The organism is Empedobacter sp. UBA1574, from assembly GCF_002322895.1.
GTDB classification, from domain to species: domain Bacteria; phylum Bacteroidota; class Bacteroidia; order Flavobacteriales; family Weeksellaceae; genus Empedobacter; species Empedobacter falsenii_B.
Genome location: NZ_DCOI01000023.1, coordinates 1 through 57,671, shown reverse-complemented (window position 1 = coordinate 57,671; position 57,671 = coordinate 1). Strand labels below are relative to the sequence as shown.

At 30.7% G+C, this 57,671-nt stretch carries 56 protein-coding genes, 2 tRNA genes and 1 pseudogene (1 of these 59 running past the window's edge); 26 read left to right on the top strand and 33 right to left on the bottom strand.

Going from position 1 to position 57,671, the window contains the following annotated elements:
- The 5 genes in view from B3578_RS06730 to B3578_RS06710 are tightly spaced (at most 34 nt apart) and all read left to right on the top strand, a layout consistent with a single transcriptional unit that may run on beyond the window.
- Nucleotides 1-2,719: the 3' portion of an Eco57I restriction-modification methylase domain-containing protein gene (locus B3578_RS06730; RefSeq protein ID WP_349676199.1), read on the top strand. 212 nt of this gene lie to the left of the window's left edge; the window shows 2,719 of its 2,931 coding nt (coding positions 213-2,931); the start codon falls outside the window, past its left edge; it ends in the stop codon at nt 2,717-2,719.
- 12 nt (nt 2,720-2,731) lie between these two features.
- On the top strand, nt 2,732-3,697 hold the full coding sequence (locus B3578_RS06725; RefSeq protein WP_291047480.1) for a hypothetical protein: 966 nt from the start codon (nt 2,732-2,734) through the stop codon (nt 3,695-3,697).
- A 2-nt stretch (nt 3,698-3,699) separates the two neighbouring features.
- Nucleotides 3,700-4,713, top strand: coding sequence for an MBL fold metallo-hydrolase (locus B3578_RS06720; protein WP_291047478.1), 1,014 nt, complete (start codon nt 3,700-3,702; stop codon nt 4,711-4,713).
- Nucleotides 4,714-4,747: 34 nt separating this feature from the next.
- Nucleotides 4,748-7,084 carry a reverse transcriptase domain-containing protein gene (locus tag B3578_RS06715; RefSeq protein WP_291047476.1) on the top strand — a complete coding sequence of 779 codons (2,337 nt, stop codon included), beginning with the start codon at nt 4,748-4,750 and terminating at the stop codon, nt 7,082-7,084.
- Entirely contained in the window at nt 7,081-8,553 is a 1,473-nt protein-coding gene (locus B3578_RS06710; RefSeq protein ID WP_291047474.1) for a DNA polymerase, read from the top strand. The genes B3578_RS06715 and B3578_RS06710 overlap by 4 nt, the downstream gene beginning before the upstream one ends.
- 42 nt (nt 8,554-8,595) lie before the next feature.
- Here the strand turns inward: B3578_RS06710 and B3578_RS06705 are convergent.
- From B3578_RS06705 to mce, 8 genes are all read right to left on the bottom strand, one after another.
- Nucleotides 8,596-8,669, bottom strand: a tRNA-Ile gene (locus tag B3578_RS06705).
- 201 nt (nt 8,670-8,870) lie between these two features.
- Nucleotides 8,871-9,014 (bottom strand): Arm DNA-binding domain-containing protein, encoded by a 144-nt coding sequence (locus tag B3578_RS14380; RefSeq protein ID WP_125350087.1) that lies wholly within the window; start codon nt 9,012-9,014, stop codon nt 8,871-8,873.
- A 373-nt stretch (nt 9,015-9,387) separates the two neighbouring features.
- On the bottom strand, nt 9,388-10,650 hold the full coding sequence (locus B3578_RS06700; RefSeq protein ID WP_125350088.1) for a type II toxin-antitoxin system HipA family toxin: 1,263 nt from the start codon (nt 10,648-10,650) through the stop codon (nt 9,388-9,390).
- 2 nt (nt 10,651-10,652) lie between these two features.
- Nucleotides 10,653-10,919 (bottom strand): helix-turn-helix transcriptional regulator, encoded by a 267-nt coding sequence (locus B3578_RS06695; RefSeq protein WP_125350089.1) that lies wholly within the window; start codon nt 10,917-10,919, stop codon nt 10,653-10,655.
- 89 nt (nt 10,920-11,008) lie between these two features.
- Nucleotides 11,009-11,410 carry a hypothetical protein gene (locus B3578_RS06690; protein WP_185144183.1) on the bottom strand — a complete coding sequence of 134 codons (402 nt, stop codon included), beginning with the start codon at nt 11,408-11,410 and terminating at the stop codon, nt 11,009-11,011.
- A gap of 135 nt (nt 11,411-11,545) precedes the next feature.
- The gene (locus tag B3578_RS06685; protein ID WP_291047471.1) at nt 11,546-11,920 is read right to left on the bottom strand and encodes a hypothetical protein; all 375 of its coding nucleotides are present in this window, start codon (nt 11,918-11,920) and stop codon (nt 11,546-11,548) included.
- Nucleotides 11,921-12,090: 170 nt separating this feature from the next.
- A tRNA-Ile gene (locus B3578_RS06680) sits at nt 12,091-12,164 on the bottom strand.
- Between the two features lie 76 nt (nt 12,165-12,240).
- Nucleotides 12,241-12,639, bottom strand: coding sequence for a methylmalonyl-CoA epimerase (gene mce / locus B3578_RS06675; protein ID WP_219034454.1), 399 nt, complete (start codon nt 12,637-12,639; stop codon nt 12,241-12,243).
- A 78-nt stretch (nt 12,640-12,717) separates the two neighbouring features.
- On the opposite strand from mce, the gene B3578_RS06670 reads away from it, so the two are divergent.
- Together B3578_RS06670 and B3578_RS06665 are read left to right on the top strand one after the other, a co-directional pair.
- A complete protein-coding gene (locus B3578_RS06670) occupies nt 12,718-13,470 on the top strand; it encodes a tetratricopeptide repeat protein (protein ID WP_291047469.1) in 753 nt (250 codons plus the stop codon).
- A gap of 115 nt (nt 13,471-13,585) precedes the next feature.
- On the top strand, nt 13,586-13,924 hold the full coding sequence (locus B3578_RS06665; RefSeq protein WP_114999401.1) for a hypothetical protein: 339 nt from the start codon (nt 13,586-13,588) through the stop codon (nt 13,922-13,924).
- A 48-nt stretch (nt 13,925-13,972) separates the two neighbouring features.
- Here the strand turns inward: B3578_RS06665 and B3578_RS06660 are convergent, their stop codons facing one another.
- The 5 genes from B3578_RS06660 to B3578_RS06640 form a co-directional block, all read right to left on the bottom strand.
- A complete protein-coding gene (locus B3578_RS06660; RefSeq protein WP_280038239.1) occupies nt 13,973-14,353 on the bottom strand; it encodes a hypothetical protein in 381 nt (126 codons plus the stop codon).
- 250 nt (nt 14,354-14,603) lie between these two features.
- Nucleotides 14,604-15,476 (bottom strand): tetratricopeptide repeat protein, encoded by an 873-nt coding sequence (locus tag B3578_RS06655; RefSeq protein WP_286475042.1) that lies wholly within the window; start codon nt 15,474-15,476, stop codon nt 14,604-14,606.
- A gap of 76 nt (nt 15,477-15,552) precedes the next feature.
- Complete coding sequence (locus tag B3578_RS06650; RefSeq protein WP_280051303.1) at nt 15,553-16,575, bottom strand: AMP-binding protein; 1,023 nt, start codon at nt 16,573-16,575, stop codon at nt 15,553-15,555.
- Between the two features lies 1 nt (nt 16,576).
- Nucleotides 16,577-17,188: a DUF1684 domain-containing protein gene (locus B3578_RS06645; RefSeq protein WP_221855293.1), complete on the bottom strand. Its 612-nt coding sequence runs from the start codon at nt 17,186-17,188 to the stop codon at nt 16,577-16,579.
- Nucleotides 17,185-18,225 (bottom strand): o-succinylbenzoate synthase, encoded by a 1,041-nt coding sequence (locus B3578_RS06640; protein ID WP_286496392.1) that lies wholly within the window; start codon nt 18,223-18,225, stop codon nt 17,185-17,187. Before B3578_RS06640 ends, B3578_RS06645 begins: the two co-directional genes overlap by 4 nt.
- Before the next feature lie 596 nt (nt 18,226-18,821).
- On the opposite strand from B3578_RS06640, the gene B3578_RS06635 reads away from it, so the two are divergent.
- The 6 genes from B3578_RS06635 to B3578_RS14375 all read left to right on the top strand — a co-directional run bounded on the left by B3578_RS06635 (nt 18,822) and on the right by B3578_RS14375 (nt 24,317).
- Nucleotides 18,822-19,274 carry a hemerythrin domain-containing protein gene (locus B3578_RS06635; protein WP_291047463.1) on the top strand — a complete coding sequence of 151 codons (453 nt, stop codon included), beginning with the start codon at nt 18,822-18,824 and terminating at the stop codon, nt 19,272-19,274.
- Nucleotides 19,275-19,347: 73 nt separating this feature from the next.
- Nucleotides 19,348-19,788 carry an RrF2 family transcriptional regulator gene (locus tag B3578_RS06630; RefSeq protein ID WP_038337007.1) on the top strand — a complete coding sequence of 147 codons (441 nt, stop codon included), beginning with the start codon at nt 19,348-19,350 and terminating at the stop codon, nt 19,786-19,788.
- A gap of 65 nt (nt 19,789-19,853) precedes the next feature.
- On the top strand, nt 19,854-20,630 hold the full coding sequence (locus B3578_RS06625) for a class I SAM-dependent methyltransferase (RefSeq protein ID WP_038337006.1): 777 nt from the start codon (nt 19,854-19,856) through the stop codon (nt 20,628-20,630).
- A 57-nt stretch (nt 20,631-20,687) separates the two neighbouring features.
- Nucleotides 20,688-21,404 (top strand): iron-sulfur cluster repair di-iron protein, encoded by a 717-nt coding sequence (gene ric / locus B3578_RS06620; RefSeq protein ID WP_038337005.1) that lies wholly within the window; start codon nt 20,688-20,690, stop codon nt 21,402-21,404.
- A gap of 132 nt (nt 21,405-21,536) precedes the next feature.
- Nucleotides 21,537-23,945: a TonB-dependent receptor domain-containing protein gene (locus B3578_RS06615; protein WP_286475049.1), complete on the top strand. Its 2,409-nt coding sequence runs from the start codon at nt 21,537-21,539 to the stop codon at nt 23,943-23,945.
- Between the two features lie 219 nt (nt 23,946-24,164).
- Complete coding sequence (locus tag B3578_RS14375; protein ID WP_084106958.1) at nt 24,165-24,317, top strand: RidA family protein; 153 nt, start codon at nt 24,165-24,167, stop codon at nt 24,315-24,317.
- Nucleotides 24,318-24,403: 86 nt separating this feature from the next.
- Here the strand turns inward: B3578_RS14375 and B3578_RS06610 are convergent, their stop codons facing one another.
- From B3578_RS06610 to B3578_RS06580, 7 genes are all read right to left on the bottom strand, one after another.
- Nucleotides 24,404-25,063, bottom strand: coding sequence for a YggS family pyridoxal phosphate-dependent enzyme (locus tag B3578_RS06610; RefSeq protein WP_114999389.1), 660 nt, complete (start codon nt 25,061-25,063; stop codon nt 24,404-24,406).
- A 3-nt stretch (nt 25,064-25,066) separates the two neighbouring features.
- Complete coding sequence (locus tag B3578_RS06605) at nt 25,067-26,314, bottom strand: DUF1015 domain-containing protein (RefSeq protein WP_125350117.1); 1,248 nt, start codon at nt 26,312-26,314, stop codon at nt 25,067-25,069.
- A gap of 33 nt (nt 26,315-26,347) precedes the next feature.
- Nucleotides 26,348-27,298, bottom strand: a complete 951-nt coding sequence (locus tag B3578_RS06600; RefSeq protein WP_114999386.1) for a D-2-hydroxyacid dehydrogenase — start codon at nt 27,296-27,298, stop codon at nt 26,348-26,350.
- Nucleotides 27,299-27,385: 87 nt separating this feature from the next.
- Nucleotides 27,386-28,456 (bottom strand): 3-phosphoserine/phosphohydroxythreonine transaminase, encoded by a 1,071-nt coding sequence (gene serC, locus B3578_RS06595; protein WP_038337000.1) that lies wholly within the window; start codon nt 28,454-28,456, stop codon nt 27,386-27,388.
- Between the two features lie 162 nt (nt 28,457-28,618).
- Nucleotides 28,619-29,878, bottom strand: a complete 1,260-nt coding sequence (locus B3578_RS06590; RefSeq protein ID WP_221855281.1) for an aminotransferase class I/II-fold pyridoxal phosphate-dependent enzyme — start codon at nt 29,876-29,878, stop codon at nt 28,619-28,621.
- A gap of 93 nt (nt 29,879-29,971) precedes the next feature.
- Complete coding sequence (locus B3578_RS06585) at nt 29,972-31,009, bottom strand: PLP-dependent cysteine synthase family protein (protein ID WP_219034446.1); 1,038 nt, start codon at nt 31,007-31,009, stop codon at nt 29,972-29,974.
- A 129-nt stretch (nt 31,010-31,138) separates the two neighbouring features.
- On the bottom strand, nt 31,139-32,293 hold the full coding sequence (locus B3578_RS06580; protein WP_038336997.1) for a GlmU family protein: 1,155 nt from the start codon (nt 32,291-32,293) through the stop codon (nt 31,139-31,141).
- A gap of 161 nt (nt 32,294-32,454) precedes the next feature.
- On the opposite strand from B3578_RS06580, the gene aroB reads away from it, so the two are divergent.
- Genes aroB through B3578_RS06560 form a run of 4 tightly spaced genes read left to right on the top strand, consistent with a single transcriptional unit; the run spans nt 32,455 to nt 35,804 of the window.
- Nucleotides 32,455-33,507, top strand: coding sequence for a 3-dehydroquinate synthase (gene aroB, locus B3578_RS06575; RefSeq protein WP_114999381.1), 1,053 nt, complete (start codon nt 32,455-32,457; stop codon nt 33,505-33,507).
- A complete protein-coding gene (msrB, locus tag B3578_RS06570; protein WP_409410639.1) occupies nt 33,495-34,031 on the top strand; it encodes a peptide-methionine (R)-S-oxide reductase MsrB in 537 nt (178 codons plus the stop codon). The genes aroB and msrB overlap by 13 nt, the downstream gene beginning before the upstream one ends.
- Before the next feature lie 45 nt (nt 34,032-34,076).
- Complete coding sequence (locus B3578_RS06565) at nt 34,077-34,463, top strand: hypothetical protein (RefSeq protein WP_291047456.1); 387 nt, start codon at nt 34,077-34,079, stop codon at nt 34,461-34,463.
- A gap of 9 nt (nt 34,464-34,472) precedes the next feature.
- On the top strand, nt 34,473-35,804 hold the full coding sequence (locus B3578_RS06560; protein ID WP_291047454.1) for an MATE family efflux transporter: 1,332 nt from the start codon (nt 34,473-34,475) through the stop codon (nt 35,802-35,804).
- Nucleotides 35,805-35,932: 128 nt separating this feature from the next.
- Here the strand turns inward: B3578_RS06560 and B3578_RS06555 are convergent, their stop codons facing one another.
- The 4 genes from B3578_RS06555 to B3578_RS06540 form a co-directional block, all read right to left on the bottom strand.
- Entirely contained in the window at nt 35,933-36,754 is an 822-nt protein-coding gene (locus B3578_RS06555; RefSeq protein WP_291047451.1) for a GLPGLI family protein, read from the bottom strand.
- A 77-nt stretch (nt 36,755-36,831) separates the two neighbouring features.
- The gene (locus B3578_RS06550; RefSeq protein WP_291047449.1) at nt 36,832-37,521 is read right to left on the bottom strand and encodes an SDR family NAD(P)-dependent oxidoreductase; all 690 of its coding nucleotides are present in this window, start codon (nt 37,519-37,521) and stop codon (nt 36,832-36,834) included.
- The gene (locus B3578_RS06545; protein ID WP_291047447.1) at nt 37,490-38,479 is read right to left on the bottom strand and encodes an ABC transporter ATP-binding protein; all 990 of its coding nucleotides are present in this window, start codon (nt 38,477-38,479) and stop codon (nt 37,490-37,492) included. The genes B3578_RS06550 and B3578_RS06545 overlap by 32 nt, the downstream gene beginning before the upstream one ends.
- Complete coding sequence (locus B3578_RS06540) at nt 38,476-39,480, bottom strand: FecCD family ABC transporter permease (RefSeq protein WP_291047445.1); 1,005 nt, start codon at nt 39,478-39,480, stop codon at nt 38,476-38,478. Before B3578_RS06540 ends, B3578_RS06545 begins: the two co-directional genes overlap by 4 nt.
- An 85-nt stretch (nt 39,481-39,565) precedes the next feature.
- Here B3578_RS06540 and B3578_RS06535 point away from each other — a divergent pair, with 85 nt between their 5' ends.
- Genes B3578_RS06535 through B3578_RS06525 form a run of 3 tightly spaced genes read left to right on the top strand, consistent with a single transcriptional unit; the run spans nt 39,566 to nt 41,535 of the window.
- Nucleotides 39,566-39,928, top strand: coding sequence for a hypothetical protein (locus B3578_RS06535; protein WP_180906144.1), 363 nt, complete (start codon nt 39,566-39,568; stop codon nt 39,926-39,928).
- Between the two features lie 51 nt (nt 39,929-39,979).
- The gene (locus B3578_RS06530) at nt 39,980-40,954 is read left to right on the top strand and encodes a TQO small subunit DoxD (protein ID WP_291047443.1); all 975 of its coding nucleotides are present in this window, start codon (nt 39,980-39,982) and stop codon (nt 40,952-40,954) included.
- 2 nt (nt 40,955-40,956) lie between these two features.
- Nucleotides 40,957-41,535, top strand: a complete 579-nt coding sequence (locus B3578_RS06525) for a TlpA family protein disulfide reductase (protein ID WP_291047441.1) — start codon at nt 40,957-40,959, stop codon at nt 41,533-41,535.
- 76 nt (nt 41,536-41,611) lie between these two features.
- Here the strand turns inward: B3578_RS06525 and B3578_RS06520 are convergent, their stop codons facing one another.
- From B3578_RS06520 to B3578_RS06505, 4 genes are read right to left on the bottom strand one after another with little or no spacing between them, the layout of a single operon-like run.
- Nucleotides 41,612-43,861 (bottom strand): multicopper oxidase domain-containing protein, encoded by a 2,250-nt coding sequence (locus B3578_RS06520; RefSeq protein ID WP_286496078.1) that lies wholly within the window; start codon nt 43,859-43,861, stop codon nt 41,612-41,614.
- Nucleotides 43,862-43,873: 12 nt separating this feature from the next.
- Nucleotides 43,874-44,302 (bottom strand): hypothetical protein, encoded by a 429-nt coding sequence (locus B3578_RS06515; protein ID WP_371875732.1) that lies wholly within the window; start codon nt 44,300-44,302, stop codon nt 43,874-43,876.
- A gap of 21 nt (nt 44,303-44,323) precedes the next feature.
- A complete protein-coding gene (locus B3578_RS06510) occupies nt 44,324-45,148 on the bottom strand; it encodes a DUF3347 domain-containing protein (RefSeq protein WP_286496079.1) in 825 nt (274 codons plus the stop codon).
- Between the two features lie 10 nt (nt 45,149-45,158).
- A complete protein-coding gene (locus tag B3578_RS06505; RefSeq protein WP_180906139.1) occupies nt 45,159-45,731 on the bottom strand; it encodes a helix-turn-helix domain-containing protein in 573 nt (190 codons plus the stop codon).
- A 215-nt stretch (nt 45,732-45,946) separates the two neighbouring features.
- Between B3578_RS06505 and B3578_RS06500 the strand changes: the two genes are divergently transcribed.
- The 6 genes and pseudogenes from B3578_RS06500 (at nt 45,947) to B3578_RS06475 (ending at nt 51,142) form a co-directional block, all read left to right on the top strand.
- Nucleotides 45,947-46,573 carry a hypothetical protein gene (locus B3578_RS06500; protein ID WP_219034431.1) on the top strand — a complete coding sequence of 209 codons (627 nt, stop codon included), beginning with the start codon at nt 45,947-45,949 and terminating at the stop codon, nt 46,571-46,573.
- Nucleotides 46,574-47,134 carry a DUF4256 domain-containing protein gene (locus B3578_RS06495; RefSeq protein WP_219034430.1) on the top strand — a complete coding sequence of 187 codons (561 nt, stop codon included), beginning with the start codon at nt 46,574-46,576 and terminating at the stop codon, nt 47,132-47,134.
- A 267-nt stretch (nt 47,135-47,401) separates the two neighbouring features.
- Nucleotides 47,402-48,271 carry a heme/hemin ABC transporter substrate-binding protein gene (locus B3578_RS06490; RefSeq protein WP_219034429.1) on the top strand — a complete coding sequence of 290 codons (870 nt, stop codon included), beginning with the start codon at nt 47,402-47,404 and terminating at the stop codon, nt 48,269-48,271.
- Nucleotides 48,272-48,287: 16 nt separating this feature from the next.
- Complete coding sequence (locus B3578_RS06485) at nt 48,288-49,319, top strand: FecCD family ABC transporter permease (RefSeq protein ID WP_219034428.1); 1,032 nt, start codon at nt 48,288-48,290, stop codon at nt 49,317-49,319.
- Nucleotides 49,319-50,023: pseudogene (locus B3578_RS06480) on the top strand (heme ABC transporter ATP-binding protein); the annotation flags it as partial. The gene B3578_RS06485 and the pseudogene B3578_RS06480, both read left to right, overlap by 1 nt.
- Before the next feature lie 81 nt (nt 50,024-50,104).
- On the top strand, nt 50,105-51,142 hold the full coding sequence (locus tag B3578_RS06475) for a hemin-degrading factor (protein WP_291047502.1): 1,038 nt from the start codon (nt 50,105-50,107) through the stop codon (nt 51,140-51,142).
- A gap of 599 nt (nt 51,143-51,741) precedes the next feature.
- On the opposite strand, the gene B3578_RS06470 is transcribed toward B3578_RS06475, so the two are convergent.
- From B3578_RS06470 to B3578_RS06450, 5 genes are all read right to left on the bottom strand, one after another.
- Nucleotides 51,742-52,989, bottom strand: a complete 1,248-nt coding sequence (locus tag B3578_RS06470; RefSeq protein WP_286496081.1) for a T9SS type A sorting domain-containing protein — start codon at nt 52,987-52,989, stop codon at nt 51,742-51,744.
- 123 nt (nt 52,990-53,112) lie between these two features.
- Complete coding sequence (locus B3578_RS06465; protein WP_291047437.1) at nt 53,113-54,507, bottom strand: HmuY family protein; 1,395 nt, start codon at nt 54,505-54,507, stop codon at nt 53,113-53,115.
- Between the two features lie 10 nt (nt 54,508-54,517).
- Nucleotides 54,518-56,659 (bottom strand): TonB-dependent receptor plug domain-containing protein, encoded by a 2,142-nt coding sequence (locus B3578_RS06460; protein ID WP_219034425.1) that lies wholly within the window; start codon nt 56,657-56,659, stop codon nt 54,518-54,520.
- A 229-nt stretch (nt 56,660-56,888) separates the two neighbouring features.
- Entirely contained in the window at nt 56,889-57,104 is a 216-nt protein-coding gene (locus B3578_RS06455) for a helix-turn-helix domain-containing protein (RefSeq protein WP_286496083.1), read from the bottom strand.
- A 23-nt stretch (nt 57,105-57,127) separates the two neighbouring features.
- The coding region (locus tag B3578_RS06450) for an AraC family ligand binding domain-containing protein (protein ID WP_291047434.1) at nt 57,128-57,671 on the bottom strand (544 nt) is incomplete at its 5' end.

Genomic DNA, 57,671 nt, shown 5'->3' with positions numbered 1-57,671 from the left:
GAAAGGTATGAATACAACTGATCTTTCGTCAATAGAAACACAAGCTTTTGGTTATAAAAATAATCACCCTGAATGTACTTATGTTATCACTTCTAATTTTCAGAAAATTAGATTCTATATTGACAATGCAATCGAACATATTGAGTTTGATCTTTTCAATTTATCTTTTGAAGATTTTCAGATCTTGTATTTAAGTTTAGCATTTGAAAATATTAGCAAAGACATTCCAAAACGTATAAAAGATGAATCTTTAACAGAAGAAAGTGACATCACAAAGAAACTTTACAAAGATTATTCTACTTTTAAAAGAGAATTATATCAAAATATTTTAGAACAAAATCCCACTTACGAACCTTTACTTCTTTTCAAAAAAACACAAAAATTAATTGATAGATTTCTTTTTCTATTCTTTGCTGAAGATCGTGGTTTATTACAACCAAATTCTGTAAGAACTATTGTAGATCGTTGGCAAAAATTAAAAGATTTAGATGCCTATTCACCTTTAATCGATAATTATCGCAAATACTTTGGTTATCTAAATACAGGTTACACATCAAATGACTTGATTGTTTTTGCGTACAACGGTGGTTTATTTGCTCCTGACGAAGTTTTAGATAAAATTGAAGTTGATGATGAGCTTTTAAAAAAACATACCTTAAAAATCGCTAAATACGATTTTGCATCAGAAGTTGATGTAAATATTTTAGGTCATATTTTCGAAAATTCGTTAAATGAATTAGAAGAAGTTCAGGCTGAGATAAAAGGTGAAGTTGTTGAAAAAACAAAGACAAAACGTAAAAAAGATGGTGTTTTCTATACGCCAAAATACATTACAAAATATATTGTTGAAAATACTGTTGGTAAACTTTGTAATGAAAAGAAAGCTGAATTAAAACTTATTGAAAGTGATTATCACAGTGAAGTTATTGTCAAAAAACTAACTAAGAAACAAAAGGAGGAAAAAAAATATTTATTAGATAAATTAGATGTTTACAGAAACTGGTTACTGCAAATAACTATTTGCGATCCTGCTTGTGGTTCTGGCGCATTTTTAAACCAAGCATTGGATTTTTTGATTACTGAACACCGATACATAGACGAATTGCAAGCTAATTTGTTTGGTGATGCTCTTATACTGACCGATATAGAAGGTAGCATTTTAGAAAACAACTTATATGGAGTTGATATTAACGAGGAATCAATAGAAATAGCCAAACTTTCTTTGTGGTTAAGAACTGCTGAACCAAATCGTAAACTAACTTCTTTATCAAACAACCTAAAAACAGGTAATTCACTTATTGATGATATAGAAGTTGCTGGTGAAAAAGCCTTTAATTGGGAAAATGAATTTTCACACGTTTTTGCAAAAGGTGGTTTTGATGTAATTATTGGGAATCCGCCTTATGGGGCTCAATTAGATGATAAATCTAAAGAATTCTTAAGCATAAATTATAAATCATCAGAGTATCAAGTAAATACATATGTAGCTTTTTATGAAAAAGGTATTAATATTCTTACAAAAAATGGATTATTAGGTTATATAACCCCTGCTACATTTACTTATCAACATTATTTTAGTAAAATTAGGAATATTTTACTTTCTTATAATCAAATAGCTATCAGTAAATATTATTATGAAGTATTTGAAGATGCGGATATTGGAGATTCTGTTACTTGGATTTTACAAAAGAATGAAAATAAGTTTCAAGATATAATTATTCAAATTTGCTATAATAAAGAAGACGCATTATTATTTGGAAATAAAGTTAATTATGATGACATAGTTAAAAATTCCACTTACCAATTAAATTCATTAATATTTAATATTGATAAATTAAATTTTAATAGTAAACTTTTAAATGAGATTTCTAATATTATTGTTGGAATAAAACCATATCAAACAAATAAAGGAATTCCAAAACAAACAAAAGAAATTGTTCAAACTAAAATTTATAATTCAAATTATAAAAAAGATGACAGTTTCATACAATGTGTTATAGGAAAAGATTTTCATAAATATAAGTTTCTAAACACTCCTGAATTATTTTTAAGTTATGGAAAATGGCTAGCTGAACCAAGAGAATCTGCACCTTTTTTTAATGATAAAAAAATAATTTTAAGGCAGACTTCCGATTCGCTTATAGCCAATATTGATGACAATAAATTTATTAATTTAAATAACGTATATAACGTTGGGGATATTAATAGTAATTATGAAATATTATATATTTTATCCTTAATAAATTCAAAATTAATTAATTTTTTTTATCAGAATATTTCTCAAGAAAAAGGTAGAACTTTTGCTGAAGTTAAAAAAGTAAATTTATCTAAACTTCCAATCAAAATTATTTCTTTAAACGAGCAACAACCTTTTGTAGAAATGGCAGATAAAATGTTAGCTTTAAATAAAGAGGTACAAAACACAGCAACCAAATTCAGTAAATTGTTAGCAACAGAATTAGGACTTACAGAACCTTCTAAAAAACTACAAGAATGGTACAACTTAGAATTCATTGATTTTACCAAAGAATTAAAGAAAAAGAAAATAGAATTGTCTCTTTCTCAAAAATCTGAATGGATGGAATTCTTTGAAACCGAAAAAGAAAAAGTAAATTCAATACAAGCCGAAATAGATGCCACAGACAAACAAATAGACCAAATGGTTTATAATCTATACGAACTTACAGCAGAAGAAATAGAAATTGTAGAAAACGCATAATTAAATACTTATATGAGTACAAATAAAATTACTGAAACTAAAAAATCAAAATTAGAAATACATTACTATTTTTCTGATGGTTCACATAGTATTGATGCGGAAATATATCTTTCAAACCTAAAAAATGTATTAGAGATTATTAAAACGGTATCTAATACTTTCAAAATAATACACAAAGTCGAAATCGAACCTGCAAAAGAAGGTGGTTTTGAAACTTACATTACAATTATTGAAGAATCTGTAAAAGCTTATCCATACTTAACTGCAACATTAACAGGTTGTGTAAGTTTAATATTAGCAAATCCTACAAAAAAAATATTTGAGAATCTTTTAAAACCAAAAATTGAAAAGGAAAATGAACTAATTGATTCTGCAATAAAAAAATTAGATTTAGAAGAGAAAACAATTGATGTTGAAAATAAAAAACTTGATTTAGAAAAAAGGAAAGAAGATTTATTAAATAATTCAAAAAAAATAGAAGAAAAGTCAAATAGTTTACAAGAAAATTTAAAAATCGTTACTTCAAGATCCAATTTTTATAAAGAAGCAAATAAAATAGAAAAAGTAAAAAAGATCGGTTTTAACAATTTAACTGAGAATGAAGCTGAAGAAAATGAACAAATTGTTAAAAGAGAATTATTTAAAAATTATATAATTGATACACCAGAATTAGAACCCTTAATTGATAATAAAGCTGAAATTGAAATAATTTCTCCTGTTTTAGATAAAAATAAACCCTATAAATGGAAAGGAAAATTAAATGGCAAAGATATTACGATTAATATGAAGTCAAATATTTTTAAAACTGAAGTACAATCGGGTAGTATTAAATTTAAGAAAGGTTCGAAACTTATATGTAATCTAGAAATAAAACGAAAATACGATGCCAATGGCGATATCGTTGTAACTTCATATGATTTGCTTAATGTTTGGAAATATATCTCTGGTAAAAAAGAAGTAATTATAGAAAGTATGTAATTATGAAAATAGAATATCTAAAAGCAGGAACAGGTGACTGTATCTTTATTAATCATAATTCCAAAAATATTCTTATTGATGGAGGTAATGAAAGCACCTATTTAATTTCTAAATACAATGAAATTAAATCCCAAAATGAAAAGATTGATTTTCTCATTGTTACACACCATGATGACGATCATATCAAAGGTATTTTAGATCTTTTTAAAGAAATGGAAGCAAGAAATGAAGAAACCATTATTGATAATGTGATTTTTAATTCTCCAAGAAAAATACTTGGCAAAATTGAGAATACTTCTGAATCAAACCTATTATCATATAAACAAGCTTATCAACTCGAACAGTATTTAGGAAATCATCAAAAGATAAAATGGGAAACGTCATTGAATACAGAAATTATAGAAATGAAATTAAATGAATTATTTAATGATACCAATTTAAAGTTTAGGCTATTTTCTCCAGATGATGAAATCTTAAAAAAATACGCTTCAAATAAAGGTGCTTATCTAACAAGTGATAATAGATGTGATTGGGACTCTCCTATTTCTAAATTAGACCCAGTAGATGATAAAAGCCAAGACACATCAGCAAGTAACATGGCAAGTATAGTTTTATTTCTTATTTATAATGATAAAAATTATTTATTTGCAGCTGATGTTACACCAACACGACTTAACCAAATAATAGATGAATTAAAGGAACAAAATGAAGTTATTAATTTTGAACAAATAAAATTACCACATCACGCAAGTTACAGAAGTATTAATAAGCAAATATTACAAAAAATAAATTGTACAAATTTCATTATTTCAACTAATAGTAAGAAACATTTTTTACCGAATAAAAGAGCTTTAATAAAAATAATAAATAACAGAAATTCAAATGAAGTAATCAAATTTTACTTCAATTATGGAGAAGTCATTGGAAATTTGAAAATTTCTAAATCAGAAGAAAAGAAGTATAATATTAATTTGATTTCTAACAATAAAAAAAATGGTTATGCCTTTGATATCTGAAACATTAAAATCCTGTTCCGTTAAAATAACATCTATGATTTCTGGAGTCCCTTCTATAGGTTCTGGAGTTATATATCAAACACCAAATAAATGTAATTACAATTATATTTTAACTGCAAGACATCTTTTATCTGAAGATTCTCACACTGAATATGAATTCAATAAGATACAAAGTATCGAAGTTGATTACTACACTGATAAGTTAGAAAAATTAATCTCTTTAAAAGGGAAAAAATTAATCGAATCAGATATTGTCATATTTGAAAGTGAAGACCTAGCAATCCTTAAAATAAAAAAAATAGAAGGCTTTAATTTCCCTTCTATTTTAGTATCAGATAATTTGGAAAATGATGAACTTGTTTTTTCATGTTGGTCTGTTTTTAAAGCAAATGAAAATACTTTAAGCCCTTTTAAGTTTTATCGTAATGATCCTTCAGAAAAGAAGATTGTTCTTGTAGACAATGTATCCAAAGAAAATCTTAATGGTATATCTGGAAGTGGTGTTTTTATTCATAATAAAAACAAACTGCTTGGAATTATATCAAAGTATCCAAATGAAAATTTTGAAGGAAATACCATAGAATGTTCTAGAATATCTTTTGCTACGATAAATACTCGATTGCGTGAATTAGGTTATGTTCAATTAGATACCGAAGAAAGTTATTTAAAACGTGAAGTTGATGGACAAATTGTTGAATTGTATCAAGGACAAATCAATAATGCATATTTAGATTTAAATAAGGCTATTGAAAGAGTTAGAACAGATATGAATGATGATTGGTTTTATGATTCATTACAATATATAGATCTTTTGAATTCAGATTATCTTTTCGCAGAATTAGGTAATTATTTTTATAAAACTTCTTATAGAGCCACAAAAGCAGAAAAATTTTACATTCCTAAAAATAATTACACATTAAGAGAAGCTTATATTTTACCATTAATAGATAGAATTATCTATATAGCAATAGCTGGAGAACTAGGAGAGTTAATTGAGGATTCTTTAATTCCAAATGTTTTTGCATCAAGATTTAATAAATTAAATTCCAATAATTTACTAATAAATGGTGTAGAACAATGGATAAAAATGAAATATAAAATCTCTGAAGAAGTAAACAGAAAAGAGAAAGGAGAATTTAAATTTAATTGTATTCTTCAAGTCGATATTTTAAATTATTTTGACAATATTGACAAGAAATTACTTGTAGAAAAATTAAAAAGAATTGCTACTAATCAAAATCATTTAAACTTAATAAATCTACTTGATACTTTTTTAAGTAGTTATTCTGAAAAAAGCACTGGATTACCACAAAACAATGATGCATCGGCTTTATTTTCTACATTCTATTTAAATCAAGTGGATGCATTTATTCATAATCATACACAGTCATATTATAGATTTGCAGATGATATAAAAATTCTTTGCAAAGATAAGTATGAAGCACGTAAGTTTTTAGTATTATTAGAAAAGGAATTGAAAAGATGTCAACTTTCTGTGAATTCACAAAAGACAAAAATTATTGAAATTGTAGATTTGAACAAAGACAAAAATGATTTAATTATAACTAGAGACGAAATATCATCTATTTTTAATCCTAGAATAGAACAAATTAAAGTCTTATCAAAATCATCAAATTATCAGTATAGAAATGAAGCTTTTCATTCAGCTATAAATCTATTAAGTGAAAATATTAATTTTGATGGAAATGAAAATGATGAACAATCAAAAAATTTAATATTTGCTTTAAGAATTATTGAATTCTTAGGGAAATCTAAAATTCATTTTCAAACATATAATAGTGAGCTAGTGGATTCACTATCTAAAGCAGTCAGCGTGCTAAAGGATAAACCATGGATAACCCCACAAGTATGCAAAATACTATCTTTAATAGAGCTTGACCAATTCTCAGATAGATTTGCTCCAGAACTAGAAAAACTAGTTCTTCAAGAACACTTAAATATTTATCCATATCAACAATTTCAAATTTGGTTATTATTTACTAAACAAAAATTTGTTTGTAAGGACTTAATAAGATATGCTAGTGAAAAAATAGAGATAAATGATTCTACACAAATAGCCACAACTTCTGCTCAAATTTTGTATTTAACTACAGTAGATAAAAATTTCAAACGAATTTTATTACGAAAAATCGATGAAGGTTTCGCTCGTGATTATTTTCAAAATAGAGCATCTTTAATAGCTCTAAGATCATTCAATCTTACCGAACCTAAAAAAGAATCGATACATCCTACATTGTCATACTCATTTCCATTCACATCGAAATTTGGAGATAAAGATTTGGTATTTTATTATGATATCGAATTAAATTATGACGATATGGATTTAACAGAAGAACTATTCTCAATATGAAAGAATTTATTATTTGCTTCACAGAAAATAAATGGTATTCATTAGAAATATCAAATGATGAGTTTTCCGAAGACCACAAATTATCAATTGGAAATAAGTATTACTCATTTCAAGTGTCGGATTTAATTAGAGAATTAAAAAGATTAAAGTACAAAACTCTTCCTGAGATTGTTAACATAGAGTCGTTAGATAAACAATTTGCACAAAGTGGCAAAGACTTATTTGATTTTAAAAGATGGCATATTTTAAAATCATTAAGAAGAGAGAATATCATAAATTCACATTATAGAATATCTAATATGAAAGATATTCTATTAAAAACAAAAGAGTTTATAAATAATTTAATTGATGCTCAAGATCTAGAATTAAAACGGTTCAATAATATTGAAATAAAAATTAATAAAATTATTCATGAAACTTCTTTTGGTGGAATTAAGATTGATAAAAATATTTTAGATAGCAAGTGTGTTGATTTACATAAAGAAATTTATAAGCTTAAAAATGAGTTACAATTTTCCTATAATATATTTCAACCAGAAAATTTCGAAACTCAAGCAAACTACTTAAAAAATAACAATTATAGAATATTACAGTCTATTGAGAGAACAGTTAGTTTACTTAGAAAATCAGATATTGTTTGCGAAAAATTTAACAAACTAAATAGGTTAGTTAAAGACCTAAAAACTTTGATTTTATTAAAATCAAGATTAGGTGGTATTGATTTTGTAAATCCATATTTTGTAGGTTTTGGGACTATAACATCAAGAATTATTATAAAAGAACCCTCACTTCAAAACCTTCGAAAAGCTAATAGAAATATTATAATTCCAAATATTGGAAAAGAGTTATTTTATATTGATTATAGCCAATTTGAAGCAAGTATTTTAGCTCATTATTCTGCTGATAAAGTTCTTTTAGACTTAATAAACACAAAGGACATTTATTCTGATATTGTTGAGAGAATTTTCAAAAAAGAAGTTAATGAAGAAAATAGAAAAGAAGCTAAAATTCTTTTTTATAGATACTTATATGGTGATACATTTGAAAACAATTTAAAGTTTAAAGAGCAAGTTGATAACTATTTTAATAGTTTCAAAGAGTTATCAAAATTTAAAGAAGATCTAATAAAACAATCTTTAGAAAATGCTTATGTAAGTACAGAAAATGGTAATTTTCGACAACTTGATTTTAACAATGATAACATATGGATATTAAGTCATTATATACAGTCGAATGCATCATACATTTTTAAAAAAGCTATTATTGAAACTTTTGAAAAAGTAAAAAAAGCAAGATTACTAATACCATTGCATGATGGAGCTTTATATGAAATAGACATTGAAAATTCTGAAGATATAAAAATTAGAATAATCAATATATTTGAAAAAATATTATTAAAAGAATGTGATTCTCTTACAAATGTAAAAGCATTAGAAGTTAATTTTCACCCCCTAATTAACCCCCAGTAAAAAAATAATCCCGATAAACAGTACGTTTATCGGGATTTTCAGTGGTCCCACTTGGGCTCGAACCAAGGACTTGCTGATTATGAGTCAGCTACTCTAACCAACTGAGTTATAGGACCCAGAGTAAAAGATCAATTTCTTTTCTCGTGGGTGCAAATATATAAAATCTAAAACATAAAAAACAAGTTAAAAATAAAAGAATTTTGATATTTTTTACAACAAATTCAATTACAATATAATAATAGTGTAAATTTTTATATAATATTTACAATCCTTAATTTGATTAAAAATGAAATGAAATAATTTATGGTTTATTATCATTATAACTTTATTAAATATAATTGACCTGTTGAAAAATATGTTCTCTTTCCATTCTGATAACAGCAAATCTGAATTAATAATTCTTCATTTTTATTGATTTTATTCTTCCTATTATAAACCAATGAAATTTGTATTTGGCTCATAATTATATGTTTTTATAAGTCAAATCTATTTTAGATCATTGATGAATTTTCTTATTTAGAATTAGGCTAAAAAAAATGGTGTGAAATAGTGAATTTAAAATGTATTATTGATATTAATAAACTTTTTGCTGACGATTTACATATATTTCTGATCTAAAATCTAAAGAAAATATCGATTTATTCACTTACAATTTTGAGTTTAATCAATTATAAAAATTGACCGCTTTGAATATTTATATTTAACGACAAAATGCACCTTACAGAAGGATTTTTAGAATTAATTTATTTAAAACGGTAATTATTAAAAATCAACCAATTTAACCTAAAAATAATTGACATAACATAATGATTATTTTTAGCAGAAGTTTTTTGATTAAAACTTTAAAAACTCAGATTCAATTTTATCAATTACTTTTTCAGGAATATCTTGTTCTTTAGATAGAATTCTGAATTGATTTGTAGAGTTTATAACTTCATCAATAATTCCGTTAGCGTCTTTAATTGTAAATAATTCAGCTATTTTCATTAAATCATCTCGATTAATCTCAGTCCTTTTTCCATTAATAGACATCGCTCTTGAAATTCTTAGGTAGTTTTTTAAAGCGTCTAATGGATAAGTTAAATCATAGGCGGGAGCTAAATTCCAACGATCTTTATCAGCATCATAAATGAATGAGAAATTCTTTAAATGGTCATCGATATTGAAAAAGACAAGATTAAAAACCAGTCGTTTAAACAATTGCTGAATGTTTTTGTGCGAAAGTTTTAAATCAAAAGCAAGTTTAAAAAGATTTTCATAAGTTGAGTTTTCAGGCTTTTTAAAATCCCATCCTGTCATTCCAGATGCAGTTAAAATATGCTGTTTTTTTCCATTTTGACGATCAAATCTTGATGTTGCAAAATGTTTATCATCAATCAACTTAGAAGGCATCATTTCAATTCCTATAGAAGTTGCAATTTGATAATAGATGTACTCTATTTTTTCTTTTGAATAGCCTTGATCTTCGTCTACAGAAAGTTTAATTAAATAATGATTGTATTTGTCTGATGTTTCTAAATCACCAGGAATTAGACGTCCTGTTTTTTTATGTTCTGAAACTAAAATTTTAGGGCGTGCGCCACCCGCTGAAGTTCCAATTTTAAAGATGTTCAGTAAAGCGATATCACTTAATCCTTTTTCTTCTGTTGAAGTTTTTAAATCGAGCACTTTCTTTACTACTTCCGTTATTTCTTCTACATCAATACTCTGATTTGATTTAATTTCTTTCGCAGGTGAAAATTCTAAAGCTCCCATTCCTCTTTTCCCAACATATGTTAGTTGTTCTAAAGGAGTAATAGCATTCATTTCTTTTTGAGTTGCTTCTAACCATTCTTTAAAGACAATATTACCGAAAAAATCAGGTAAAGAATCAGCAATCATAGGAGGTAAACCACGAAATGTTTCTCCCTCAAATTCAGAAAATACTTGTACGTTAGGCGTTCTGCGGATAACGTAAGGAAATATCTTTTTGTAGTTATTACTTTCCAAAAAATCAGGATTGTATTGGAATGATGATTTTCTTTGGTTTTCGTCGTAACCTATTTTACCGATTTCAATTTCTTGAAAATTTATCGAAATGATTTGATTCTTTGCCATAGTTAATACATGGATTGATTATTTTCTAAACTTTCAATTTTATCAGAAATAAATTGATTGATCGATTTCATTTCATCAAAATACTGTAACACTTTCAAAAGAGTTTCTAGTGTAGGATTATCTCCATTTTCAAGTTTAGCAATTGTTAAGCGAGAAAGAGCTAGTTCATCAGCTAATTCTTGTTGTGTTAAATTTTCTGCTTTGCGCATTTTTTTACACCACTCACCAATTGTGTTTTTTACATCTTTTATTGTCGTGAAATCTAACATATAATGTATATTATAATAATCAAATATACTAAAATATAAACTTAATATATATTTTAGTAAACATTATTTACTAAATGGTAAACTTAATTTTATAACTCTATCATCAACTCTTTTATAAAACCATTATCTTTTTCATCAATATATTCATGAGGATTACAGATAATTTCAGTATCACCAATCTTGTATCTGCAAGGTGTATGAATATGTCCATGAATCCAATACATTGGTTGATATTCTATAATAAAATCTTCTAAATTTGAAGCATAAGCAGACGTAACAGGATCAGAAATATACTCTTTTGGAACTGATTTTATACTCGGTGCATGATGTGTAATAACAATGTTTTTCAGACCAATTGAATCTTTTAGACTTTGCTCAAGCCATGCAATAGACTTATTATGAATTTGATAAACATCAATGGTTCTCATTTTTGAATAAGACGGATCACGTTTAATATATTTGTAATCATTCATTTGACTTTGACAAATCATCCCATATTTCATTGGATCTCCAAAAATTGAAAAATCAGTCCATAATGTACATCCATGAAAACGAATCCCTTCGATATCAATAAAATCATTTTCTAAAACTGTAATATTAGTACCTAATGTAGTGTGTAATCTTCCCTAAAAAACGGAACGTTTAAAAATAAATGTATTATCAATATCATTAGTTTTCCAAGGCTTAAAATCAATTCTATTAGCAGTAGATAAATTATCAACTCCTTTTTCAAATTGAAAACTTTTAATATTAGAATTAAAATTTCTATAAAAAAAGAATGTAAAATAATATATAGATGGTATAATTAAAATAAAAGAGAATATTACTAAAGTTAAAATTACTAATGGAGAAAGATTTGGTTGAGTAAGTATTAAAGATGATATTATAAAAGGAAAATATAACAACATTAAGAAACGTTGAATATTATTTTTGGACAATATTCTTATTCTATATAAATCTTCTGCTACAGTAAAATATTTATCAATTATTCCTAAGATCATTTTAGATTAGTTTTGAATTATTTTTATAAATATACTAAAAATGCAATCAAATGAAAATTATAACTATCTTTGAATCAGATAATTTGTTGTACAAATGTTGTACTTATAGATTAAAATGAAGTCAAAAAAAAGACGCTTACACAACTGTAAACGTCTGATTTTCAATAAAGTGGTCCCACTTGGGCTCGAACCAAGGACTTGCTGATTATGAGTCAGCTACTCTAACCAACTGAGTTATAGGACCAGAGAATTAAGCAATAAAAAGGAAGCTATCACCTAATTCGTTTGCAATATTAAAGCTATTTTTTTGAACTTCAAAATTATTTTACATCTTCGCAAAGCTCTACCAATACGCCATTTGTTGTTTTAGGGTGTAAAAAAACAATACGTTTATTATCTGCTCCCAATTTTGGCGTTTCGTTAATAAAAGTAAACCCTTGATTTTTAAGACGCTCTATTTCGAGTTCGATATCATCTACTCCAAAAGCAATATGGTGAATTCCTTCGCGATTTTTTTCTAAATATTTTTCAATAGCACTATCATTTTTTTCAGAACCGACCAATTCGATCTTCGATTCGCCTACTTCAAAAAAAGAGGTTCTCACACCTTCCGACTCCACTGCTTCTTCTTTGTACGGTGCTTTTCCTAATAATTTTTCGAACAATTCATTCGATAATCCCAAATCTTTTACGGCAATCCCTAAATGTTCTATTTTCATGTGTGTTGTTTTGCGTAAAGATAAACTTTTCTAAAATTTTTTATTTAAAATTTAAAGAGTTTGTTGTAATATTGAACTATGAGTTTTTATGAAGATGGGAGTCAATATCTCCGCAAAGGTCAGTATAGAAAAGCGATTGATTATTTTACATTATCGATTAAGCGTCAAATAGAAGTGGCAAATTCATATTTCGGTCGTGGATTGAGCCAATATTATATGAAACAAAATACAGATGCAATCAAGGATTTTGATAAAGCAATTGAATTAGATGATAAAAATCCAAACTTCTATTTCTACAGAGGAATGGCAAATTTCAATCAATATAATCCAACAAAAGCAGCTGAGAATTTTGATAAAGTGATCGAGATTGATCCGGCAAGTTTTGTAGCTTATCATCAAAAAGGTTATGTATTGATGAATTTGAACAAATACGATGAGGCGATCGAATGTTTCAATAAAGCTTTAGAAATTAATCCAGATTACGAATCATGTTACCACAATCGTGCATTTTGTTACGATCAATTGCAACAATTGGATAAAGCAATCGAAGATTATTCGAAAGTAATTGAAATGAAGCCACATTTCTTGTCGTATTACAACAGAGGAAATACTTATTTTGTATTGAATGATTTAGAAAATGCATTAGACGATTTTAATCAATCAATCGAGTTAAATCCAAATCATTTCTTATCATACTACAACAAAGGCGCAATCCTAGAAAAATTTGAGAAACAAGCCGAAGCTGTAGAGGAATACAAAAAAGCATTGCAGTTGAATCCTGAATTTTATTTAGCTGCCGAAAGATTAGCACAATTAGAAAATCAACAATAAAACATAGAAATCGTTTCGAATTGGAACGATTTTTTTTTATGTCTTTTTATTTCTTATCGTAAATCAATGTTAGACCATGCGTTATGTTGTTACTTTGCCTTAAAATTAATCTAATATGCAAGTACAAATCGCCGTTTATGGTAAAAACAAAGAAATTGTAGACACGTTAGAACGCGTGATTAACAAAAATGAAAACTGGAAAGCATTTTGTACCTGCTCACAAGAAGAATTGAAAGGATACGTATCAACAAACAACGTCCAAATAATATTATACAGTAGTGGAATTGGTGCTTCGGAGGTAGAGAAAATGGAGGAATGGATAAGCACTTATTTCCCTACTATAAAGCAAATCCATCATTATGGTGGAGGAAGTGGTTTGTTGAAGTGCGAAATTGATGGTGCTTTGACTGGAATAAAACCTATTAGCAAAGCAAAAATCAATGTTATCCTTTAACATTTTAAGAAAAAAGAGCTTTTCACTTGTAGATGAAAAGCTCTTTTTTTACATATCTTTTATAATCCAATAGTCTCGGGAAATCCCAACATCATTGCGATTAACTTCTATTTCGTCGCAAAAATCTAAAAATAATTCGTCCAAAGTTTTATCAATTTTTGGCGTAGAACCGAACAATTTCGTTAGAATAGGATTGGTTTCGTGCTCTAATAGCTTCCCTGTAAACTGCTGAATGTTATTTTCTTTAATGCCAATAAATGTACTTGGCGCAAAAACCATCACCTCATCCGCATCAATCACCAAAAATGTTTTCGATTTTTTGATTAACTGAATCGATTTCTTTTTTTCTTCATCCGTTCCAACTTCTAGACTTTCTAAAAACAACTCGACGTTATCAAAAACTTCTTCCTTATCTTGAACAAATTCCATCTTATAAATTTTAGCAAAATTAAAGTTTTTTTTCTGATTGTTTACTTTTATTCATGTTTCCTATTTATCATTTCAATAGAAAAGTCTTCATCTATTTATGCAAAACTGAAATAAACTCAACTTGACATTATTGTCATTCTAAACCTGTCGAAGAATCTCAGATTATTCTAAACTACTTCAGTCATCTTCAACTCGATTCAAGATCACAACAAAAATATTTCCTTGAGAAAAATGTAGTTGAGTAAAAAAACTAATCTTCTTTCAATAGAATTTCGACTTCTAAATATTCGTGGTAATTTTTGACAAAATCATGGTCAAAATCAATGTCTTCTAAGCGCATTTGAATCCCTTTTTTATCAACATCAATATAATCTAAAATCGTTTGAACATTATAAATTTCAAGATTATGAAACGTCGGATACAACGTAATTTGCTTCAAGGTAAGTGCCATTATAAAGCAATTGATTCCATTAAAATTAACCCCGATATCAGCGAAATTCTTATAAAAAGCAATCAAATTTGTTTTGAGCTGAAGATTATAATTAAAACTTCTCAACTTGAAATTTTTTAAGACCAATCGATTTGTCGTTTTCAAGACAATTTCTTCAGTAATCTGAAGGTTTTTACTCAATAATTCTAAAAGTTGTTTATCCTCAACCAATTGATACAAAATATTCAAATATCGTTTAGCTTCTTCAAAATCAAACAATTCTAAACTCACTAAAATCGATAAGAAAAGAAAACGTTGATTGGTAGGATACACAATTTCAATTTCTTTCAAATACTTTTGCGCTTCATCAAATTTCAATTTATGAATATAATATTCGGCAATGTAGAAATTCGCAGCATACAAGTAATAATCTTCCTTTTTTGCTTCTAAAAGATACAAAATCGATTCTTCGTTGAAGTTTAAATTGCGCTGAACAACTCCTTTCAGAAAAAGTGCTTTTTTATCTTTTGGATATTCGTGAAGCAACTGATTTAATAAATCTTGTGCCTTAATTAATTGCTGAATCGGATTGTGAATAAACGAAAAACTTTTCCAAATGAGATATTGATTCTCATCCATCTCGTCGTCAAGAATCAAGAAAAAAATATCATTAAAAAGTCGATTGTAATCCACAGTATAAGTTTTAGTAGTGATAAAATTAAGCTATTTTAGGTAAAATACACGAACAAAATAAAAAAATAGGTCGATCCTAAAACTGTTGTCGTTTTATTTTACCACTTTCCGTTCGAGAAAATGTAGGAATGAAAATAATTTCTTTTGGAACTTGATATTTGGTTAAATCTGCCAAAGAAAAATCCAAGCTCCTCTGCTCTCCTTCCACAACTAAAATTAATTTCTGACCTAATAATTCATCCGTTTTTGAAGTGATATAAAAATCAGAATCAATGAACGGTTTCAGCTTATTTTCTATTTGTTCTGGAAATAATTTTATTCCACCCGAATTAATCACATTATCCGCTCTACCAATCCAGTTAAATTTTCGTGTATCAATCAATTCAACCACATCATTCGTTACAACTTGCAATCCATCATAAGGCGTATCAATCACCAAACAACCTCGCTCATCTTGTGAAATCGTTACCTCATCAAACGCTTCAAAAACTTGTTCTGCATTAGGATATTTTTGATTCGCAACTTGTTTAAACGCAATATGTGTAATCGTCTCCGTCATTGCATATGTTTCGTAGACTTCGTTCTCAAAAGCAAACAATTCTTGTTTCACTTTCTCCGAAAGAGGCGCTCCTCCGATAATTAACTTTTGACATCTTGAAACAAAATCTAACGAATTTTCAACTTGCATAGGCGTTAACGCAACAAAATCAATAGAGGTAAAATTTTGTGAAATTCCACTATTAATTTCATTCAAAGAAATATGAGAAGTTGGTTGCATACAAATCAATTTCAATCCGATTTCTACTGCACGAACCAACATCAATTTTCCAGCAATATAAGTAACAGGCATCACCAATAAAGCCGAATTTCCTTTCTCTAAATGCAAATATTTTCCCGTCATATTCGCACTTTTTCGCATATTTTTTTTGGTTAAAATAATCTCTTTCGGAGTTCCAGTAGACCCCGAAGTATGCGCAATCATCACCTCAGAATCAGAAAACCATTCAACCAAAAAATCTTTTACGGATTGTTCAAATTCGTTGGTAACTTCAATAGCGTTGACATCAAAATTAGGTTGAGAAAAATCTAAATACAACATTCTATTTATGATAACTTACACCTGCATTAATTTCGATATCCAACACATTATTCGCTGGCGGAATGGGACAATTGTAATGTTTGCTATATGCACAATATGGATTATACACTTGATTAAAATCCAACGTAATTTCATTGGCTGTTGTACCTAAATCCTTTGTACTCAAATCCAAATAACGTCCACCTCCATAAGACGTCACGCCGTTTGTTTCGTCCATAAAAGGTAAAAACAAACTGTCTGCATATTTCTCCATAATTGGTGAAGATTGATAAACCGTCAGCGTTTGTTCAACATTATCCAACATGAACGTTACCGTTCCGTATTCTTTGTAATTTTTGATTTTTTTCGCAGAAGTAGGAAACGGAATCACCTTTCCATCTTTGATTGGCGTAAATTTCGCTTTCACTATATATTTTTCGCTGATCGGAAAAAATGTAATGCCTTTGAAATTCGTTTTTTCTTCGTCTACCAATGGCGTCGTTTTAAGATCAGTATAAAAAGTCGCCAATTCGGTTTGATATTTTTGAATTGCAACTAAATCAATTGTTTTTTTTGTCGTTTGACAACTCATTAAAACGATTGTTGCAAAAAATGCGATAATTACTTTATTCATGCTAATTTGTTTCGAAATAAATATTCTCCTCTTAATTCTAATCGACTTGGGAAATTGTTTGTAAACAAACCTCCTGTGCCCAATCCTTGTGGCATTTCTGGATATAAAATCGCTGTCCATTGTGCAATAGCATTTAAGCCTATATTACTTTCCAATGCTGATGTTATCCAAAACGGAATTTCGTATGTATCTGCTGCATTAATCCATTCCAACGAACCTCTAATTCCCCCAACCAAACTTGGTTTTAGAATAATATATTGCGGTTTGATTTTTTCTAACAATTCGAATTTATCCTCTTGATGAACAATTCCAATTAATTCTTCGTCCAACGCAATTGGTGTCGGTGTTGTAGCACACAATTCCGTCATCAAATCGATTTGTCCAGCTTTGATAGGTTGTTCAATCGAATGTATTTTTAAATCAGCCAATTGTTGCAAGACCACTTTTGCTTCTTCAAACGTAAAACCTCCATTCGCATCTACTCTTAATTCTAATTGATCCGCAGAAAAATCTTGTCTTAATTGTTGAATAATCTTATGCTCATTTTCCCAATCAACACCGATTTTCAACTTGATACAGTTGAAACCAATCGCTAATTTTTCTTTGATTTGTTCGCGCATAAAATCAATCGAACCCATCCAAATTAAACCATTAGTTTGAATACCTTTATCACCTGTCGAAAAAGCTGATTCATACAAATCAGGATTCAATTTATCTGTATAATTTTCGTTGTAACGATTCGCAAACATACTCTGAAAAGCCTGCTCTACTCCAAACTGAATCGAAGGCCATTCGCGCAATTCACGCCACAATTCATCAACTCCTAAGTCAATATTGTCACAAACCCATTGCAATTTTTCTTCATAATCAGGGCGGTCATCAAAACTCAACCCTTTAAACAATCCACATTCACCAACATATTCTTTTCCATCTTCTTCTAATGTAAAAAGATACGTCAATTTCTCTGTCAAAACGCCGCGCGAAGTACCGCTTGGATTTTTGAATTTCAAAAAATAAGGTTCAAAACTTGCTTTCATACTTCAAATTTAAACAATGCTTTTTAGAAAAATATTGATTTAAATTAATTTTTCATTAAATCGAAACTCAATCGTTCACAATTTATCAATTAAACTATTTTTTTTTAATCTCATTTTTATTTTATTACTTTATTTCTCAAAGTGATTTCAATAAATAGTTAGTTATGAATACAAAAATGCACCTTAAATAATCTTTAATTTTTGGAATAATTGGTCTAATAATAACAATTCCACTAATTGCTATGCAATTTACAAATGAAGTCAACTGGAGTTTATTTGATTTTATTATTGCATTTATTTTACTTTCGGTTATTGGATTAACGATAAACTACATTCTACAACTGACTAACCGTTTACAAAATAAAATCTTTTTCTGCATAATGGTTTTACTCATTGGTTTATTAATATGGACTGAATTAGCTGTCGGAGTTTTCGGTAGTCCAATAGCAGGAAATTAGAATGATTTTTTTATTGAATACTTTTCCATTTATGTCAACCTAAAAAAGATCTGAAATACGTCTAAATTTTAAAATAGAATACTAAAAAGAATTTTAGTGAAAAATTGTCATAACTTTAATTCACAAAAACAGTTAATTATGAAAAGAAGTGAACACATTGTCGTTTTATCAAAGGATCATCATTTTGGATTGCTTTGTAGTTGGAAAATTGAACAAGGTTTCTTTAAAAATATTGCATTAGAACGAATTGCATCTTATGTTGAATATGTTTGGAACAATCATCTTTCTGAGCACTTTAAACATGAAGAAACGATTATTTTTCCCTATTCAAACGAAACATACAACCAACAAATTAAAACCGAACATCAAGAATTAAAGGTTTTAGCACAAAAGATTGCTCAACATCCAGAGAAATCAATAGTAGAAAAATTTGCTCATTTATTAAAAAATCATATTCGATTCGAGGAACGTGAATGGTTTCCTTACTTACAAGAAAATCTTGATGAAAGTGATTTGAAACAAATAGGTAAAAGATTAGAAAACTCGCACACAAAACCATTTGATAATTTTGAAGACGAATTTTGGAAATAATTAGAATTAATAAAACACCTTTTACTCTTTTATTAAAGAAATGATGTATATTTGTAGTGTAAAAGAATTGTAAATGTTATCAAAAACTTGTGAATACGCCGTTAGAGCAGTAATTTATATCGCACAGCAAACCAAAGACGGAAATCGAGTTGGAATAAAAGATGTAGCGAAAGGAATTGATTCTCCTGAATATTTTATTGCAAAAATTTTGCAAGAAATGGTTCGAAAAAATCTTTTACAGTCTACAAAAGGACCAAATGGTGGTTTTCATCTCGATGAAAAATATATGAAAAATTCGTTGGCTGTAATTGTTAGACATTTTGATGGAGATAAAATTTTTAGTGGTTGTGCACTTGGACTAAAACGATGTTCAGAAAAAAATCCTTGTCCTTTGCATCAGCAATTCAAAGAAATACGAAATACTTTAAAGCATTTATTAGAAACAACTACTATCAACCAATTGGTTGAGAAATTAGATTCGCAAGAAGTATTTCTAAAATTAAATTTAGAATAAAATTTACCTTAATAAAAGATAAAAAGGTCTTTTTTATTTCAATTGAAAATAAAAAACTTACTCAAATGAAAAATGATACAATTGATAAAATGTCTGGACATTGGCTCCTTGCTAAAATAGGAAAAAAAGTACTAAGACCTGGAGGAAAAAAGTTGACAAATGAAATGGTTGAATTGTTAGATATCAATACAAATGATGCGATTGTAGAATTTGCTCCTGGGCTTGGTTATACCACTTCTATTGTACTTGACAAACAGCCAACATCATACATTGGAATTGATTTAGACGAAAAAATTATCGAGAATTTAAATCAAAAATTTGATAATCAAAAAGCTGTTTTTCAATTAGGAAATGCTGCTGACACAAGACTTGATGACTGTTCTCAAACTAAAATTTTTGGAGAAGCTATGCTAACGATGCATGCCAATCATCGTAAAAGTGAAATCATAAAAGAAGCTCATCGTGTTCTAAAAAAAGATGGATACTATGCAATTCATGAATTAGCATTAAAACCGAATAATATTTCAGATGAAATCAAAAAGAACATTCAAAAAGAGCTTGCAATTACGATGAATGTTAATGCAAGACCATTAACAGTTGAAGAATGGAAAATTCTTGTAAAAGAAGAAGGTTTCGAAATTATTGAAATTAAAACAGCTGAAATGCGCCTGCTTGAACCTTCAAGATTAATTGATGATGAAGGATTTTCAGGGTTTTTAACTATCATAAAAAATATTGCAACTCAAACAGAAGTGAGAGAAAGAGTAATAAAAATGAAGAAAGTTTTCAAAAAATACGAAGAACATTTGTGTGCTTTTGTCATGATTGCAAAGAAAAAATAATAATGCTAAAAGGCTCAAAAAAAATTTAATTTAATAAAAGATAAAAAGTATTCTATTATGGACATAAAAACAGATTTAATCGGAGAAATGGTCTCAGAAGATTTTAGAACTGCGGCGATTTTCAAAAAACATGGCATTGATTTTTGTTGCCGTGGTGGAAGAACCATCGAAGAAGCCTGTGAAAATAAAACTACAGATGTAAACAAAGTGTATAATGATTTGGAAAATTTACCTTCTCAAACCGAAGCTTCAATTGATTTTAAATCGTGGCCATTGGATTTGCTAAGTGAATATGTTGAAAAAATACATCATGCTTATGTGGAAGAAAAAATACCTGTTTTACTCGCTTTCTTAGACAAATTATGCAAAGTTCATGGTGAAAGACATCCAGTACTTTATGAAATAAACGCTTTATTTAATCAAACAGCTCAAGATTTGAGTGCTCATTTAAAAAAAGAAGAATTAATTCTTTTTCCATTTATCAAAAAAATGACTCATGCAAAGAAAAGAGGAATAGAATTAGAAGTTCCTCATTTTGGTACAGTTGAAAATCCAGTTCACATGATGGAACATGAACATACCGCAGAAGGTGATCGTTTTGCAAGGATTGCAGAACTTACCAATCATTACACTCCACCAGCAGATGCGTGTAACACTTATCGCGTGACCTATGCAATGTTAGAAGAATTCGAGAATGATTTGCATACTCATATTCACATCGAAAACAACATTCTATTTCCAAAATCTATTCAATTAGAAAAAGAACTTAAATAAGTTTATTCACTCCCAATAATCCCCTTATTGGGAGTTTTTGATTCTTTAATTCATTATTATTTAAGATATTTTCACTTATAGTTTTGTAACTTTTTGATGATTGATGCGTCTTATTTGTAAACAACCCTATAAATGAAAAAATATTTTCTTCCAATTATTTGTATTGCATCTGTTCATACTTTTGCTCAACAAGAAATAAAAGGAACTTTTCAATATACCAATCAAGCTCCAATAGCGTTAGCAGATGTAATCATTTTTCAAGGCGAAAAAATTATAGATGAAATTTCTACTGACAAAAATGGGCACTTTACGGTTATTTTAGAAGAAGGAACTTATACGTATAGAATTGAAGAAGCTGGAATTTTACTTCATTCATCCTCTCTCACGATTATGAATCATACGGATTTAGGAATTATTTTAGTTCCTAAAACTGAAAATGTAACCTTAACGGAAGCTGTTGTTACAGGTCAAAAAAAATTAGTTGAAAAGAAAGTAGACCGATTAATTTTCAATGTCGATCAAGCAGAAGGTGCAAAAGGTGGAAATGCCTTAGATGCATTGAAACTTGCGCCACGTATCGAGGTGGAAGAAGCGACAGATGCTATTTCGATTATAGGAAAAGGTTCAGTAAGCGTCATGATTAATGACCGATTAATGCAAATGAGCAGTGAACAATTGTCAAATTATCTAAAAACCATTCGAACAGAAGATATTGAAAAAATTGAAGTCATTACAAATCCTCCAGCCAAATACGATGCGACAGGAAACAGTGGAATCATCAATATTGTATTGAAAAATGCAAAACAAGAAAGTTTGAATGGTTCTATTTCGACTTCATACAACCAGCAAAAATACGGTGGATTCAATTTGAACGGGAATATCAATTACCGCAAAGGAAAATGGACATTAACCTCTAATATTTATAGTGGTAAAGGAAATTGGTATGGTAAAAGTAAAAACACAACTTTATATCCAGATCAAAAATGGACTTCGGACGGAATTAATAAAAATGAGAACAATTATTATGGTGGTCGAATTGGTATTGATTATCAAATCAATGACAACTTAATTACAGGTTTCAATTTAGATATTTCAGATGGTAAAGGAGAAAGTAAAGGAAATTCAGTCATTGATATTTTCGATTTAGTGAACAACAAAACAAATCGTTATATGACGACGAATTGGGATGGTGGAAAATGGAATTGGAATTATCTGGGATTAAATTACCATATCATCAAAAAATTCAAAACGGAAGGTAAAAAGTTAACATTCGATTTTGACTATTCGAATAACGGAAACGATAGCAATAACAAAAATATCAGTAACGAATTTGATCCTAATTGGGCAGAAATCCCTGGTAAATACGAAAATAATTACAGCTTAAATGACGGCTCTTCAAACCGATTCAATGCAAGTATCGATATGGAGCATCCTGTTAATTCGTGGAAAATGAATTATGGAACGCGTTTACGTTGGGCAACAGATGAAGCGGAAAATCAACGATTTTTAAAACTTAATCCGAATGATAATTTCCATGAAGATACCGATTTTGCAAGCAAATACAATTACAAAGAGAATGTCTACGCATTGTATTATTCGGTAGAAAAACAATTGAGTGAAAAGCTGACAGGAAAAGTTGGGTTACGCTATGAGCATGCACAAGTGAAAAGCATTATGGAAGATCCGAAAAATAATTACGAAAAAACTTATGACGGCTTATATCCTACCGCTTATTTGATGTATCAATCATCGGAAAATCATTCGTTTACATTAAACTATAGTCGTCGTGTAGATCGTCCATTTATTTGGTATTTAAATCCAAGAAGAACGAAACAAAATGAGTATAATTATTCAGAAGGAAATCCAAATTTGACGCCTTCTAATTCGAATAATTTCGAGTTAGAGCATGCGTATAAAGATTTATTGGTAACAAGTTTGTATTACCGCAATGCGAATGATCTTTTTGAACAAGTAAGCATCATGGATCCTGATACCAAGATTACACTTTCTAAGCCTTATAATATTGGAAAAACATATAGTATTGGTTTAAGTGAAAACATCAACGTAAAACCTTATAAATGGTGGAAAGTAAATGCTTCGGCAGATGTTTTCTATCGTAAAACAACCAGTAAAATTCCTGAAATGAATTATACATTAGACGGAATGAATGGGGAATTTAGAATTACAAATAATTTAGATTTAAATAAAAAGAAAACACTTTTTGCTAATTACACTTATTCATATTATACAAAAAGTACAGATGGATTAGACAAATTTGGAGATTTTATGCGTCATAACATTGGTATGAGAGCAATGGTATTTAAAAAGAAATTACAACTTTCGGCAAATATCTCTAACCTTTTCGAAAATAAAAATGGAACTTACACAAGTACGTCTAACAACGTAACAAATATGGGAGTTAATCAAGCTTTCAGAATGTATCGTATTGGAATTAGTTACAATTTCGGAAAACAATTTAATATAGAACGCTCAAAATCTAACCAAGAACAAAGCGGCGGAGGCGGTGGAGGAAATGGTTAAAATTTATTCCTGAATGAATAGAACCTGAACAAATCTGTTCAGGTTTTATTTTTTTATAATGATTATTGATCCAATTCTATCAATAGTTTTTTTAATTTGGATATACTTGTAATATATCTTGATATAAAGATATATTTAAAACCAATAAGAAAATTATTCAAACAGAAAATATACCAATTGCAAATGGACACTACTCACAATGTAAAATAATGGAATTCTATTTCTGGTCAATTACCAATAGATTGCGAAACCAAAAAAATTCTGTTAACAATTTTAGAGCAAACTAACTTAGTTTTTAAAAATATCGAAACGATATTACATGAAGCTAATAGCGATAAAAACCATGTATTTCTGGTGGAAATCTCAATTTAAACACTTTACCTTTTTAGAAATTGTTGTATAAATAATAAACCCCTAAAACATAAATTTCAGGGGTTTTGTATTGCAATACTATTCTGTTAAATCGAATAATTACGATGTCCAAAGATCGAACTCCCAATGCGAACCATTGTACTGCCTTCTTCTATCGCGATTTGATAATCTCCTGACATTCCCATTGATAAAATAGAAATGTTTTGATAAATAGATTTCAATGAATCAAAGTTAGATTTTAAAGAACGGAATTCTTCACGAATTTGACTTTCATCTTCCGTAAACGTTGCCATTCCCATCAATCCAACTACGCGAACATTTGGTAAATGCTGAATTTCTTCTTGCATTATCTGTTGAATTTCTTCTTCATCCAAGCCAAATTTTGTTTCTTCATCTGCTATAAATTGTTGCAACAACACATCAATTACGCGATTATTTTTTTGGGCTTGTTTGTGAATTTCTTTCAACAATTTTAAACTATCAACTCCATGTATCAAATGCACAAAAGGCGCCATATACTTCACTTTATTGGTTTGCACATGACCAATCATATGCCAACGTATATCCTTTGGAAGAACTTCGTATTTATCGCACATTTCTTGAATCTTGTTTTCACCAAAATCTCGCATTCCAGCCGCATAAGCTTCTTGCAAATCCTCCACAGGTTTTGTCTTAGAAACCGCTACCAATGTCACATGAGCAGGAATTGTAGCTTCGATTGTTTTTAAATTTTCTTGAATACTCATTTTTTATTCTTTCAAATCAAATACAGCAAAACCGCTTAATGGTTTTGGTTCGATATATGTACTTTTTGGTGGCATTTTAAGCCCTAAATCCGCAATCAATTGCAAATCCTTCACATCCACTGGATAAAAAGCAAAAGCTGCAATATAATCGTGATGATCAACTTTATTTTTAAGCGCTTCTACTCCTTCTCTATTGCGCGTACCACATTCGTAATGAATGCGTTTATCCTTTTTAGAATCTTGAATATTTAGAATTGGTTTCATCACATTTTCTTCGAAAATATAAGTATCCAATTCGCTTAAACCTTCGGTTGTCAATAAATTATTTTTGACATATAAACTATAATATTGACCATCTAAATACATCACAATATGATGTTTTTTGGTTGGCACAACTAATTCATCACCTTTCGGAATAATTTCAAAATCAGCTTCTAAAGCAGTTAAAAACGCTTCTGGAGTTAAGCCGTTTAAATCTTTAATTAATCGATTATAATCATTGATAATCAAATCTTCATTCGAAACTAAAAGTGCTAACGTATAATTAAAAGCTTCATCACCATAGACTTCATCTTTCGAATTTTCAACCGCAAATTTTGTGTATCGCTCCGAACTTTCCATACGATGATGTCCATCTGCAATATACAATTCGTCTAATTTTTCGATTGAATCTTTTAATTGTTTTAAATTTAAACGATTATCAACTCTCCACAACAAATGTTGCGTTCCGTTTTCTTCTTCTATTTTCAGAATCGGCTTGCGTTTCATTTCCGTATCAATCAACAAATCTACACGTTGAGCAGGTTTATAGGTCAACAAAACAGGTTCCGCATGGAAATGAGATTCTTTCAAATAATCAGCAAATAATTCCACACGACGCTCCAAAGTTTCTTCGTGCTTTTTTATTTTATTTTGACGATAATCATCAATATTCACCAAGCCTAAAAGTCCTTTTGTTTCGCGTCCATCAGGCTGTATGACTTGATAAATATAAAAAGACGACTTGTCTTGCGTTAATATTTTTTTCGAAATAAAATCCTCAAAATTCTCACGAACTTTTCTGAATTTCTCTTTCGGATCTTGAATCGTTTCGTCCCAAGTTGGCAAAATAATATGCAAAAAAGAGTTTTCTCTGTTATTGATATAATAATCCAATTCTTCTTTCGAATATTGATTAACGGCAAGCGTCACAAATTCTTGAGAAGTTTCTTCTGTAGGTCGAATTCCTTTGAATGGTTTAAATTGAGGCATTTTGAATAGTTTTAGATAGAATGAAACTCAAAATTATTTTCCGTAAATCTCAACGATTTGCGAAGCTAATTCAGTTCCAATTCTGTCCTGCGCTTCATTCGTAGAACCTGCAATATGAGGAGATAATGACAAAGATTCGTTCATCAACAAGCCCATTTCTGGTGTTGGCTCATTCTCAAAAACATCTAAGGCTGCTCCAGCAACTTTTCCGTCTTCAATTGCATCAACCAAAGCACGCTCGTCAACTACTCCACCACGAGCCGTATTAATTACAATCACGCCATCTTTCATTTTTGCAAATTCTTTTTCACCCAAAATATATCCATCTTGTGCTGGAACATGCAGCGAAATGAAATCTGCTTTTGTAATGACTTCATCAAAATCAACAGAAGTGATGGTAAACGTTAATTTTTGACCATCAAAAAATTCTAATTCAATGTCACGTGTTGCTGGGAATTTATCATACACTAAAATATTCATTCCTAAACCAATCGCTTCACGAATCACTTCTACACCGATACGGCCAAAACCGATTACACCCATTGTTTTTCCTCTCAATTCGATTGCTTTTGCGTAAGCTTTTTTCAATCCATTGAAGTTAGAATCTCCTTCTAAAGGCATATTACGATTGGCTTGGTGTAAATTACGAACGATAGAAAACAAATGCGCAATTACAAATTCTGCTACAGATTGAGAAGAAGATGCTGGCGTATTAATCACCTGAATTCCTTTTTCGCGTGCATAAGCAACATCGATATTGTCCATACCAACTCCTCCACGACCGATAATTTTAAGATTTGTCGCATCAATCAAAGGTTGACGAACTTTAGTCGCAGAACGCACTAAAAGTACTTCAACTCCATTTTCGTTGATATAATTTTCTAATTGTTCTTGTGCTACGTGAGCAGTTATTACTTCGAAACCTTTTGCTTCTAAAGCTTCTATTCCTGCCTTAGAAATTCCATCGTTTGCTAATATTTTCATGTTATTATTATAGAATTAAGATGTGAGATTTTAGATGTTAGATAATATATTTCTCAATACTAATATCTAGCATCTAATGTCTGCTGATTAACCAAATTTTTGTTCAAATTGTTTCATTACTTCTACCAAAACTTGAACAGATTCTAATGGTAAAGCATTGTACATAGACGCACGGTATCCACCAACATCACGGTGACCAGCCAAAGAAACAACTCCAGCTTCTTTTAACATTGCATCAAAATCAGCTTTGAAATCTTCGTTATTTAAGACAAAAGTGGCATTCATTTGAGAACGATCTTCTGTTGCAGCAGTTCCTGTAAATAATCCGTTACGATCAATTTCAGCATACATTGCATCTGCTTTTGCAGTATTAATTTTTGCAATCGCTTCTACTCCACCTTGCTCTTTTAACCATTGTAAATTTAACATGACACCGTAAATTGCAATTACTGGCCACGTATTAAACGATGATTCTTTTTTGATATGTGTTTCGTAGTTTAAATAATCGGGAATATTACGTCCCGTTTTACCTAATAAATCTTTTTGAACGATTGCAACAGCAGAACCTGCAGGTCCCATATTTTTTTGGGCTCCAGCATAGATTACACCAAATTTAGAAACATCAATTGTGCGAGATAAAATATCCGAAGACATATCACAAACTATTGGAACTGGAGAATTTGGAAACTCTTTCATTTGTGTTCCAAAAATGGTATTATTTGATGTGCAGTGGAAATAATCAACATCTGAAGGAACAGTATATCCTTTTGGAATATAACTATAATTTTGATCTTTTGAAGAAGCAATAACTTCGATTTCTCCGAAACGCTTCGCTTCTTTGATAGCATTTTCTGCCCATTTTCCTGTTTGTGTATAAGCTGCTTTTCCGCCTTCTTTCAATAAATTGTAAGCTACAGTAGGAAATTGCAATGAAGCTCCACCTTGCATAAAAACTACGTCATGTGTTTCTGGAACATTCATCAATTCTTTTACCAACGCTCTTGCTGTATCAATTACTTCTACCGCATCTTTGCGACGGTGAGAAATTTCTAAGATTGATGTTCCTGAATTGTTGAAATCTAAACAAGCTTGAGCCATTTTGTCGAAAACAACTTGTGGTAAAATGCATGGTCCTGCACTAAAATTGTGAATTTTCATAATTAAAATTGTTGTGTGTTTGTGTGTCTAATTTGTAAACAAATATAGTAAATCAAATATGGAAAAAAGTGAATAATTACTTAACTTTTGAACAGAATACAAACAAAAAACCCTAAACTAATTCAGTTTAGGGTTTTTCTATTATTTGATTGAATATTTATTTTAGTATTGAACAAAATCAACATTCAATTCTTCTGCTTTGCGTTTGTAATATCCGTCAGCTAATTTATCTTTAATCTCAGCAAATGAGTTTAACGTATATTCGATGTGTTCGTCTTCGTGAGCAGCAGTTGGAATAATACGGAAAATAATCATTCCTTTTGGAATAACTGGATAAACTACTACAGAAACGAAAATACCATATTCTTCGCGCATTTCTTTTGCCAATACAGTCGCTTCGATAGGAGAACCATTCAATACGATTGGCGTAACACATGTGTTAGAACCTCCAATATCAAATCCTCTTTCTTCTAATCCTTTCTGAATTTTTTCTACATTGTGCCATAACTTATCTTTAAGCTCTGGTTGAGAACGTAATAACTCAAGACGTTTTAAACCTCCGATTACCATTGGCATTGTCAATGATTTAGCAAAAATTTGAGAACGTAAGTTATATTTTAAAATACGAATAATATCTTTGTTACCTGCAATAAATGCTCCGAAACCTGCCATAGATTTTGCAAAAGTTGAGAAATAGATATCAATCTTATCTTGACAACCTTGCTCCTCTCCGGCTCCAGCTCCAGTTTTACCTAATGTACCAAAACCGTGTGCATCGTCTACTAATAAACGGAATTTGTATTCATCTTTGTAAGCAGCAATCTCTTTCAAAATACCTTGCTTACCAGTCATTCCAAAAACACCTTCTGTAATCACTAGAATTCCGCCTCCTTGTTTATCAGCTAATTTACGAGCACGAGCAATTGTTTTTTCAAAACTTTCGATGTTGTTGTGTTGGTAAATAAAACGTTTACCAAAGTGTAAACGAACTCCATCAACAATACAAGCATGACATTCAGCATCATAAACGATTACATCATTTTTAGATACTAAAGCATCAATTGTAGATACCATACCTTGGTACCCGAAATTCATTAAATAAGCAGATTCTTTTTGAACGAAATCAGCCAATTCTTGCTCTAATTGAGCGTGATAATCTGTTTGACCAGACATTGCACGAGCTCCCATTGGATAAGCCATACCATATTGTGCCGCAGCATCAGCATCTGCTTTACGAACTTCTGGGTGATTAGCTAAACCTAAGTAGTTATTGATTGACCAAGTAATTACTTTTTTACCTTGGAATTCCATTACGGGTCCAATTTCTCCTTTTAACTGTGGAAAAACATAATAACCTTCACCATAATCAGCGAATTGACCTAATGGTCCAGGGTTCTGTTTTAAACGTTCAAAAATGTCCATTTTATTATAGTTTAATTTTTTATTAATTGAAAAAAAGTAGAAAGTGAATGAACACTACCTACTTTAAATATTTAATTTTTACAAATATACGTATTATTTGATTCTTTCGACTGTTGCTCGAGCTTCTAAGCCATTGAGTCTACTATTTGTAAAGCCTTGCTCTGCCATCCAATCATCACTAAAAACTTTTGTCATATAGCGAGATCCGTGGTCTGGATACAAAATTACAACTAAAGAATTTTCGTCAAATTCTCCAGCTTCAGCCAATTGTTTATATGCTTGTGTTGCAGCACCAGAAGTATATCCTGCCATAATTCCTTCTTTCAAAGCAATTTCTCTTGTACGATAAGCAGCTTCTTCGTCTGTCACTTTGATAAAAGAATCAACCATTTCAAAATCTAAAGCTCCAGGAACTAAATTTTTTCCCATTCCTTCGATTCTGTAAGGATAGATATCATTCTGATCAATTTTTCCAGTTTCGTGATAACCTTTCAAAATTGATCCATAAGCATCAACTCCGATGATTTTCACATCTGGGTTTTGCTCTTTTATATAACGTGCACTACCTGTCAAAGTTCCTCCTGTACCTGTACAACCGATTAGGTGAGTAATTTTACCCTCTGTTTTATTCCAGATTTCAGGACCTGTTGTTAAATAGTGAGCTTCTGTATTCCCTTGATTAAAATATTGATTAATATAAAGAGAATTTGGCGTTTCCGCAGCAATACGTTTTGCTACTTCGTAATATGATCTTGGATCATCAGCAGGTACATTCGCAGGGCACAAAAATACTTTTGCTCCCATCGCTTTTAAAAATGAAATCTTTTCTGCCTTTGTTTTATCCGATACCGCTAAGATACATTTGTACCCTTTTACGATAGCCACCATAGCTACAGCAAATCCAGTGTTACCTGAAGTTGTTTCTACAATCGTAGCACCAGGTTTTAATAGACCATTTTTTTCAGCCTCTTCTATAATATGTAAAGCTATTCTGTCTTTTGTTGAATGTCCAGGATTGTAACATTCTAACTTTGCATAAACTTCGCCTGGAATGTCTTGGTTAATTCTGTTTAACTGAACTAATGGAGTATCTCCAATTAACTCTAAAACGTTTTTATATTTACCAGTCATTTCACAAATATTCTTTTCTAACAAAAAGCAAAATTAAGGATTTTTTAATTAATTGTTAAAAGATTAACACGTAAAATTAATCATATTACAATTTTAAACTTAAATTCTTATGATTTACTCGTTATTAAATTAGTTATTATTTAAATTAAAAATATGTTCTAAAATTCTTTTATCAGCAAGTGTAAAAGCAATTTTTCTTCTTTCCATCATTTTTTCTGCAGCTTCACAAGCTTTATCAAAATTAAAAACAGGAGCGTCTGATTGTCCACCCCAACTATAATGTTTAATCATATTTGGTGGAAAACCTGATTGAAAAACGTTCGCACAAACTCCAACAACTGTACCAGTATTAAATTGTGTATTGATTGCAGATTTAGCATAATCGCCCATTATTAAACCACAAAATTGCAAACCTGTTTTTACAAATCTTTTTTGGTTATAACTCCATAACTTTACTTCTGCATAATTATTTTTCAAGTTTGAGTTATTTGTATCCGCGCCTAAATTGCACCATTCTCCAATTACAGAATTCCCTAAAAACCCATCATGTCCTTTATTTGAATATGCTATTAGGATTGAATTATTTAATTCACCACCAACTTTACAAAAAGGACCAATCGTACAACCAGCATATATTTTTGCACCCATATTTATTTTTGCATGCTCGCATAAAGCTAATCCGCCACGAATCATAGAACCTTCCATAATTTCGGCATCTTTTCCAATATAAATTGGACCTTCTGATGCATTCAAAATAGAAAATTCAACTTTCGCACCTTCTTCAATAAATATTTTTTCAGGAGCTAAAACTTGGTTGGTTGTAGATATTGATTGAGAAGTTCTTCCTTTTGTCACCAAATCAAAATCAAATTCAATTGCCTGGAAATTGTAAGTAAACAGATCCCAAGAATGTTGTAGATGAATTACTTCATCTTCAAATTGAATAATATCTGATGTGATTTTTGGAGTTTCTTCAGTTGATTTAACTGCTACAAGTTGATTGTCAAAAATTAGGGTTTGGTTTGGTTTTAAATTCTTTATCGCTTCAATTAATTTTTCATTCGGAAAAAAAGTTGGGTTGATAAATGTATTTTCTGTTTGAAGTTTAGCAGGAAATTTTTCTTGCAAATAAGGTTTCGTTTGATAAGAAACCTCTGTATTTAGTATTTTTTCCCAACGTTCTGCAAAACTCAATATCCCCATTCTTAGGGCAGCTACAGGTCTTGTAAATGTTAGGGGCAAAAAATCTTCCCATTCTTCGCCATCAAAAAGAACTATGTTCATTGATCTATGAATTTGTGCAAATTTAAAAATAATTATTTTATAAGTCGATAATATCAATATAGATTCTATCGACAGCCCTCCTAAAATAAATCATTCAAAATATTTGGTTGATGTAAAAAGGTCGTCGTAATTTTAGGCACATTTTAAAAACATTTTTCATTTTGAAATCAGCTCCGATTCATTTTGGTTCAATCGCATATATATTAGACGATTACCTTGCAAATAACACTTTTTCTTCTATCTTCTTTTTGGTAGATGAGAACACTCATGTGCATTGTTTACCGCTATTATTAGCCGATTTGGACAATATTTCTGCTTACGAAATCCTTGAAATTGACTCTGGAGAAGAAAATAAAAACATCGATACTGTAACTAATCTTTGGTTAGCATTAAGCGAGTTGGGTGCAGATCGTCATTCATTAGTTATTAATGTTGGTGGTGGAGTTTTAACCGATATGGGAGGTTTTATGGCTTCTACTTTCAAGCGTGGAATCAAATTCATCAACATTCCAACTACGTTATTATCGCAAGTTGATGCTTCTGCTGGTGGAAAAAATGGAATTGATTTGGAAGGAATGAAAAACATGATTGGGACATTTACACAGCCAGAAATGGTGTTAGTTGATCCTAAATTTTTGTTGACATTAGAGCAACGTCAAGTAAAATCTGGCTTAGCCGAAATGTTAAAACATGGTTTAATCAAGAACCGTGATCATTGGGATAATTTGGTTCAATTACCTTCGCACGATGCCGAATCTTTGGCACCATTTATCATGGATTCTATTCATATCAAAGAAAATGTGGTTGACAATGATCCATATGAAAAAGGTGAACGCAAAATTTTAAATTTTGGTCATACAATAGGTCATGCTATAGAAAGTGAATCCTTAGAAACTGATTTTCCGCTTTTACATGGAGAAGCAATTGTAATCGGAATGATTATTGAGACATTCCTTAGTTATGATCAAGAATTAATTTCTAAAGCTGATGTGGAGGAAGTTTGCGAAAGTTTTTCGTCAATGTATGCATTAAATACAATTGATATGAAAATTTTTCCGAACTTAATGGAATGGATGAAACACGACAAAAAAAATCAAAACAATTCAATCAACTTTAGTTTGATCAACAAGATTGGAAATTGTCGTTATGATGTAGTTTGTACTGAAGAAGAAATCAGACAAGCTTTTGAAAAATATAATCAATGGATTGCCTAAAAAAATATACTTCTTTTTTTGTTGTTGGATTAATATTGAGCCTTATGGTTTCTTGTACATCTCAACAAAAGAAAGAAGATGCTAAAGTAGAACAACCTTCAAACACCGTTACGATGAACGAAAAACCTCAATTCAATATCAATAAATCAGACGAAGAATGGAAAAAAGAACTTTCTTCTGAAGAGTATTATGTTTTAAGAGAAGCTGGAACAGAACGTCCTTTTACAGGAAAATTTAACATGCATTTCGAGAACGGAATTTATACATGTAATGCGTGTGGAGAAGAATTGTTTTCTTCTTCTTCTAAGTTTGATGGACATTGTGGTTGGCCAAGCTTTGACAAAGAAATTAAAGAAGGTAAAATCGTAGAACGCGTAGACACTTCGCACGGAATGAAAAGAACAGAAATTCTTTGCGGAAATTGTGGAAGCCACTTGGGACACGTTTTTGATGATGGACCTACAGAAACTGGTTTACGTTATTGTGTGAATTCGCTTTCATTAGATTTCAAACCTGTAAAATAAAATCAAAAAGCTGTTTCGACAGCTTTTTTAATGCAAAAATACTTTATGAAAATACTTCGTATAATTATCGTTATTATCTTATTGTTATTAATTTATAACGGTGTTTACAATTACAATTTAATGGTGAATATAAGAACAACCGATCGCCCGATTAATCCATTACGCTATATCTTTTTCGGTTTTTATTTCTTCTTAATTCTGTTGAATTTGATTGAATATATTCGAGGAAAATTTACATACGGATCATTCAAAAAAGTAATTTATTATTTGATTTTCGCTGGATATTTAGCGTGTATTTTCATGTTCAAATACAACGATTATCATATTCCAGGCTTACCACTTTTGGGTTATTTCACATTGGTCGGAACTACCTTATTTATGTTGAGTCAAATCATCAAAAACAAACCACCATACAAACGCGTAAAAAAATAATTTTTCGTAATGAGTTTGGTTTTGGATAGAATTACCTTCAAACAAATTAATCAATTAGCGATTCCTACTATTTTTTCGGGGATTGCCGAATCTCTTATTACCTTAACCGATATTGCGATGGTGGGTAATGTAAAAGAATATTCGGTCGAAGCACTTGCTGCGACTGGTTTAGTTGGTTCTTTTCTTTCAGGAATTATCTGGATTGTTGCCCAAACCAAAACCTCTATTTCGTCTTTGGTTTCGCAAAGTTTTGGAGCAAATAAATTGGAAAGTCTCAAAACTTTAGTTCCGCAAGCGTTGTATTTCAATCTATTTTTGAGTTTACTTATCTTTATACCAACGTATTTTTTTGCACAAAATCTATTCGAACTATACAATGCAAAAGATTTGGTTCTTCAATTTTCGGTCGATTATTACAAAATCAGAGCATTTGGTTTTCCATTAACACTTATTTCGCTCACTCTTTTTGGAGCATTTAGAGGAATGCAAAACACCGTTTGGGCAATGAAATGTAGTTTAACAGCTGCTTTTGTTCATGTGTTTTTAGACTATATTTTAATTTTTGGAGTAAATGGAATAATTCCTGCTTATCATATCAAAGGCGCTGCCTATGCAAGTCTTATTGCACAATTGATAATGGTAATTATGGCGTTTTACTACTATTTCACGAAAACTTCATTTGGGTTAAATCCAGGAAAAACCATTCATCCACTTTTTAAGAAATATGTCAACTTAAGTTTCAATTTTATTTTACGAACAGCTTCGTTGAATGTTGCATTTTTTCTTGCCAATTCTTACGCCACCGATTATGGAAAAGATTATATCGCCGCGCAAAGTATTTTGATGAATATTTGGTTATTCTTTTCATTTTTTATTGATGGTTATGCAGGTGCAGGAAATGCTATGGCAGGACGATTACAAGGCGAACGAAATTATCCTAAACTTTGGATTTTAAGCAAAGATATTTCCAAATATTCTGTTTTAATTGCGTGTATTTTAATTACTATTTGTTTCATTTTTTACAATCAAATTGGGCAAATTTTCAATCAAGACCCGAATGTTTTGACTATTTTCAACTCTGTATTTTGGATGGTTTTATTAATGCAACCAATCAACACATTGGCTTATATTTTTGATGGTTTTTTCAAAGGAATGGGCGATGCAAAACTCTTGCGAAACAACTTAATTGTCGCAACATTTCTTGGTTTTCTACCAACCATTTATCTTGCAGATTACTTTGGTTTAAGTATTTATGGAATTTGGATTGCATTTGGCATTTGGATGTTTTTACGCAGTTTTCCGTTGATATATATTTTTAGAAAACGAGTTTTGAATCAATAAAAAAAGTCGCACAAGAGCGACTTTTACAATTTATCTAAATTCTATTTTTCTTAAGGTGTAGAAATAGAAGCTTGTTGAATTTTTCCGTTGAAATAAATTTTAGAAAAACGAGTTCTATCAAGCTAAAATTATTTAATATTAAACTGTAAATCTCTCTCGATAGAGTTATTAAGTTTCTTTAATTCTTCTTTCTTTTTAAGTTTTTTTTCTTGATCAATCTTTGCATTTTCTCCCGTTTTTGCAGTGATAACTTCTGGATTTTCTTTATAATCTTTGATATATTTTACAAATTCAGATTTTTGCGAATTAATCTTATTAAAATCCTTATAAATCGGATATTCAACATCATCTTCGTTTTCTTTTATACTAATTGGCTCAAAATGAAAGTAACCTTTAGAATCTTTTATATCCAAAATTAAACCTGGTAATCCATGAAATTTGTAAGGCCCATAAGACACAGGAATATCTTCTGTATACCAAGCTTCCCAAGTTCTATCAAATAAATTTGTTGTAGCTTTTTTTACTTTATAATTATTGATTTTCTTTTCTTCATTTAATAATTTCCATGAAATTTCTGGTACATTGTCTTCAAAACTATAATTTAGACGATTAACCGAAGATTTGATATAATAAAGATTAGAATCATTTCTAAAATATAATCTCAAATCATTATTTGGAGACGTTTTCATCTGCAAAAGATCATTTATACTAATCTTATTTTTAATTAAATCTGCAATATTTCCATCTGTTGTATCAGCAATAAACAAATCATTAGATAAAAATGTATAGCCCAACTTATTTGTATGGAGAATCATTTCATCAACTTTTATATCTGACTTATTTAAAGAATCTGGAATAAAATTGAAATTATATTTGACTAAATAATTAGAAGGTTTTTTGCAGCTAAAAACCGTAGCTATTAAAGCTATCATCGCGATTAAATATCTCATAAAATGTTAATTTATTACAAGATATAAAAAAAGTCGCACAAGAGCGACTTTTACAATTTATCTAAAGTCTATTTTTCTTAAGGTGTAGAAATAGAAGCTTGTTGAATTTTTCCGTTGAAATATTTCCAACCATTCAATCCAAAATCTACCAAATATTCGGCCATTTCATCTGGTTGTAAAGGCGCAATATATCCCGGAAACGCTTCTTCTAACATTTCTGTTTGTACCGCTCCCAAAGCTACTGCATTTATTCTTGGTCCAAGTTCATTCAACTCCTCTGCTAACAATTCAGTCAAATTAACCGTTGCAGATTTTGAAGACGAATAAACAGACAAACCAGGAAATTTCACTGAACCTTGTACAGCTCCCATTGTCGAAATATTAACTACATGAGAAGATGTATCAAATTTTGGCATCAAAACTTGTATCAAGCGATAAGGTGCCATAAAATTAATCTGCCAAGAAGTTAACAAATCCTCTTGTTGAATTTCTATAAATGGTTTGTTGATACAAACTCCTGCATTATTGTACAAAACATCTACTTTATTCCAAGATTCCACAGCTTTCAAAACTTCTGAAATCTCATCAAAATTAGACAAATCAACATCGATAAACTGATATTGATTTTCTTTTGCAAACGCCGTTAATTCCTTCAATTTATCTACATTTCGAGAGACTGTCAACACTCGGTTTCCTAATTCCAAATGTTGTTTTGTCAATTCAAAACCAATTCCTCTACTCGCTCCCGTTACAATTATATTTTTCATAGTGTTGTACAAAATTTACAATTTCTTCTATCGTTTCAAACTTTATTCCTTCAAAGATGATGTTATTTTCTGTGATTTCAATATGATTTTCCGCATTATTTTCAACAGAAATTCCATTCCGAATTAAGGCATTTTTTACCCAAAAAGCCAATTCCGAATTTCCTTTTACACCAATCGTTTTAGAAAATGATTTTTGTGTCGAAAAGCGATTATTTTTTTCATCATATATCAGGTTTTGATTGGATAACTTCTGAATAATTTGATGTTCAAAAGCCATTTGTTCTGGAATATTTTCGAAAAGATTTCCATTTTCAATCCACCAAATTTTATCCGCTTTCTCTAAAGCAAAATCAACTTCGTGTGTGATCATTAGAAATGATTTATTCGTTTTCGATTTTAATTCATTCAGTAAATTGAAAATTCGATATTGATTCGCTAAATCTAAATTAGAAGTCGGTTCATCCAAAATCACCAATTTCGCATCTTGACACAATGCACGCGCAATCATCACCAATTGCAATTGACCTTCACTAATTTCATTTGCAAATTGATTTGCTAAATTTGTAATTCCGACCAATTCTAATACCTCATCAATTAAGTTTTGTTCTTCCTCAGAAATCTTTTTCAAAACCTTGTGATAAGGCAAACGTCCCATCGCAACCAATTCCGAAACTTTAATCTTTGGAACAATTGACAAACGTGGTAAAACAACCGCAATTTGCTGTGCTATTTCTTGAGAAGATAATTTTTTGATTGAATTATTTTCTAAATAAATTTCTCCATTCAACGTTTTCTGAAAGCCTAAAATTGAATTAATCAACGTTGATTTTCCTGCACCATTTTTTCCTAAAACAGCAACTAATTCATTCGAATTTATAGTCGCATTTATAGCTAAAACAATTTCTTTAGAACCATATCCAACTGAAACATTTTCTAATTTCAAAATGGTATTTTTCATCGAACTTCGTTTTTATTATTCAACAAAATACTAATGACAATTGGCGCACCAAACAACGCTGTAATAATATTAATCGGTAAAGTTCCAAACGGAAAAACTTCTGTCAAAATCGAAAATAACAGCATAAAAAATATACCCGATACGAAAATCCATCGGTACAAAATTTTCATATCACCTGTTCGTAATAATGTTCTGCAAATATGTGGAACTGCCAATCCTATAAAGCTAATTGGTCCTGCAAAAGCCGTAGCTGACGCCGTTAATAATGCTGTCGAAACTAAAATCGTAAAACGTAATTTTTTGATATTAATTCCTAATGATTGTGCATATTTTTCGCCCAATAACAAGGCTGTAATTCCACGTAAAGCAAATAATGAAATGATGATTCCACTCAAAACAAATAAACCAAAAACGCTTAATTGTTCCCAAGACAATCCGCTTAATGAGCCAAATCCCCAAACTAAATACGCTTTTATTTTATCGGAAGGAGCAAAATATTGCATCATGCCTATTAATGCGCCTGCTAAACCTGCAATCATAAATCCTATAATCACCAAAGATGCCGATGATTTGACACGAAATGATAATGAAATAACCAAAAACAACGCAACAATTGCGCCCAAAAATGAAGCTATAATTGTAATCCAAGGATTATTAAGAAATTCTTCTAAACCAATCATCGAAAAAAGAAAAATCACAATCGCAACGCCTAAACTTGCCATCGAAGTTATTCCCAAAACAGAAGGTTCTGCCAACGGATTTTTGAATAATTCTTGCATTAAAAAACCTGAAATTGGCAACGAAATTCCGACCAATAAAGCAGTTAATGATTTTGGTAAACGAAAATTAAGAACAAGATTATGCAACATTTCGTCTGAGTGACCAGAAAACACATTAAAAATTTCGATGAAAGAAATCGAGACTTTTCCAACACTTAAACTCAAAACAAAAAGTAAAAGTGTTAGAATTATTAAAACAAAAAATAGTGGTTTTTCTTTCATCAAGACAAAGATAGAAATTCTAATAATTTCTTAAAGTTTAATTGTGAATTGGTTTTTATTGAAAATTAATGATTAGTTTCGTTCCATGAATTTTAGAAGTTTCGTTTTAATCATCTCTTCAATTTTTGTGCTACTTACACCATGTAGCATTAAAGCTTCTATTCATACGATTTTGGACGTAGAAAATGTTCATCAAACGAAAACTTCTCAAGTCAAAATTAATCAAAATCATTCGAATTCATGTTCGGTTGTCAAGTTTGAAACGATTAAAAAATCGACAAAAAATCTTGATGTTCCGAATTTTGATTTACCAGATTCATCTATTCATTTCATTGGGTTAGCACGTTCTTCATTAATCGAAGAAGATATTGATTCGAATGAAATTCAATCACCAAAAATACCTTTTTATCTGTTGTATAAGCAATTGAAGTATTCGTTGATGTCTTAATTTTCCTTAATTAATTTAGACAACAATATTCCATCACTTATATAAAAATTCATGCAAAATAAATCTGTTTTATCAATGGGTAATGCTGTATTGGCGTTACGTTTAGTCATTGGTTGGACGTACTTTTCTGCCTTTTGGAGGCGTTTAATTTTAGAAAATAAACTCGATCCAGAAGCTGCGGGTTATATTGGCGAAAAATTCAATCATTTTTTACCAAATGCCCTTTTCATCAAACCACTTATTCAATATTTAGTCGAAAATCCTGAAGCGTTGCTTTGGAATATGTGGATTTTCACCATTGTAGAAGGCGTTGTAGGCTTACTCTTAATGCTTGGTTACAAAACACGAATCATGAGTATAGCCGTTTTCTTTTTGGCAATAGGAATTTTACTTGGTTCCGGCTGGATTGGTACAACTTGTCTGGATGAATGGCAAATTGGTGTTTTAGGATTAGCTGGAGGTTTTACGCTATTTCAGGCTGGTTCAGGAAAAATTTCGTTGGATTATTTTTTCAATAAAAATCAATTTATTCAACAAGAAAATAATTGGAATTCAATTTCAATCAAAAAGTATAGACCTTATTTTGTAGGTTTTAGTTTTTTTATTTTATTCGTTACTTTGTTTACAAATCAGGTTTTTCATGGTGGAGTTTACGGGACTTTACACAATAAATCTGTCAAACCAAAAGTGGAAATATCTAATTTGAAACAATATCAAAACAAGGTTTCATTTGATGTAATGCGAATAGAAGGCGCTGATGTTTATGGCTCTTTTTTAATCCAAATTGATTTTCATAATCATCAAAATGAAATAATTGAAAGTTTGGATATGCAAGAGTTATCTAATTTGGACAAACAACAAATTTCGAATTATTATGTATCAAAAGTTACACCGCACAAACACAGTTTGGTGTTACCTTTGGGAGCGAAAGCAAATCTGAATTTTGATATTTCAGACAAAATTCACAAAGTAGTTTTAACCGATATAAGCGGATTACAATGGGAACAAACAATAACAAATTTATAGCAATGTTAAAAAGAAATTATTCAACAATTATCATAGGTGCGCTGGCTTTGGTCTTACTTTTTGTGCCAGAAGCTAAAGCAATGATGCAACAAGGTTTAATGAAATTAGGCTTATTTGAACCGAAATTAGAAAAAATTGAACCAACAACTCAACCAAAATCTGAAGCAAATTATACGTTCGAAATGGTGTATGCTGACGGAAAAGCAATCAACATGGAGGATTTAAAAGGTAAAGTTGTTTTCATGAATTTTTGGGCAACTTGGTGTCCGCCTTGTATCGCGGAAATGCCATCAATTCAAAAACTTTATGATAAAGTAAAAGATGATAACGAAATCGTTATTTTGACGGTTGAAGTAGAAGGAAAACGTGATAAAGTAGCAAAATTTATGGAACGTAAAAATTTATCGTTGCCTGTAGTTTATCCAAATTCATCTATTCCTACTGAGTTTTTTAATGGTTCGTTACCAACAACAGTTATTTTAGACAAGAAAGGAAATATTGCACATACAACAATGGGAATGGCGAATTATTCTGGACAAGATATTGTTGATTTCTTAAATGAACTGAAAGCGATGGATTAATCATTCAACATCATCTAAAAACAAAAAGCTTCAAGAAAATTCTCGAAGCTTTTTATGTTTTATACTATTTATATTTCTAATAAACTAACCTCAATCCTACACCGAATCCCATATCGCTATCGTAATGAGTTCTGATGTGCATATTTCTGTTCAAGATATAGCTCAACTCGCCCATATATTCTTTATCTGTATTCCACATAAAACCAGCGCGAACTCGTTTTGAAATTGGAATATCCTCTCTCATCAGTTGCAAACGAACTTTTCCTGTATGATAAATTTCGGTCTGAAAATCAATTAACATTGGTAATTTATACACAAAACCAGCACTGAATAATCCTTTGTTTCTATCTGTTTTTTGACCAAAAATATTCTTTTCTACAATTCCGTGGTCTGTTAACATTTTGTGTTGATTCCAATCAAAACCTACAAAAACTTGAAACCATTGATTTCGATCAATAAAACGTCCCAAATGTGTTTCTACTTCATAACCGTGTTCTGGTTTGTAACCAATTCCCCACTCCGAAGTAAAAGCCCAACGTGCATCTTGCACCATCAACATACCATCTAAACCATTTGTAGCGAAATCATTTTCTACCATAACATGCTTCATGTTACTTTCCATTTGCAACATTTTATAGGCATGTTTTTTATTTGGTAAATTAGGATTTTGATAATCTCCAACCTCAAAAACACGGTTCATTCCGCCCATCATGTGATACAAAATATGACAATGGAAAAACCAATCACCTTCTGTATTTGCCTCAAATTCGATGACATTTGTTTCCATTGGCATAATATCCAACACGTTTTTCAACGGAGAATATTCACCATTTTTATTAATGACACGAAAATCGAAACCATGTAAATGCATCGGGTGACGCATCATCGAGTTGTTGTACAAGGTAATACGCAGAATTTCACCTTTTTTCACTAGAATTTTATCCGATTCCGAAAACACTTTGTTATCCATACTCCACACATAACGATTCATATTTCCTGTTAATTCGAAACGCATTTCTTTTATTGGAGCATCTTTCGGAAGTGTTGTGTTTTCAGGCGCTTTCAGCATTCCATAATTTAAAGTGGTAATGTTTGAGGATGTATTTCCATGCGAAGAATGATCCATTTCAACCATTTCTGAATGATTTTCAACAGAATCTTTCTTTGATTTTTTAGATTTCTTTTTCGCTTCGCCAGAAATTTCAGGATACATCACAGTGTTCATGTCCATTTGCTGTAAGCTCATTTTCATTCCCATATCGTTCATTGTTCCGTTCATATTCATCATGTCGTTCATCATCTTCATTCCTTCAAAATACTTCAATTTCTGAAGTGGTTCCATCAATTGTTTCTTTCCTTCACCAATGAACAACGAAGCCGAACCCGTTCTATCCTCAGAAGTTGCCTGAAATTCATACGACAAACCACCTTCAGGAACCGTCACCACCACATCATAGGTTTCGGAAACGCCAATAATCAAACGATCAACCTCTAAAGGTTCTACGTCATTTCCATCATTTGCTACAACCGTAATTTTGCCACCTGCATAACGCAACCAAAAATAAGTGGATGCACCACCGTTCGAAATTCGTAAACGTACTTTATCACCAGCTTTGAATTGTTTCAGTTGACTTTCATTCTGCGCATTTATCAAGAATTTTTCGTAATAAACATCGCTTACATCCATTGCCAGCATACGTTTCCATTCGCTGGTAATTTTTGTTTTGAAATGACCTTCACGAATTGCTTCAGCATAACTTTGCGTAGAACCTTTTTTGATTCCCGCCCAATCGTTTGCATTGTGCAACATTCGCTGAATATTTTCAGGTTTCAAATCAGTCCATTCGCTCAACATCACAGGAATTGTAGGTAAATCATCAATTCCTTTTCGGAAAGTTGGATCGTTTTCGCGTTTCTTCAAAATCATCGAACCGTACATCCCGATTTGTTCTTGATACCCCGAATGACTGTGGTACCAATGCGTTCCGTTCTGAATAATCGGAAATGAATACGTGTACGTTTCACCAGGTTTGATTCCCATCTGCGTCAACATCGGAACTCCATCTTCCTTATTCGGCAACCACACGCCGTGCCAATGCAACGAAGTATCTTCATTCAATTTATTATGTACTCGAATTACCGCTGTATCGCCTTCCGTAAACTCTAAAGTAGGCATCGGAATTTGACCATTTACTGAGATTGCTCTTTTCTCTTTTCCAGAAAAATTAACAATAGTATCACGTACATATAAATCATATTCTACACGTTTTTGAGCCTGTAAAGCAATCGTCGAAGGAACTAAAAGTAAAAAAAGTAATTTCCTCATGTGAATGATTTATTATAACTGACTAAACTTCTTATAATTCTCCTCGTTTTCGAAATAATCAACATTTCCTTGCTGATCTTTCAAAACGATATACGCATTTGCTTTATCAATCTCTTTTCCTGTAAAAGGATCTTTTGCTTTACGCGCAGTTTCATCATTCGGAATTCTTTCTACACACATCTTACAACATCCATAATAGGTTTTTCCATCATAAGGAACTTCGAACTGATCTTTGCCCATATATGCATTGTTCACCATACAAACTTGCTTATTCGGAACCTTATCTCCAACATTGTAAGCCGTTGTTTGCGAAGGTTGCATCATATCTGACATCTGTTCTTCATGAACAGTAACTGTTGGTTCTTCTGTTTTATTTTGACAAGATATTAATGCAAAAACACTTAATATTGAAACACCTAAAACTATCTTTAAATTCTTCATTTTCATTCTATTTTTTAATTATTATTTCAATGTTTCAACTGTGCTTCCGCATGTCAACATCATATTTCCGTAGAAAGGATTTTTAATATCTGATTCTTTACTCAACCAATTCGAACCGCCGTTAAACATTGGACAATTTTGATAATAAACTGTATATCCAAGATTTGTTTTTTGAGCTAATTTGTACATTCGCGCTGATAATTTTGCAAAAGTTGTACGTTGTTTTTCAATATTTTTTTCTTGCGATAATTGCTTCGAAGTTGTTTCTAAATCATTCAAAACTTCCATCCAAACCATATGCAATTCATGCGAAAGTTTACCCATTTCTACAGTAGAAATTGATTTAGTAAATGCTGTAATTTGTTTCGAAATTTCACTTTCATTTGCTTTTACAAAAGCATCTTTCAACGAAAAGTAAGTATCAAAAACTTGTGACAATTGATTTTTTTGTTGAGAAGCTTCAGTTTGATTATGAGTAGAATGATCCATTTCTTGATGGTTCATCAACATTTTTTTATCCCGAGAATATTGACAATCTTTTTCCAATTTTGCATAAGCTTCATCAGGCGCCATATACTCTGAGTTATCAAAACCTGCTAGCGCAATATTTTTCAAGATTTCGTTCGAATTTGTTTTTGCTTTATTATATGAAATCGAAGCTGTTTGAGTCGTTGTGTCAAAATCTACTTTCGAAATTCGAGGTTGATTTCCTGCTTTTTCAATTAATTCTTTTGCATTTGCACAACTTCCTTTCACTTGAAATTGTTTGGTTTCTTGATTTTTAAATTGTGCATTTGCAGCAAAAGCAAGAAAACTTCCGATGATTAAAAAACTATACTTTTTCATGATTTTTAATTTAGATTTTATCAATTGGTCGACGCGTATGTTTGCTCAATTGTTTAAAAACAGAAGGCGTTAAACCAGTTACTTTTTTGAATTGTGCACTAAGATGTGCTACACTCGAATAATTCAATTGAAATGCTATTTCACTCAACGATAATTCATCATAAATCATTAATTCTTTGACTTTTTCTATCTTTTGTTGAATAAAATATTTCTCAATTGTTTGCCCTTCCATTTCCGAAAAAAGATTCGAAATATATTTATAATCTAACTTCGTTTGTTCGCTCAAATAATCAGATAAATTGACTTTCAGTTCGTTATTTTCTTGATGAACCAATTGAATAATCAATGTTTTGATTTGTTCAATCAACTTACTGCGTTTATCATCGATTAATTCAAAACCAACTTCTTCCAATTCATTTCGAACCAATTCTAATTGATCAGCATCAATCGGATTTTTCAATTCAACTTCTCCCAATTCGATATGATTTGTTTCGATGTTATTCATCTTCAAAATTCGTCCAACCACTACTTTACAGCGATGACAAACCATATTTTTTATAAATAATTTACTTGTATTTTCCATAATATATTCTTCGAAATTGAGCGATTTAATCCACTTAAATTTACAAAATCTTATGTTACAAATTTCGTACAACTTCATTTCAAAAGATTATACAATTTGGAAGATGATATATATAATTTTCAGATTAATCATTTTTCATTAACCTATTCTTGATAAATGAATTACCAAAATCATCTGTTTTTTGAATATATTTGATAATAATAAAATCACTTAAAATGAAAGCTACCAAAACTCTAACATTTATTCTTACAATAAGTTTATGTTCTATTTTTTCATGTTCAAAAAAAGAAGAAATTACAAATACGAATAAACAAGTCAAAAATGAAACAGATCATAATTCTGATTCATTTAATATAGAAAACATTCCAGTTTCTAATGTAAACTTCAGTGAATTTGGAGAATTTCCACATATTGGAATTCCTGAAAATGTGAAATTTACTAACTCTCCATTAGAAAATGAAACTGGTGAAATCTATTTCCCTATTGGTAAGAAAAATGATTTTGTCAAATTAACTGGTAAAACTTTTAAAGCATTTTTAAGCAAAAAAGATAATGATACAAAAGATTGGTCTGTTGAAGAAATTACTCAAAACTTTGATGATAATATAAAAAAACTTGGTGGTGTTTTAATTTTTAATGGAAAGTTGACAAATGAACAAACTGACTATCTTAACAATAATGATAAAACTTTAGGCGAAGAAGGTTCTATTGATTATTGGAACGAACCTGTAAGAGTTTATGCCATTAGAAGTGCGAAAGGAGATAATATTTACGTTCAATTATCTCTTAATTCGGCTAGTGGTGCCATTCAAATATTACAAGAAAAATCAAAAAATAAATAAATGCCTCAAAAAGAACTAACTCCGTCAGAACAAAATAACTGCATTCAAATTTTGAAAGAGCGTTTTGAGAAAAATATGCACAGACATCAAGATTTGGATTGGCTAAAAATTGAAGAGAAAATCATTAATCAACCTGAAAAAATTTGGTCTTTGCATCAAATGGAAATCACTGGTGGTGAACCTGATGTTATTTTTTATGAGGATAAAACAGACGAGTATTATATTGTAGATTGTTCGGCAGAAAGTCCGAAAGAGCGTAGAAGTTTGGCGTATGATTACGAAGGACAGACGTCTCGCAAAGAACATCAACCAAAAAATAATGCGATAGATGTTGCAAAAAGCATGAAAATTGAATTATTGACCGAAGAAGAATATCGTTTCTTGCAAGCTGTAGAAATTGTCGATCAAAAAACCTCAAGTTGGTTAAAAACACCTGAAAAAATTAGAGAATTAGGCGGTGCTATATTTGGCGATTATCGTTACGGAACTGTTTTTATTTATCACAACGGCGCACAATCTTATTATGCAGCTCGTTGTTTTAGAGGAATTTTAAAAGTTTAGGTACTTTAATAATTATTGTTTACGCTCCACTTATCACCTTTCAAGAGAGGAAATATTCATTTATTTAAAACAAATCATCGCCATGTTGAACTCGTTTCAACATCACATTCTTTTTTTTGTTAGCAACAAACCTTCAAATAAAATCATTATCAATTAATCAGTTATCTATAATCACAATATTTATTTTAAATTATTCTAAATAAATATTGCCTAACTAAATCTTTTTCCTAATATTTGTATTTTAATTTAGACTTAATACAAATAATAATGAAAAAACTATTTATTTCTACTGCAATCTTAGCGCTATTAGCAAGCTGCACGAATAAAGAAGCAAAAAATGAATCGACTGAAGAAGTAAAAACAGAGAATACTATTTCGAAAGAAAAAATTGTTTCTTTAAATGGAGCGATTACTGAAATTTTAGCTGATTTAGGAGAAGAAAATAACCTTGTTGGTGTTGATGTAACAAGTACTTACCCTACTTCTGTAAAGGAAAAAGCGACAGATTTGGGACATACTCGTTCTTTGTCAATCGAGGCTTTATTGGCTTTGAAACCAACAAAAGTATATGCAACGGATAAAGACTTGAATCCAGAACAAATTGCACAACTAAAAAATGCTGGAATTCAGACTGAAATTGTAAAACAAGATTATTCAGTTGAAGGAACGAAAGAGTTAGTAAAAACGGTTGCAACTTCTCTAAATAAACAAGATTTTGATGCTATTACTACTAAAATTGATACAGATTTAAAAGCTGTAAAACCTTTGGCTACAAAACCAAAAGTATTGTTCATTTACGCTCGTGGAGCAGGAAATTTGATGGTTGCTGGAACAAACACACCAATGGAAAAAATTATTGGAATTGCTGGTGGACAAAATGCCATTACAGAATTTGAAGATTTCAAACCATTAACACCAGAAGCAGTTGTAAAATCAAATCCTGATTATATTTTGATGTTTGACAAAGGCTTAGAAAGTATTGGTGGCGTTGACGGCGTATTAAAATTAGAAGGTGTAGCTTCTACAAATGCAGGAAAAAACAAAAAAATCATCGCGATGGATGGTCAATTGGTTTCTGGATTTGGACCACGTGTTGGGCAAGCAGCAGCGCAATTAAATCAATTACTTCAAAAATAAAAAAGTCTAAAACAATATGTATCCGCAAATCAGAATACATCTTTCTTTGTTAAGTTTAAGCATCTTTGGTCTTGCAATTCTTGCATTATTCTTGGGTGTTTATCAATTTAACGAATCCATCCTATCCATCATCAATAAAGCGATTACCAATAGAACTGCTATCAACGACAGCGATTATTATGTGCTTTTCGATTTACGATTACCACGTATTATTATGTCTATTTTGGTAGGTGCTGGTTTGGCAGTTGCAGGAACTTGTCTACAAGGTATTTTCAAAAATCCATTGGCATCTCCAGACTTGATTGGGATTACATCAGGAAGTATTTTATTTGCTGCAATTACGATTGTTTTGGGAGGATATATCAAAGATTTTGTTCCAGAAATTATCCATTACTCATTGCTTAGTTTGATGGCATTTGTCGGCGCTATGTGTTCCACAGTTTTTGTGTATAAAATTTCTTCGCATCATCAAAAAACAAATATCACCATTTTGTTATTGGCTGGTGTTGCAATTTCTGCGCTTTGCGGTTCTGCAACAGGACTTTTAACATATCTATCTACAGAAGAAGAATTACGCAATCTAACATTTTGGACATTAGGTAGCATTGCAAGTGCTAACTGGGACAAAATCTTAATTTTAGGAATTGTTATTAGCATCAGTTTTTACTTTTTAATTGGAAAAGGAAAAATATTAAACGCGATGATGTTGGGCGAAAAAGATGCTGAACATTTGGGAATTAATGTCGAGAAAACAAAAAAACAAATCATCGTTTTTTCAGCTTTATTGGTTGGTACAATTGTTTCTTTTACAGGAACAATCGGATTTGTAGGATTAATCGTTCCGTATATTTTACGTTTAATCTTCAAATCGAATTATGTTATCATTCTTCCTTTATCTGCATTTTTAGGTGCAATTTTAGTCATTGTTGCAGATACAATCAGTCGAACATTGGTTGCTCCATCCGAAATTCCAATCGGTATTTTAACTTCGTTAATGGGCGCGCCAGTTTTTATTTCAATTTTAATGAATTATAAAAAATCGTTGTAATGTTAGCGGTAGAAAATATTAATTATCAACACAAATCATTCAAGATTTTAGATACGATTTCGTTTGATGCAAAAGCAGGAAAAATGATTGCAATCGTTGGACCTAATGGTGCAGGAAAGTCATCTTTACTAAGCTATATCGCAAATGAAATTGAACCAAATGCTAACCTAATTCGACTAAAAGATATTGCCTTAAAAAATTGGAAAAAAGAAGATTTACCGCAACATAAAGCAAAGTTTTCGCAACATCAACCAACTGATATTCCGCTTACAGTGAAGGAAGTTGTATTGATGGGACGTTATCCATATTTCCAAAATTCACCTCAACAACAAGACATCAATTCAGTTGATTATTGGATGACCAAAACCGATATCAATCATTTAAAAGACAGGGATTACATTCATCTTTCTGGTGGCGAAAAACAGCGTGTACATTTGGCGCGCGTTTTTGTGCAATTGGAAAATGAAGTCAATCAAAAACTACTATTATTAGACGAACCTTTGAATAATTTGGACGTTTCTCATCAATTTAATTTGTTAGAAATTCTAAATGATTTTAAACAAAAAGGAAACCTAGTAATTTTGGTGATGCACGACCTTAATTTGGCTTCTCAGTTTGCTGATGAAGTGATCTTAATGAACAAAGGAAAAATTGTTTATCAAGATAGTCCAGAAAAGGTTTTCCAACCAGAAATCATTTCCAAAATTTATAGATTTCCTTGTACCATTTGTAAAAATCCAATCGACCAAAAACCACTTATTTTATTCGGTAAAAAAACAATTACAATGAACACACTTACAGATTTAAAACAACAATGGAAAGATTTGAAAGCAAATCAACCTAAAATTAGAATACGTAACGCAGCGAAAGAACTTAGCGTTAGCGAAATGGAACTTTTAGCAACACAATTAGGCGATAATGTCACAAAATTAAAACCTGAATTTGCTGCGATTTTACAAGAAATAGAATCACTTGGAAAAGTGATGGCTTTGACGCGCAACAACGAATGTGTACACGAACGCAAAGGTATTTACCTAAATCCTGATTTTTCTTCACCTCACGCACAACTTTTTGTTGGGGAAGATATTGATATGCGAATTTTCTTGAATCACTGGAAAACCGCTTTTGCAGTTGTAGAGAAATCTGAACATGGAGAACGCAAAAGTTTACAATTTTTCGGAAAAGATGGCGAAGCAATTCACAAAATATATTTAGTTCCGCAAAGTAATGTAGAAGCGTTTGATGCATTGGTTGAGAAATACAAAAACGAAGACCAACAAACAATTCCTACAACAGAAATCATCGAAAATAAAGTTACAGAAAAGCCTGATAACGAAATTGATGTTGAAGGTTTTCAACAAGCTTGGGTTGAGTTGAAAGACACGCATAATTTCTTTATGATGTTGCGCAAATTCGGCGTTACACGTACACAAGCATTGCGTTTGGCTCCAACAGATTATCATGCAAAACAAATTTCAAATGAAGCAATTGTTCAATTCTTAGAAAAATCTGCCGAATTGCAAACACCAATCATGGTTTTCACAGGAAACAAAGGAAATATTCAGATTCATACAGGTGAAATTAAACGTACGATGTGGCACGAAAACTGGTTCAATATTTTGGATCCAGATTTTAATATGCACTTGGATATGTCAAAAATTGCCTCGACTTGGATTGTTAGAAAACCTACTGAAGACGGTATCGTAACAGCGATTGAGGTATTTAACGATAAAGGAGAAATTATTGTTCAATTCTTTGGGAAAAGAAAACCAGGTATTCCTGAATTGGAGCAATGGCGCGAAATTGTTGCTGAATTGAATTAAGAAGAATCTAACCAAATCTTATATTTCACACTAAATTTTACCCGATTAATAGAAAATGTTAATCGGGTTTTTTATTATTTTCCTTTTTCTATATAGATATGCTTTGTATAAATAGTAGCGTATCTATCATAAGATATCCACAAAGTAAAAAGTAAAGGTTGATTTTATAATTATCAATGTACAAACAATTAAAAACAGACTTGTTTATAATAAACCAAGGACTCGGGTAAGATAAAACAACTGTGTTTATAATAAACCGAGGACTCGGGTAAGGATAAACAGACCTGTTTGTAATAAACCGAGGACTCAGGTAAGGTAAAACAACTATGTTTATAATAAACCGAGGACTCAGGTAAAGTAAAACAACTATGTTTATAATAAACCGAGGACTCAGGTAAGGTAAAACAACTATGTTTATAATAAACCGAGGACTCAGGTAAAGTAAAACAACTATGTTTGTAATAAACCGAGGACTCGGGTAAGGATAAACAGACTTACTTTGGAAGAATGCCTACGAAGTTATATACATCCAACTCTAATAAAAAAGGTCGTCTTTCCAGACGACCTCACACAAAGAGACAAATAAAGTACTCAAAACTTTATTTCAAAACTATTTTTTTCGTTTCAACTTTATCGGCAGATTGTATTTTTACGATGTAAATTCCAGCCGAAAGTTTACTTAATTGTATTGTTTTATTTGTAAATGATGAAGTTGGTTGATAGCTTTCCTGATGCACCAATTGTCCATTTATCGCATAAATTTGAATATTTAATGGAGACGATTTCGCTTCTTGCGAATTGTACACCAAACCAATTGTTTTCGGTTGAGAAGCGGTATAAATATCAAACTTCGTTTTGGCTAATTCTGTTGTTCCTAAATTAGCTGTTACATTTTCGTAATCGAATGTTATTTTTCCTGTAGAAGATCCTTCAAACGTTTTGAAAACCAATTTATAAATCTGATTTGTAGATGTATTTTTGATAAAATGATTCGTAGGATTCACTACATAAGACCAACCCGATAAGGTTTTCCAATTATATCCAACTGCATTAATATCTGCTACATAAGCCATATCATCAGTAGGATTTCCAGATTCTGTTTTCGCCACTTTGATCAAATCACTTTGCAAAACTCCCGTTACCGTATACATCACAACATCACCCTCATTCGTTGTAAGTGGTGTAACATATTTTGTAAATTTCAAATCCCATTTACTTTGGTCTGGCTCTGGTGTAACTGCTTTATCAGTCAATAAACTATAATAATTGAACAAATTTGTTGGATTGGTTTTATGCGCAAGATTTACTTTTGTATCAGCCGACCAAGTTCCATTTGTCAATTTAGAATACGTAAAATTATATTCGCCTAAAGGAGCTGCAAAATTATCTATTTTCAATTTCACATATTCTCCTGTTGCATATTTCAATACAAAAATGATTGAACCATTTACGTAATGATTTGCAATACTATAATTACCCCAACCATATGTCGCAGAACCATTATTGAAAGCGCCTTTTTGCCAATCTGTGTCCGAATTGTACAAAGCTGTCCACGTAGATAAATTAGCAACATCAATACTATTCCATTTTGAGACATCATTCGACGCTTCGTAAACTTCTATCCCTGCGCCATCGTTTACTCTAATTCCTGTAGACATATTCGATTTTCGATAAAATGATATCTCCCAATCGTTTCTATTTACAGAATTCGTCGATTGGTCTGCCAATCCGTAATAAACATCATTTGTATAACCAGCACCCATAGTAACTTCGCCTTTTATGGTTTGAGCATTTATTACAACAGATGTTAGAATGATTGATGCTAAAAGTGTAAATTTGTTTTTCATGATATAATAATTTTTTAATTGTTAATCAGAATTAGAACAGTCAATCCGAGAGATTACACTCTGACCCGTATGACTCGGATTGACGCATTCTAACCACTAATAATGAGTATGTTTATGATAAATTTATTTGATAAGTTTATATTCAAATTTTGGATAACCTCTCACACCAGAAGCATTCAGAAAAGCTAACATTTTAATTTTGTAATAATTATTTTCTGCATCTTTGATGATATAAAATCGATCCGAAAATAATTTTTGAGGTGCAGTAACTTGTCGCCAAGAATCACCAATTGCACGCTGATCGTCTAAAAATTTTGTTTCATCAATCATCGTTTCATTAAATTTTTCGTAGGTAATTTCATTGGTTACATCTACACGATAGGCTTTTGCACCCGCTTTCAAATTATTGACCACATAATCCAAATATCCATACGAACCATTTCCTGTAATAAGATTAGTAAAAACTGTAAAGTTTAAATCCCATTCTAATTTTGAAGGTTCAACATTTACAAGATCATTCGTCGTAAAACTGAAGTGAACAAAATTGTACGTTGTCGTTTTTGCAATTACTTTTTCTTTGTAAGTCGTATCATCCAAATCTGCATATTGCATCACATATTGCTCGTCTTTTTTGATGAATTTCACTTTTTTCCAACCGCGCGAATTTCCAGCAACAGCTGCCGAACCAACCGCAGGCGTTGAAGTTCCCACTTCGTAACCCAAATTCAGTAAATAAACTGGATTATCCGACTCTTTAATTTCCCCAATCGCTGTTTTCAAAATATCTCCAGCAGGATCGTCAACATATTCTTTGTTCGAATCTGTAAATGTACCTACCGCAACTTCGTTGATTAATTTCCCAACCGATGCTTTTGTTACTTTCGACAAATCGGTTTCGTCCAACGCTTTTACCGCCATATAAATAGAAGTATTTAACATCACGCGGAAATTTGTTCCATTATAAAACCCTAAATCCCAAGAATCTCTTTTTACCTTTGTTTGCGTTCCTTTACTTAAGTCTACATAAACTTGATATTGCTCATTTGGTCCGCCAATTTCCACATCCATTGTTCCTCCAATCGAATTTTCGAAAGAGATTTTTGTTGACGAATATCCTTGAATAATCGCTGATGGATAATCAATTTTTGTAATTTCAAACTGAATCGTTTTATCAGAACGATCAAATGGATAAATCAAATTCTTAAACGTAAAACTTGTTGACGTTTCACCTTTTTTGATTGGTATAATAATTTCTTGATTTGTAACTGCAACAGAAGTTGAATAATCAACATTATAAGTAGCTTTATCTTCGGTTATTTTAATATGAATTTGTCCATCTTGTTCTGCAACTTTAGAATAAATTAGATTTATTGTTTTCTCATTATCAATCTTACTAAAATCGATGCTTGCATCCTTAAAAGCAACAACAAAATCTTGTCCAATTGGATTGTTTTCATCATTACATGACCACAAAAAAGAAAGACTAAACAATAGGATATATATAAATATTTTTTTCATGATTTTTTGATTAATTAATTCCTAAATTGAAGGTAAGTTTAGCAAAATACGAACGTCCATATCCATACAAAATACTTGTAGAACCTTGGCTATGCGCACCATCATTTCCAGATGAACTGTTCAAATACTTTACATCAAAAAGATTTCTTGCACCAATTGTTAAACTAAGTTTTTTGTTCCAAAAACTTTGTCTTATTGACGCATCTATCCAGTTAAAAGCTTCTTGTTTACCTTTTACTAAAATTTGTTCACTTGTATTTGACGGATTATTTTTCAAGACAAATTGCTCTTGAGCTCCATTGTATTTATAGAAAAGTGAGAAAATTGTATTGGTTTTTGGCAAAGTGTACGAAACATTTGCATTGATTTGCGTTGAATAGAAATATTTATTTTTAACTGAATTTACAGCAACTGCTTCATCAATATCTTGCTTGATGCCTGTCAACGTAAAACCAACTCCTCCCGAAAATTGATGGACTTTGAATTGATTCAAATACGTAATACCTTGTACATCGTAATTATCAATATTACGATATTGATATTTCAATGGAGATTCTTCGACAACAATCAAATCAATCTTATCTTTCAGATTAATTTTCCACAACGATACTTTTTGCTCTAATGAATTATTTTCTCCGATATACCAATTCTTTTTTAAGTGAACAAAAGCAGAAACTCCTTTTTCTGGATTCAGATTTTCGTTTCCTTGCACATTATGATTGACGTCTACGAAATACGAATACATTTCCTCATAATTTGGCAAACGTGGTGAAGTACCAACAATCGCGCGCAATTCCCATTGTTTTCCAAATAGATATTTCGCACTCAAACTCATCACATACTGCTTATCAAATTGCTCCGAAAACATCACGCGAGCGCCTGGACGAAACGAAAGTTTATCATTTAGATTAATTTCAGAAGAAGCAAAAAAATCATACGTTCCTAATTTTCTTTCTATAGGTTTTTGGAAAAATTCTCCTGCCGAAGTTGAAGCAAAACCTTTTGTTTGATCGATTTCATAACCAAATTGAAAATCGAAATAATCATTTTTATTGATAAAATTGCTGAACATCCCTTTCGAATAATACACTTTTCGACTTTCATATTCGAATTTGTTTACATCATGTTCAACACCTTCAAGAATTTCATAATTATACGATTTCAATTTTCTTTTTTGTTCTTGATACGAAAACGAAACATCATAATTAATTGCTTTTCTAAATCGTCCTGAAGCATTTAAGTGATTGTAAATACGATCTGTTGTGTACACTCTATCTTTTCCAAAATAATCTACCGTCGCAGTTGGCGCATTCGGTGCAAGAGTTGGATTGGGATCGTAATACTTAGTTTCTTCGTTGAAATATTCGAATTTATAAAACAAACGATAATTGTCTTTTTTATATTGAACAAATGCCTTTGCTGCATTTTGTTCTTTTGGCAACCATTCGTATCCTCTCAATCCGTCATTATTAGGATAATTCTTTCCTTTTTTATCATCAAAAAATCCTTGAAAATCATTACGTGAAAAACTTAAATTAGCGTAGATTTTGTCTGAAAATTTATGCCCGATTTTCAAGGATTGTATATGTCTTCCTTTATTTTTCCAATTGTATTCATCTCCAATTGTTTCCTCTTGCAAAGTCGCAGAAATATCAAATTTATTCTTCCCTCCTTTTTTAGTAATAATATTGATTACTCCCGCAATAGAATTTGCTCCATATTCCACTCCCATCGCACCTTCTACGATTTCTATTTGTTGAATATCATCTAAGTTAATCTGCGTTAAATCGGTATTATTCCCTAAACCTTCGTCGTTAACTAATGGAATATTGTCCACCAAAATTTTGAAATATTGTGCATCCAAACCAAACATTTGCACCGTCGATTTTCCTGTAGAAGAACTCGGAATAATATTCATATTCAATGTTTGATTTAAAACATCTGCCAATGTGTTTCCTGCTTGTCTCTCGATCATTTCTTGCGAAATCACTTTTACTTCGTAAATAGATTTCTTGACCGATTGCGCATTATATTGCCCAGAAATCACGGTTTGTTCCAAATTAATCGTCGAATCTTTTGGAAACGAATTAATTTCTTGAGCCTGTAGAATTAGTGTTGTAAGTAAGCTTAGTAGAAAAAAGCGCCTCTTCATTTGTCCTTAATTTTATTATTTAGAATTAGTCTAATAATTAATAAGACAAATGTAAACGAATTTTTTAATTTATTTTTATTTATTCTAAATTAATTTATTGAATAGTGATAAAAATCGAGCTTCGTCTTCTAATTCTGATAAAAGAATGAGATGTTAAAACATTATTAATCAATTTAATTGTTAAAGAATTAAATTAAGGAAAGTAAAAATTGAACGAAATTAAAACGAATTATTTTCGTTTAGGTTTTGTTTTCGTAACAGCAAAATAAGACGCTGTAAAAGCAGACAAACTTTTGTAACCGACTTTATAAGCGATTTCGCTCAATGTAAAATTATTGGTATCTATTAATTCAATACTTCTTAGAATTCGGACAAGTTGCATATATTTTTGAAGTGTAATTCCTGTTTCTTGTTTGAAAATTCGTTGCAAATTTCGAGCAGACATATTCGCTTTATCTGCTAATTCATTTAGATTAAAATTTGTGTATAATGAGAATGAATATATTCACTTACAGGAATTAAACGTCTATCAACAAGAACTGGCAATTCTAGATTATGGTTTTCATCGCAAAAATGAGGCAAACTATACAACATCGAATTTAAGAAAATCTTTTGCTCCTCCTCTTCAACCAAAAATTTATTCCATTTTGAAGCGTATAACATCATTTCCTTTAGAATCGGCGGTGCAACAAAAACATGGATATCGTTGTAAAAATCTTCCTTAAAAACTTCTTTAAATAAAATCAACATTGGATTGACCGTTTTCGCCTCGGAAGTTGTACGATGTAGCTTATTTGCAGGAATCCAAATCACTTGATTTTGAGGAACTAAATAAATCTTTTGTTCGATATAAAAATATTGGTAACCTTCTTCAACATAATTCAATTGGAAATAGTCATGCGAATGAACCTCATCTGCATTTTTACGATTTTTCTCGTACCAAACGTATGTATTGGTTGTCATATGATCCGAATATTCTCCAATAATTTGTTGTCGTACTTCATGACTTCGT

Excerpts from the sequence above, each read along its gene's own strand:
- B3578_RS06465 (WP_291047437.1), bottom strand. The coding sequence starts at position 54,507 with ATGAAAAAAATATTTATATATATCCTATTGTTTAGTCTTTCTTTTTTG.
- B3578_RS06540 (WP_291047445.1), bottom strand. The coding sequence starts at position 39,480 with ATGAAAGAAAAACCACTATTTTTTGTTTTAATAATTCTAACACTTTTA.
- B3578_RS06580 (WP_038336997.1), bottom strand. The coding sequence starts at position 32,293 with ATGAACATAGTTCTTTTTGATGGCGAAGAATGGGAAGATTTTTTGCCC.
- B3578_RS06710 (WP_291047474.1), top strand. The coding sequence starts at position 7,081 with ATGAAAGAATTTATTATTTGCTTCACAGAAAATAAATGGTATTCATTA.
- ric (WP_038337005.1), top strand. The coding sequence starts at position 20,688 with ATGGACATAAAAACAGATTTAATCGGAGAAATGGTCTCAGAAGATTTT.
- B3578_RS06470 (WP_286496081.1), bottom strand. The coding sequence starts at position 52,989 with ATGAAAAACAAATTTACACTTTTAGCATCAATCATTCTAACATCTGTT.
- B3578_RS06590 (WP_221855281.1), bottom strand. The coding sequence starts at position 29,878 with ATGGACATTTTTGAACGTTTAAAACAGAACCCTGGACCATTAGGTCAA.
- B3578_RS06670 (WP_291047469.1), top strand. The coding sequence starts at position 12,718 with ATGAGTTTTTATGAAGATGGGAGTCAATATCTCCGCAAAGGTCAGTAT.
- B3578_RS06475 (WP_291047502.1), top strand. The coding sequence starts at position 50,105 with ATGAACACACTTACAGATTTAAAACAACAATGGAAAGATTTGAAAGCA.
- B3578_RS06555 (WP_291047451.1), bottom strand. The coding sequence starts at position 36,754 with ATGAGATATTTAATCGCGATGATAGCTTTAATAGCTACGGTTTTTAGC.
- B3578_RS06585 (WP_219034446.1), bottom strand. The coding sequence starts at position 31,009 with ATGACTGGTAAATATAAAAACGTTTTAGAGTTAATTGGAGATACTCCA.
- B3578_RS06505 (WP_180906139.1), bottom strand. The coding sequence starts at position 45,731 with ATGGAAAATACAAGTAAATTATTTATAAAAAATATGGTTTGTCATCGC.
- mce (WP_219034454.1), bottom strand. The coding sequence starts at position 12,639 with ATGAAAATAGAACATTTAGGGATTGCCGTAAAAGATTTGGGATTATCG.
- B3578_RS06615 (WP_286475049.1), top strand. The coding sequence starts at position 21,537 with ATGAAAAAATATTTTCTTCCAATTATTTGTATTGCATCTGTTCATACT.
- B3578_RS06525 (WP_291047441.1), top strand. The coding sequence starts at position 40,957 with ATGTTAAAAAGAAATTATTCAACAATTATCATAGGTGCGCTGGCTTTG.
- B3578_RS06460 (WP_219034425.1), bottom strand. The coding sequence starts at position 56,659 with ATGAAGAGGCGCTTTTTTCTACTAAGCTTACTTACAACACTAATTCTA.
- B3578_RS06535 (WP_180906144.1), top strand. The coding sequence starts at position 39,566 with ATGAATTTTAGAAGTTTCGTTTTAATCATCTCTTCAATTTTTGTGCTA.
- B3578_RS06605 (WP_125350117.1), bottom strand. The coding sequence starts at position 26,314 with ATGCCTCAATTTAAACCATTCAAAGGAATTCGACCTACAGAAGAAACT.
- B3578_RS06565 (WP_291047456.1), top strand. The coding sequence starts at position 34,077 with ATGAAAATACTTCGTATAATTATCGTTATTATCTTATTGTTATTAATT.
- B3578_RS06715 (WP_291047476.1), top strand. The coding sequence starts at position 4,748 with ATGATTTCTGGAGTCCCTTCTATAGGTTCTGGAGTTATATATCAAACA.
- B3578_RS06635 (WP_291047463.1), top strand. The coding sequence starts at position 18,822 with ATGAAAAGAAGTGAACACATTGTCGTTTTATCAAAGGATCATCATTTT.
- B3578_RS06665 (WP_114999401.1), top strand. The coding sequence starts at position 13,586 with ATGCAAGTACAAATCGCCGTTTATGGTAAAAACAAAGAAATTGTAGAC.
- B3578_RS06625 (WP_038337006.1), top strand. The coding sequence starts at position 19,854 with ATGAAAAATGATACAATTGATAAAATGTCTGGACATTGGCTCCTTGCT.
- B3578_RS06610 (WP_114999389.1), bottom strand. The coding sequence starts at position 25,063 with ATGAGTATTCAAGAAAATTTAAAAACAATCGAAGCTACAATTCCTGCT.
- B3578_RS06530 (WP_291047443.1), top strand. The coding sequence starts at position 39,980 with ATGCAAAATAAATCTGTTTTATCAATGGGTAATGCTGTATTGGCGTTA.
- B3578_RS06725 (WP_291047480.1), top strand. The coding sequence starts at position 2,732 with ATGAGTACAAATAAAATTACTGAAACTAAAAAATCAAAATTAGAAATA.
- B3578_RS06500 (WP_219034431.1), top strand. The coding sequence starts at position 45,947 with ATGAAAGCTACCAAAACTCTAACATTTATTCTTACAATAAGTTTATGT.
- B3578_RS06510 (WP_286496079.1), bottom strand. The coding sequence starts at position 45,148 with ATGAAAAAGTATAGTTTTTTAATCATCGGAAGTTTTCTTGCTTTTGCT.
- B3578_RS06560 (WP_291047454.1), top strand. The coding sequence starts at position 34,473 with ATGAGTTTGGTTTTGGATAGAATTACCTTCAAACAAATTAATCAATTA.
- B3578_RS06690 (WP_185144183.1), bottom strand. The coding sequence starts at position 11,410 with ATGATTTGTCAAAGTCAAATGAATGATTACAAATATATTAAACGTGAT.
- msrB (WP_409410639.1), top strand. The coding sequence starts at position 33,495 with ATGGATTGCCTAAAAAAATATACTTCTTTTTTTGTTGTTGGATTAATA.
- B3578_RS06650 (WP_280051303.1), bottom strand. The coding sequence starts at position 16,575 with ATGTTGTATTTAGATTTTTCTCAACCTAATTTTGATGTCAACGCTATT.
- B3578_RS06700 (WP_125350088.1), bottom strand. The coding sequence starts at position 10,650 with ATGGCAAAGAATCAAATCATTTCGATAAATTTTCAAGAAATTGAAATC.
- B3578_RS06640 (WP_286496392.1), bottom strand. The coding sequence starts at position 18,225 with ATGAAAGCAAGTTTTGAACCTTATTTTTTGAAATTCAAAAATCCAAGC.
- B3578_RS06545 (WP_291047447.1), bottom strand. The coding sequence starts at position 38,479 with ATGAAAAATACCATTTTGAAATTAGAAAATGTTTCAGTTGGATATGGT.
- B3578_RS14380 (WP_125350087.1), bottom strand. The coding sequence starts at position 9,014 with ATGAGCCAAATACAAATTTCATTGGTTTATAATAGGAAGAATAAAATC.
- B3578_RS06630 (WP_038337007.1), top strand. The coding sequence starts at position 19,348 with ATGTTATCAAAAACTTGTGAATACGCCGTTAGAGCAGTAATTTATATC.
- B3578_RS06485 (WP_219034428.1), top strand. The coding sequence starts at position 48,288 with ATGTATCCGCAAATCAGAATACATCTTTCTTTGTTAAGTTTAAGCATC.
- B3578_RS06455 (WP_286496083.1), bottom strand. The coding sequence starts at position 57,104 with ATGTCTGCTCGAAATTTGCAACGAATTTTCAAACAAGAAACAGGAATT.
- B3578_RS06490 (WP_219034429.1), top strand. The coding sequence starts at position 47,402 with ATGAAAAAACTATTTATTTCTACTGCAATCTTAGCGCTATTAGCAAGC.
- B3578_RS06645 (WP_221855293.1), bottom strand. The coding sequence starts at position 17,188 with ATGAATAAAGTAATTATCGCATTTTTTGCAACAATCGTTTTAATGAGT.
- B3578_RS06720 (WP_291047478.1), top strand. The coding sequence starts at position 3,700 with ATGAAAATAGAATATCTAAAAGCAGGAACAGGTGACTGTATCTTTATT.
- B3578_RS06495 (WP_219034430.1), top strand. The coding sequence starts at position 46,574 with ATGCCTCAAAAAGAACTAACTCCGTCAGAACAAAATAACTGCATTCAA.
- B3578_RS06515 (WP_371875732.1), bottom strand. The coding sequence starts at position 44,302 with ATGAAGAATTTAAAGATAGTTTTAGGTGTTTCAATATTAAGTGTTTTT.
- B3578_RS06550 (WP_291047449.1), bottom strand. The coding sequence starts at position 37,521 with ATGAAAAATATAATTGTAACGGGAGCGAGTAGAGGAATTGGTTTTGAA.
- B3578_RS06660 (WP_280038239.1), bottom strand. The coding sequence starts at position 14,353 with ATGGAATTTGTTCAAGATAAGGAAGAAGTTTTTGATAACGTCGAGTTG.
- serC (WP_038337000.1), bottom strand. The coding sequence starts at position 28,456 with ATGAAAATTCACAATTTTAGTGCAGGACCATGCATTTTACCACAAGTT.
- B3578_RS06685 (WP_291047471.1), bottom strand. The coding sequence starts at position 11,920 with ATGATCTTAGGAATAATTGATAAATATTTTACTGTAGCAGAAGATTTA.
- B3578_RS06520 (WP_286496078.1), bottom strand. The coding sequence starts at position 43,861 with ATGAGGAAATTACTTTTTTTACTTTTAGTTCCTTCGACGATTGCTTTA.
- B3578_RS06695 (WP_125350089.1), bottom strand. The coding sequence starts at position 10,919 with ATGTTAGATTTCACGACAATAAAAGATGTAAAAAACACAATTGGTGAG.
- B3578_RS06600 (WP_114999386.1), bottom strand. The coding sequence starts at position 27,298 with ATGAAAATATTAGCAAACGATGGAATTTCTAAGGCAGGAATAGAAGCT.